Here is a 57,501-nt window from a genome sequence, read left to right on the forward strand (position 1 = left end):
TGATGATTTAGCAGTGGCAAAACAGATGCTTGAAAATATTTTTATTTTACTTGATCCTTTGGAACCATTTAATAGAATGTTAAAAGCAATTGAAGTCTTAGGCAAACAAGATAAAACATTTCAATGAACATAAGAAAACATAAGATTTCTAAAATATTATGAAATTTCTTAAAGATTTACGGATTAATTTAGCTAAAAAATTAATACTTAAAAAGAAAGAAGACATATTTTTACTTGATAAGATTGAAATAGACTTAAAGGGAGGAAGCCCAGTTAAACTTAAAATTCCTCCTTTCCCTACGCCTCAGAATATAGAACACCAATATTTTCAGAAACCATTAGTTAAGGATTATAATGTAAATTTCCCCGATTGTAAACATACTTGTATGTATCGTATTTCAAAAGATAAATTACCTGAAATCTCTGTTTTTGAAATAAGGGGAAAACTTTTCTGCCCTAAAATAAAAGCTTTTGCAGTTAATTTAGGTAACCCCGTGGTCATTGGAATGTCTTATAAAAAATACGAAAGAAAGGATAGGGTGTCAACCTTATTCCCTGTTAGTGATGATAAACTTTGTATTCACGGTATTGAAAGAAAGTTATGTTCTATTTGCAATCAAAGATTACAAAATAAAAAAACACCAATTAAGTCTAATTTTTTTCAATTAATTTTACCCATTCTCCAACCTCCATTAGGTGAAAATTTTGATAATCCGATTGCTTTTCAAAATAAATTGAAGTTATATCCCTTTAAAATAGATGGAGTTAAATTTTTAGCCAATCATAAACAGGCAATACTTGGAGATGAGATGGGACTGGGAAAATCTATACAAGCAATTGTTGCAATAAGATTACTATTCAGAATTGGGGAAATAGTCAATGTAATAATAGTTTGTCCAAAATCAGTGCTAACTGATTGGAAGAAAAAATTAAACGATTGGGCTCCTGAATTGAAAGTTGTAAAAATATGTGGCACTCCAGAACAAAGAAAAATTATCTGGTACTTTCCCGCGCATGTTTATCTAATAACTTATGATACGTTAAGGCAGGATGAGAATGTATCAAAAAAAGATTTTGATCTGGTTATATTAGACGAAATTCAGAAAATAAAAAATCCAAGCTCTGGAATTCCAAAAGCAGTCAGACAAGTTAATGGTAAAATTCGCTGGGGATTGTCTGGGACACCATTGGAGAATCACCTTGATGAGCTTGTGTCTATTTTTGCTTACATTAAACCAGGGCTTTTAACTTATAATGATGTTCAAAATCTTAAGAAGATTAAAGATTTAATTAATCCATTTTTTCTTAGGAGAAGAAAACAAGATGTTCTGAAAAAACTTCCTAAAAAAGTTTATGAAGAAGTTTGGCTTGAACTTACACCTGAGAGGAAAGCATATAATAAAGTTGAGCAAGAGGGAATTGTTACTTTAAAAAAGCAAGGAACATCTGTAACAGTTCAACATATTTGGGCATTAATTTCAAAATTGAAACAAATTTGTAATTTAGACCCTATATCAAATGAAAGTTGTAAACTTGAATATCTTCCTGTTGCCATTCAAACAGAAGACAGAACTCATAGAATTGGGCAGAAAAAAACTGTATTTGTTTCATCACTTTTTACTGTTAATACAATAGAAGAGCGAATACAAAATATTCTTAACAAAAAGAAACAACTCTTTAAAGAGGTTATTGATCACTTGAGTGATACAAGATTATCTAAAATTTTATCTGAAGAAGATTTGTTCAGCCTTTTTAATATCAAAAAATCTAAGAGTAAATAAAATGTCATAGCCAAGATTTAATCTCATAAGATAATCCAACCTTGACAATATTTCTGCAATGTTTCTGTTTGAAAAATTAATTTCCTCAGAGGGTTATAATTAACTTAAGGGCAAAAGCTCTGAATACAAGTAATAAAAAGAGGTGTGCTATGAGTTTAAAAATTCTTCATACTTCTGATTGGCATTTGGGAAAAGTTTTCAAAGAGACCACCTTTGAGCTTTTACCAATTCAAAAGCAGATAATGGACGAAATCGTTGATATTACCAGAAAAGAAAACCCTGACATTGTATTAATTGCAGGTGATATTTTTGACACATACAATCCTTCCTTTGAAGCTGAGAAAATTTTTTATGAAACTCTTTCAAGGCTTTCCGAGCAAAACTGTTTTGTATTTGCTCTCGCTGGCAATCATGACTCACCTGACAAGCTTCAAATATCAAAACCTTTAATAGCTGGTAAACATTCAATCTTCATAAAGAGCACAGCCTTTGATGAATCTAAGGATATTGAATTTGAAAATGAAAATTTTAAGCTCGCTCTTGAGAATTCATTTCTAAAACTACACTTAAAAAATGAAGGAACAGTTATAGCATTAAAATGTCTGCCCTATCTTTCAGAGGTTAGATTAGGATTAGCCGGTGATGAATATCTTAAAAAGGTCAATGAACTCCTATCCATTGAGCCACAATTTAGTTGTGATTACTTTTTATTGACGAGTCATCTGTCTATAGCAGGTGCTCAACAGTCTGGTTCTGAGAGGATTTTTCAAATTGGTGGCATTGAATATATTCCTATAGATTTTTTACCCAAAAGTGCTCACTACATAGCTCTCGGGCATCTTCATAGACATCAAAAACTAAGAAATGCTACTTACTCAGGTTCAATCTATCCCTTTGACCTTGCTGAGATAGAGCATAAAAAGGGAGTTTCTGTATGGGAAAACGGTAAGCCTGATTTTATAGAATTTAACAAAATTCCAAAGATAAGAAAGATTGAATTTGATTCTCTTGAAGATGCAGTAAAGAATGCACCAGAGGATGAGGCATACTATTATGTATTAATAAAAAATCCGCATGCTTATACTACCGCTTCAATTGATGCATTACTTAAAGCATACAGAAATAGACTGGTAAATTGGCAGTTTTATACTCCTGATGTTCCAGAAGAAATTTCAATTCCAGAACTTCACTCTTTGAATGAAGAAGAGATGTTCATAGAATTCTATAGGGCAAAGTTAAACAAAAAACCTTCTCAGGATATTTTGAGTCTTTTTCTAAAAACATTGGAAGAGGTGAAAAATGCTACCAATTAGCTTAATTTTTGAGGGATTAAACAGCTATGCCCGTGAGGTAAAAATTGATTTTACAAAATTTTACAGGACAAAGCTATTCGGTATATTCGGTATCACGGGAGGAGGTAAATCAACTATACTTGATGCAATAATTCTCTCAATTTACGGTAAAACACCAAGACTTGCTTCAACAAAAATCAAAGAAGCAATAAATCCACAAAGAGGGGTAATTAATATTGAGTTTACCTTTGAAATCGGGAGAAGAAGATTTAAAATCCAAAGGGGTATAGACCAAAGGGAGACCCAAATAAGGCTTTACAGGCTTGAAGAAGACAAAGAAATCCCTATTGCAGAAAAATCAAACGAATTTAATGAAAAAATAAAGGAAATAATAGGGCTCTCCTATGAAGAATTTTGTAAAGTCGTGATTCTTCCACAAAATCAGTTTGCGGAACTTTTACGGCTTGAACCTGCCAAGAGAGCTGAACTAATAGGTAACTTATTTGACCTAAACTACTTTGGTGAGCCTCTATATAGCAAGTTTTCAGAAAAATTTTTAAAACTTGAGTCAACGATTCAAGACAAACAAAGAAGACTCAATGAACTTTCTGAAATTTCACAGGAAAGCATTATTAACAAAGAAAGAGAGGTTGATGAGATAACAAAGGCTCTCGGCGAACTAAGACAAAAACAGAAAGAATTGATGGAAAAGCTTAATATTCTTAGAAATTTCAAACAACTTAGCGATAAAAAGAAAGAACTTGAGAGAGAACTCCAAAAAATGGAAACAAAAAAGATAGAAATAGAGAGCTTAAAAAATAAAATTCAGATGGATGATGAACTTGCTCCGTATAAAAAATCATTTGAAGAATTAAAAAATCTTAAAAAATCAATAGAGGCTAATAAACAAAAACATGAAGAACTTGCCAGAGAATTAAAAATCATTGAAAGCAGGTTTGAAAAACAAAGAGAACAAAAGGAAGAATTTGAAAAGTTTTTTTCTCAGAGAAATGAAGAGTTAATAGGAAAAATCAAAGAAAGTGAGCAATTGGTTGAGCTTGAACAAGAGATTAAAAGTCTTTTAGATAAAGAGCAGCAGAGAGCAAAAGAGATGAAAAAGCTTAATCTTGAGTTTAAAGAAGTTGATGAACAGTTGAAAAGAATTGACACTGAAACTACTCAATTAATGAAAAATATTGAAAAAAATAAAGCTCTTTTTGAGAACACTCAATTGAATGATGAAGAATTAAGGCTCTATGATTTGCTTCCAAATGCTTTATTAAAACTAAATGAGATAAAAAATCTTAAAGAAGAAATTGAGATATTAATCAAAAAAACTGAAAGAGAAAGAAAAAAGTGGGAAGAAAGCTTTGCCCAAATTCAGAAAGAGTTTAGGGATAGATTTAATTTAACGATAGCTACTTATGAGGAGATTGATTCGGTCATAGTCGCAAAAACCGAAGAAATCAAAGAGTTAAAGGATAAGCTTTTAAGAGAGCTTGATGAGTTTAAAGTTAAGAATCTGGCGTTTACCTTAAGCAAAACATTGTTGGAGGGGAAACCTTGTCCCGTGTGCGGAAGCACTGAACATCCAAAACCAGCAGAGAGTATAGATGATAAAAATATTGCACTGAGGGAAGAAAAACTCAAAGAAGTGGATGAAAACATATTTAAAATTGAGGACGTTAAAGCAAAAATAAAACCCTTAATGGAAAAGGTGTTTATTTCAAAGACAAATATTGAAACCTATGCTAAAGAGATTTCAGACAAAAAATCCAAACTAACAAAGGCTGAGCATGAACTTTCTCAGATTATTTCGGTGAAACTCTGGGCTAATGCTGAACAATTATTTGAACAAATTAAGAACAAGAAAAAGAAAAATGATGAAGTAATGAAAGAGTTAAATTATCTAAACAGCGAATTTCATGAAAAGATGAAACTCAAAAATGATGTAACTCAAAAAAGAGTTGAGATTTTCACAAAGATTCAGCAAACACATAAGGAACTGGAAGAAATTAAAAAAGATACAAAGGAAAAGAAAGATAAATTAAATGAAAAGACAGGGGGTAAAACTTCTTATGAAATCAAAACAGAAGCAGAAAAAGAACTTGAGATAATCAAAAAGAGAAGTTTACAACTTGAAAATGAACTCAAAGACTTAGACATTAAAAAACAAAACACTCTCATTGCAATGGAGAGAATTACGGAAGGAATCAAAAAAGACGAACAAAAGCAGAAAGAGATAAAGGCAAGCTTAGATTTAAAAGCAAAGGAAATGAGAATTGATGTATCCGAGCTTGCTGCCATAATTCTTGATGAGGAAACAAAGAAATCCTTAAAAAACACAGTGGAAGAATTTGAGAAAGAATTTAACAAAGCAAAAGGAGCTCTGGATAACATACTTAAGAATCTTGAAGAAATTCCCATAAAGGCAATACAACCTGATGAATTACAGGAGACCGAAAAATTTATTGCTGAAACAAACGACAAAATTGCTCAATCAAATGAAAAATTGGGCACACTAAAGGAGCAGATAAGAAAGGAAAAAGATATGCTCAAGGAAAAACAACTTCTTTCAAAAGAAATAACTTTAATGGAAAATGAATTTGAAAATGTAAAGCTACTCAAAAATCTTACCTATGGGAAAGAGATGGTTAAATTTTTTTCCTGGCAGTTATTAAAAGAAATCGTTAAATTGACAAACGGAATCCTCAGAACTCTCATTGGCAGAAGATTTTCAATCAACGTAAATCCTAATCTTGAATTTACCGTTTCAGACCTTCTTTATAACAAAGAGCGTTCAGTAAATACTCTTTCTGGTGGTGAGACTTTCATAGTTTCTTTTGCTTTAGCCCTTGCCCTTTCAAGCTATATTCAGAGCAAAAGAATGAGAGCCATACAGTTCTTTTTTATAGATGAGGGATTTAGCTCCCTTGATAGAGAACTTCTTGATTCTGTATGTGCTGTATTAAATGAACTCAAATCACAGGATAGACTTGTTGGGCTCATATCTCATATTGAAGAACTTAAACAGGTTATACCGAATAGTATAAATATAAAAAGGGATATAACAGGCTCAAGCATAGTAACCTTTAATGTGTAGGCAATAAATATGAGAGTACTTTACATAATAGCCTACGATATAACAGATGCGAGAAGACTTGGACAGATAAGATATTTTCTTAAAGGTTACAGCACGGGTGGTCAAAAGTCTGTTTATGAATGCTTTCTTGAAAGAGAAGAACTAAAATTTATAATTAGCAAAATAAAACGATTAATTAATCCCAATGAAGATAGAGTTCACATTTTCAGAATTGATGGAAGAAGCAAAGTTATTACACTTGGCATAGCAGTGCCCCCAATTGATCCAGAGTATTTTTACATAGGATAGAGTCATGAGTACAGTGTTTATAGACAGAAAAGATATAGAGATAAGAGTTGATGGAAACTCAATCAGCTTTTATGCGAAAGGCAAGAAAGACGGTAGCCTTCCTTTGTCACCTTTAAAGAGAGTGGTTATAGTAGGAAATGTTAAGATTGAGACCTCGGTTTTGTATAAACTGGTAAATCACGGAATTACTGTGCTTTTTCTTACTGGCAAACTTAAATATAGTGGTATATTAAATGGTCCACTCCACAACAACGGATTGTTGAGAGTTAAGCAGTATCAAAAATCTCTTTCTGGTTTTTCTTTAAAGTTTGCAAAAGAGCTAATAAAAAGAAAAATAGTCTCTCAAAGGGATTTTCTCTCTGAAATCAGGGAGATAAAAAAAGCTTTGGCTATGCAGGCAGATAGAGCAATTGAAATACTTAATAAAGCTATATCAAACATTGAAGTAACACCCATATCAATAGATTCCTTAAGAGGTATAGAAGGTGCTGCTTCTTCAATTTACTTTATTACCTATTCAAAAATTTTTCCAAACTCTTTGAAATTCGTTAGAAGAATTAAGCGTCCACCAAAAGATCCTGTAAATGCTATGCTTTCTCTTTGTTACACTCTGCTACATTATGAAATTGTGAGAGAAATTCAATTAATTGGACTTGACCCTACAATTGGTTTTTATCATCAATTTGAATATGGAAGAGAGTCTCTTGCCTGTGATTTAGTTGAACTTTTCAGAGTTAATGTGGACAGATTTGTATATGAACTTTTTAAGGCAAAACATTTGGGGAACAGAGACTTTATGAAGGATGAAGAGTCAGGTGGAGTATATCTAAAAAAAACTGGCAGAAAAAAATTTTATCCCCTTTATGAACAATGGGTTCAACAACAGAGAACCATTTGGAGAGGGGAGGTGCAAGGATTTGCAAGAAGAATACTTGAAGAAAAGGACATTATATCTGGTTGAAAAAGGCAACGGAACAACTGTAAGCAGAGATGGTCCTTCAGTTTTAATAGAAAGAAATTTTGCCGCGCCTGTAAGAATTCCTGCAGATTATATTGATAAAGTCATAATTTACGGAAATGTAGAAATTGATGCCTTTTCAATAACGCTTTTTTCTTCTAAATTTATACCAATTTTGATTATAGGCAGACATGAGGAATCCTCTATAATACTCCCAAATACAAGTGAATTAAAAAGCTATACTAAATATCAGATAATGATGCTTGATTCAAAGAAAATTGTTGAGAGCTTTATTAATTGGATTAAAGAAAGAAGAGCACAGAATCAGAAAAAAGTCCTAAATAGTCTCTTTGAAAACATCTCTATATCAATAGAGGCAGAAGATAGAAACTACAATGTAATGATTAACAAAATCAAACCCTCTGATTTTCTATGGAGCAGGGTAAAAGAGATAATGCAAAATTTAATAATCATAACAATTCTTTCAAACCTTATAAAATTCAAATTAGATCCTCACATAGGAGTAATCAATCAGGGATATAATTATGGTTTAGTGTTTGATATATATCAGATCTATGAACCCTATGCAGACTTTTTAACCTTTCAATTTTTTTATGCTGACGGAGCGAATATTGATTTTATAAAAAATCCAGATTTGAACTATGATAGACTCAGGTTTCTGATAGATAAATTTGAGAAGAAGAAAGATGACATTGAGCAAGAACTTAATTCGTCAATAGCTCAAATACTTTCTTTTCTAAGGAGTATATCCACATGAGATTGCCTTATCTTGTATGTTATGACATATCAGATGAAGGCAGACTTAATAGAGTTTACAGATTTATGAAAGGAAAAGGTTTTCATATTCAGTATTCAGTATTTTATTGTATTTTAACTGATGTTGAGTTAAAAGAGATGAAAGCAGAAATACTAAAGTTAATACACTCAAGATACGATGATGTAAGAATATATCCCTTGCCAAACAACTCACTTGTAGCAGTTTTAGGAGTTGGAGACAGGATTCCAGATGGTGTAGAGGTTTTTTATTGATAAAACATAGTACCATCTTTTTTCTGATTGATAGCGAAGAATCCTGCCTCGAGTCTTCTTCATCTGCGCGAAAGTTACTGAAAATAGAGACTAAAATGTAGATAAAATATTGCCCTAAAGGGAAAGGAGCATTTTTAATAAAGATTTTATCAATTAAGTGAGCCGTGCAGGATTCGAACCTGCGACCCGCTGATTAAGAGTCAGCTGCTCTACCAGCTGAGCTAACGGCCCACAAAAATAGGATACAAAAAAGCGTGTTAAAAGGTCAACTTATCTCATTTCTCATTCTGTTATAATAGAAAATGTATTTTGCATGTGTGATGACTCCTATTGGATTACTGGGAATTGTCTTTGATTCTTTTTTATCAGTAAAAAAAATATTCATAACAGACTCCGATAAAAATACAACTATTCCTGAATTTGCATTAAATTTTGTTAAGCAGTTGAATTCATATTTTAAAGGTGAACTCTTAGAGTTTAACTATCCTGTCAATATCCAAAATATCTCAGAGTTTGATAAAAAAGTTCTTGAAGTAACTTGTGAAATTCCATACGGGCAAACTGTTACATATAATTGGCTTGCGAAAAAGCTTAATACATCGCCAATAGCTATTGGACAGGCTTTAAAGCGAAATCCTTTGCCAATCATTATTCCCTGTCATAGGGTGATTAAGTCAGATGGAACATTGGGTGGATACAGTCTTGGAATAGAAATAAAAAAGTGGCTTATAGAGCATGAAAGGTCTACGCTTTACAAATTTCAATTAATGAAACTTCATCACAGGATGTTATAATAGATACATGTTTGTTCAACATCAAGCATTTATTTGGAATGGTAAAGAAAAAAGCTTGAAAATTGTTAACAGGCTTCCCAAATATGATATCAAAGAACTTTTTGGAATTGACAAGCAAAAAGAGTTACTTCTTTCAAATACAAAAGCTTTTATTGAGGGCAAAAGGGTTAATAATGTCCTTTTATGGGGAGAAAGAGGAACAGGTAAGACTACCCTTATAAGAAGTTTGCTTGGTTATTTTAAAAAATCTTCTTTAAGAATGATTCAGGTTTTAAAAAATGATATTATCACAATGCCTTATCTTTATGACATTATCTATGAACACAGAGATTTTAGATTTATTATTTTTATAGATGACCTGTCATTCAATGAAAATGAACAGGAATTCAGAGATTTAAAAATCGTCATGGATGGAGGGATAGAGGAAATTCCTGAGAATTCTGTTATTTATGCTACTTCAAACAGGAGAAATCTCATGCCTGCTGTATCCCAGAGTGACAATGAGCTTTTTCCCGAAGACAGCCTTCAAGAGCGCGCTTCATTGATTGAGAGATTTGGTTTAAGAATAGGATTTTATAGATTTTCACAGGAGCAGTATCTTGATATTGTTAAACATTACGCAACAGTTGCTGGGATAGATTTAAATCCTGAAGAACTGACCAAAAAAGCCAGAGAATGGGCTTTAATCCATGGAACAACAGGGCGGTCTGCCTATCAGTTTGTCTTAAGTCTTCAGATTTTTTAAAGCAAGCTTATTCAGGGCATTAATATAGGCTTTTGCAGAAGCAACAATTATATCTGTGTCAGAACCATGTCCTCTTACAGTATGTCCTCCTTCTTCAAGAATAACTGTTACTTCACCAAGAGCATCTGTTCCGCCTGTAATTGCTTTTATCTCAAACTTGTTTAGTTCCGCCTTTGAACCTGTAAGTTCTGTGATAGCTCTATACACGGAATCAACAGGACCATCTCCAGACACTGTTATTTCCTTTTCATCTCCGTTTATTTTCATTTTTACTGTGGCTGTTGGTTTTTTCTTGGTTCCACTTGCTACCTCAAGGTCTATTAACTGATAAACCTCTGCAATTCTTAGAACTTCATCTGAAACAAGTGCTTCAATGTCCTCATTGAATATATACTTTTTTTGGTCAGCAAGCTTTTTAAATCTTTCAAATGCCCTGTTTATTTCTTCTTCTGTTAAGCTAAATCCAAGTTCTTCAAGTCTTTTCTTGAATGCATGTCTACCAGAATGTTTACCAAGAACAATCTTTGAACTTGGAATTCCTATGTCTTCTGGTCTCATTATTTCATAGGTTGTTCTTTCCTTTAGCACACCATCCTGATGGATTCCTGCTTCGTGGGCAAAGGCATTTGCTCCAACAATTGCTTTATTAGCCTGAACAACCATGCCTGTAATTTTACTTATAAGTCTGCTTGTTCTATAAATCTCCTGAGTTACAATTCCAGTATCAGCTTTGAAAAAGTCGTTTCTTACCTTTAAAGCCATAACTATTTCTTCTAAAGCAGCATTCCCTGCTCTTTCACCAATGCCATTTATTGTGCATTCAACCTGTCCTGCACCTTTAAGTATTGCAGTAAGTGAGTTTGCAACAGCAAGTCCGAGATCATTATGACAGTGAACACTTATTGTGGCTTTGTCTATATTGGGGACTTTATTCATAAGATACTCAATAAGTTCTCCATATTCCTGTGGAATTGTGTATCCCACTGTATCTGGTATATTTACAGTTGTAGCACCTGCTTTTATTACTTCTTCAGTTACTTTGCAGAGATAGTCCCAATCTGACCGAGTTGCATCCTCAGCTGAAAACTCAACGTCATCAGTGTACTGTTTTGCTTTTTTAACAGCTTTAACCGCAGCCTGAATTACTTGGTCTCTGTCCATTCTGAGTTTATATTTAAGATGTATATCTGAGGTGGCAATAAAAGTATGTATTCTTTTCTGTTCTGCAGGTTTCAAAGCCTCAGCAGCTCTTTCAATGTCTTCATCCCGGGCTCTACAGAGTCCTGCAACTACAATACCCTTAACTTCTTTTGAAATTCTATTGACTGCTTCAAAATCTCCTGGAGATGCTATAGGAAATCCTGCTTCTATTATGTCAACCCCAAGTTTTTTAAGCTGTTTTGCCACTTGAATTTTTTCATCAACATTCATTGATGCTCCGGGAGACTGTTCTCCATCTCTAAGGGTAGTATCAAATATTTTTATTCTTCTCATCTTGCACCTCAGGTTTTTGTTTTCTTTTTTTAATTAAAATTATTATATTTTCAATTATACCTGATAATACGTAAATGCTGGCAAGTGTAAATATTGCAATCTGTGGATGAATTACTATGAAGAAGATTAAAAGAATAAAAAACAAAAGTATCCAAAAAGGTTTTTTTTCCTTAAAATCAACTTCTTTAAGTCCATGAAATTTAAGATTACTAACCATCATAAAAGATAATAAAAAAGTCAAAGCAGGGAAAAATATATTTTTTTGAGGAGTAAAATTCAGTATGTCCTGACAGAAAATAACTGTAGCAGCAATCATTGTTGCAGCACCTGGAATGGGCAAGCCTTTAAAAGATTTTATTCCTCCTCCTGACTGAATATTAAATCTTGCCAATCTTAAAGCACCGCATGCAGCAAATAAAAAAGCTATGGCAAAACCAACTCTGCCAAAATCAAACAATGCCCATTTATATATAAGAATAGAAGGCGCTACTCCGAATGCTACAAGATCAGAAAGAGAATCAAGCTCTACACCGAAGCGTGTTGTTGTTCTTGTAAGTCTTGCTACCCAACCGTCAAGTCCGTCAAATATGTTTGCAAGGATTATAGCCCATGCAGCATAAATAAACTTTCCATTTATTGCTGAAATAATCGCATAAAAGCCAAAAAACATTCCACAAAGAGTTAAAGCATTGGGTAGGATATAAACACCTTTGGCTGGTTTTCTATCAGGATCTCTTATTTTCTTTTTTCTCACTTTTATCATGTTTTTTAAATAGATGCAATAATGTTTTTGCCTGCTTTAACTTTGTCTCCCACCTTAACATTAATTTTGAAAAAGGAAGGTAAACATATATCAACCCTGGAACTAAATTTAATCATACCGAATCTTTCGCCTTTATTGAGACTGTCTCCTTCCTTAATCCAGCAGACAACTCTCCTTGCAACAAAACCAGCAACTTGTCTTACAACTATATTGCCGTGTTGAGTTTGAATAGTTATTTTTATATTTTCATTTTCTCTGTAAGCTTTTTCTTTAAATGCTGAAAAAAATTTTCCGGGTGTGTAAACCACTTCTTTAACAATTCCATCAAAGGGTGCTCTATTTACATGCACATCAAAGGGAGACATGAAAATACTTATTTCAGTATGACCTTTATCGCAAAAACTCTCTCCATGTTGTTTTATTGATATTACTTTTCCATCTGCTGGAGAAACCACTACATTTGGGTCCGCAGGTGGTGTCCTTTCCGGATCACGGAAAAAATAAAGAAAGAATAGGCTGAGAATCGCAAAAGCAATTGCTACAGGCTCAAGCCATAATAAGTAGAAAAAGGAGCTTAAAAATAAAGCTCCTCCTATATAAGGTAATCCTTCTTTTCTAATCATGCTTTAGATTTATCCACAAGCTTTGAACTTTTAAGCCACGGCATCATGGCTCTTAGCTTTTCTCCTACTTTTTCAATTGGATGTTCCTCCCCTTGCTTTGTAAGAGCATTGAAGGTTGGTTTTCCTACTTTGCATTCAAGAATCCATTCTTTGGCAAATTGACCGCTTTGGATTTCATTAAGAATTTTTTTCATTTCAGCCTTTACAGAGCTATTAATGACTCTTGGACCTCTTGTAAGGTCTCCGTATTGAGCAGTATTACTAATTGAATAACGCATAGTAGAAATTCCACCTTCATATATAAGGTCAGCAATTAATTTTACTTCATGGAGACACTCAAAATAAGCAAGCTCTGGTGGATATCCTGCCTCAACCAGTGTTTCATAAGCTGCTGTGATAAGAGCTGTTAATCCACCGCAAAGAACAACTTGCTCGCCAAAAAGGTCTGTTTCTGTCTCATCTTTAAATGTTGTCTCAATAATTCCTGCTCTACCACCACCAATTCCTACTGCATAGGCAAGGGCAACATCTTTGGTTATGCCTGATGGATCCTGATGAACTGCCATTAGACAAGGAACTCCCATACCTTTTAGATATTCACTTCTTACAAGATGTCCTGGTCCTTTTGGTGCAACCATGAATATATTGATATCTGAAGAAGGCACAATCTGTCCAAAATGAATATTAAATCCATGAGCAAAAGCAAGAAAAGCGCCTTTTTTTATATTCGGCTCTATCTCATTTTTATACAAATCTGCCTGAAGTTCATCTGGCGTAAGAATCATTATGATATCTGCCATTTTTGAAGCATCAGCAACTGTCATTACTGTAAGCCCTGCATTTTCAGCCTTTTCCCAGCTTTTTCCTTTTCTCACGCCTACTATAACATCAAAACCGCTGTCTTTAAGATTATTAGCATGGGCATGGCCTTGACTGCCGTAACCGATTATTGCAATTTTTTTGCCCTTAAGAATATCAGTATTTACATCAGTATCGTAATAAATTTTCATCCTTACACCTCCGAGAAATTGTTATAAAATTTTTAGAATTATAACACATACATTATATAGTTTTCACTTTATTAAGCATTAGAAGCTTTAAATTTGAATTTTAAAAAAATATTGTGGTATTCTTTTATTTATGTCTCAGGATTACAAAGATACCCTTAACTTACCTCAGACAGGATTTCCTATGAAGGCAAATCTTGCTGAAAGGGAACCTGCTATTTTGAAGTTCTGGAAAGAACACAGGGTATATGAAAATCTTGAGAACAAGAATAAATCTCTTGGTGGGAAATGCTTTATACTTCACGATGGACCGCCCTATGCTAACGGACATATACATATTGGTCATGCTTTGAATAAAATTCTCAAAGATATAATTGTTAAATACCATTCAATGCTTGGTCAATACAGCCCCTTTGTTCCAGGCTGGGATTGTCATGGTCTTCCTATTGAGCTACAGGTAGATAAATCACTCGGTAAAGAAAAAGAAAATATTGATATTTTTAAGAAAAGACAACTCTGTAGAGAATATGCAGAAAAATTTATCAATATTCAAAGAGATGAGTTTATTCGTCTGGGAGTCTTTGGTTACTGGGATGAGCCATATATTACAATGTCTAATGAATACGAAGCTACAATAGTAAAAGAATTTTTGAGTTTTGTTAAAAATGGTTATGTTTATCGTGGCAAAAAGCCTGTTTACTGGTGTCCTTCATGTGTAACAGCCTTAGCTGATGCAGAAGTTGAGTATGCTGATAAGGAATCTCCTTCAATATTTGTTGCCTTTGAAGTAATTGATAGAGATAGATTTTCTGTTAAAAATGAACCTTTATATATTGTTATATGGACAACAACTCCCTGGACATTACCTGCAAATTTAGCATTAGCTGTTCATCCAGATTTTGATTATGTCGGAGTTAAAAGTTCAAAGGGAATACTTGTAATAGTTAAGGAAGCAATTAAAAACTTAAAAGACAAAATTGATATTGATGAAACACCATTGTTTGAGATCAAAGGTTCAAAACTTGAAGGCATAAAAGCTAAACATCCATTTATTGACAGAGTATCAAAAGTCGTGGTTGCTGATTTTGTTGAAACAGGTGAAGGTACAGGAGTAGTCCATATAGCACCTGGACATGGAGATGAAGACTATGAGGTTGGATTAAAATATGGTTTTGATATTTATGCACCTGTTGATGATAAAGGCAGATTTACAGAGGATGTTCCTTATTTTGCGGGAGAAAATGTTTTTAAAGCAAATAAAGCAATAATAGAGCATATGAAAGAAAATGGCTCATTAATCTGGGAAGGGAAAATTACCCATTCTTATCCGCATTGCTGGAGATGTAAAAAACCTATAATTTTCAGAGCAACAACTCAGTGGTTTATTTCAATGAGTCATAAAGACCTTCGCCATCGTGCTCTTCAGGAAATAGATAAAGTAAGATGGATTCCTTCATGGGGGAGAGAGAGAATTTACTCAATGGTGGAGAGAAGACCTGATTGGTGTCTCTCCCGTCAGAGAGCATGGGGAGTGCCGATTACTTTATTTGTTTGTAAAAAATGTGGAAGTATAATTAAAGAGGAAGAACTTTTTGATAAAATATATGCTTTTGTTGAAAAAGAAGGTTCTGATGTATGGTTTAAACTAAATCTTCATGATTTACTTCCTGATTACTCATGCCCAGAGTGTGGTTCAAGGGATTTTGATAAAGAAAAAGATATTCTTGATGTATGGTTTGATTCAGGGGTAAGCCATGCAGCAGTTCTTGAGAGAGACCCGAGACTTAGTTGGCCTGCTGACATGTATCTTGAAGGAAGTGATCAGCACAGGGGATGGTTTCAAAGTTCTTTAATAGCTTCTCTTGGTAATAAAGGAAAAGCTCCCTACAAAATTGTTCTTACTCATGGATTTACAGTTGATGGGCAAGGAAGAAAAATGTCAAAATCTCTTGGGAATGTAATATCTCCACAGGAAATTATAAAATCCAACGGAGCTGATATTGTAAGACTTTGGGTTTCAGCAGAAGATTACAGAGATGATATAAAGCTTTCACAGGAAATTTTGCAAAGGCTTACAGAGGCTTATAGAAAGATAAGAAATACTTTAAGATATCTGCTTGGTAATATTTATGATTATGATGCTAAAGACTACACAGACCAACTTCTGGAGATAGACAGATGGGCAATGATGCGACTTCAAAAATTAATTGGGAAAGTAAGGCTTGCATATGAAAATTTTGAATTTCATCAAGTCTTTCATGCGATATATAACTTTTGCGTTACTGACATGAGTGCCTTTTATCTTGATATTTTAAAAGACAGACTTTATACATTTAAATCTGACTCACCAGAAAGAAGAGCAGCACAATGGGTTTTATATAATATTGCTGATTCTTTAATTAAGTTAATCGCTCCAATTCTTTCATTTACAGCAGAGGAGGCATGGCAACATCTTCCATTTAAGAAAACTGAAAGCGTATTCTTAGATAGGATGCCAGAGATAGAAGAAAGTTTTATAGATGAAGAACTACAGTTAAAATGGGAAAAATTGATTGAGATAAGGGATGAAGTTAATAAAGCTCTTGAGATTAAAAGGCAGGAAAAATTCATAGGAAACTCCCTTGAAGCAAAAGTAATACTTTCCGTTAATCCGGAATTGAAGAAATTTTTAAGCCCCTATTATGATTTCCTACCAACGCTTTTTATTGTTTCTCAGGTAAAATTGAGTGATTTAGAATCTAAGGATACTGAATTTACTGTTACTATAGATAAAGCTGAAGGGCAGAAATGTCAAAGATGTTGGAATTACTCTCCAATGGTTGGAAAACTTGAAATTCCTGATTTATGCCCGCGATGTTATCATGTCATTAAAGCTTTATAAAACTTCTATATCAATTTTTCTAATTCTTTTGATTGACCAGATTACAAAATATCTTGCTATTAAATTTCTATCTCCTGATGGAATAGTGAAGCTATTACCTTTTTTAAATTTAGTTTATGTTGAAAATACAGGCACTGCTTTTGGAATGTTTAAATTTCTCGGTTCAGGATTTTTTATAATTATAGCTTTAGTAGTTACAGGGTTTCTTGTTTATATGTATTTCAAAGACACTCAAAACTGGTTTATTTATTCTCTTATAATTGCAGGAGCATTAGGGAATATCATTGATAGGCTGATTTATGGGTATGTTATAGATTTTATAGACCTTCATCTGAAAAATCTTCACTGGCCAGCCTTTAATGTAGCTGATTCAGCTATAAGTATAGGAATTGTTCTTTTTGTCTATAAGAACTTAAAAAAATGAAAATTTTTACTTACTCTGAAAAGGAAACAAAAATTTTAGGAAAAATGATAGGAAGTTTTGTGCAAAAACAAGGAATTAATGTTATAGCTCTTTACGGAGAGATGGGAACAGGGAAAACTGTTTTGACAAAAGGAATTGCTTCAGCATTTGGCATAGAGGAGAAAGATATAGCAAGCTCAAGTTTTGTAATAGTATCTCATTATCCAGAAGCTAATTTTTATCATATTGACCTTTACAGGCTTGATAATGTAAAAGAAGAAGATATTGATTTATGGGAGTATTTTGAACTCGGCACGTGCGTTATAGAATGGGCTCAAAGCATTAATGAGTTGCCTGAAAATGCATTAAAGATTACAATAGATTTAGTTGATGAAACAACAAGAGTTTTTGAGATGGAGATTTAAATGTTTAAGAAACTCTCAATTCTTTATAAGGAAAATGACAATTCAGCTCTGGAAACAGCCATTAAAGTTCAGGATTGGCTGAAAAATAAAGGCACTGAATGCATAGTTTTTCACTCTGTAGGAATCTTTTCCAGTTTTAATCATTCTGAAATAATGGCAATCCAAAATTCTGATGCGGTAGTAGTTCTTGGAGGAGATGGGACCATGTTATCTGCCTCCAGACTCATTGGTGGAAAAAAAATTCCAATAATCGGAATAAACATGGGAAAGCTTGGATTTATCACAGAGATTCCAAAAAGTGATTTATTTGATAGCTTAGAACAAATATTTTCAGGTCATTATGAAATAGAAGAAAGAAGCATGATAAATGCTCAGATTTTCAGAGATGAACAGGTAATAAATGAATATCTTGGACTTAATGACCTTGTAATCGGGAAAGGTATAATGGCAAAGATTTCAGATTTTGGTTTAATTATAAACGATGTTTATGTATCAACAATAAAGGCTGATGGTATAATAGTATCTACGCCAACTGGTTCAACAGCTTACAATCTTTCAGCAGGAGGACCTATATTGTATCCAACATTAAAGGGATTAGTATTTACAACGATATGTCCTCATACTCTCAGTGTCAGGCCTTTGGTTCTCCCTGACCATTTTACAATTGATATAATTATATCATCACATGTCAGAGATATATTTTTGACAATAGATGGGCAAATCGGACTTCCTTTACAGAAAAATGATAGGGTTAGATGTAGAATAGCTAATGAAAAAACCTATCTTATCGCACCTTTAGGTAGAGATTATTTCAGAGTTCTAAGAGAGAAGCTAAGATGGGGAGAGAGATAAATAATATAGTTGAGATTCTGAATTTTTATAAAACTCTTGGATTTAATGAGTTGCCTCAGGGGTTTATTCAGTCATTATTTGGGCAAAACTGTGTATCTGCTTCACCTTTGCATTATAATGAGTCCTCTAAAAACGTGAAGTCACTTATGGAGATTTTGAATGAAGAAATTAAGAAATGTAAAAAATGTCCATTGAGTAACTCAAGAAAAAATCCTGTATGCGGAGAAGGTAATATTAATGCAAAACTTATGTTTGTTGGTGAAGCCCCAGGGGTTGATGAGGATTTACAAGGAAGACCTTTTGTTGGTGAAGCAGGGAAACTTTTAACAAGCCTTATAGAGAAGATGGGTTTTAAGAGAGAAGATGTTTATATAACTAATACTGTTAAATGTCATCCTCCAATGAATAGAGATCCTTTTGAAAGTGAAATATCTACATGCTTTGATTATCTAAAAAGAGAGATAGAGATAATATCTCCTCAAGTTATTATCAGTCTTGGTAAAGTGGCAACCTATACATTAATGGGCATGAATGGGAAGCTTAAAGATTTACATATATCTAAACTACGAGGCAAGGTATTCCCCTACAATCAAATTCCTGTTATTCCTACATTTCATCCAGCTTATTTGCTTAGAAACAAAAAAGATAAATGGCTTACATGGGAAGATGCGCAGGAAGCTTTAAGGAGGCTTAGATGAAGGTTCTATGGGCGCCATGGAGAATTGAATACATATTGGGGCATAAAGAAAAAGGATGTATATTCTGTGACAAACCAAAAGAAGACAAAGACAGGGATAATTTAATTCTTTACAGAGGCAAACTTTCCTTTATTATTATGAATAAATATCCTTACAGTTCAGGACATCTTATGGTTGTTCCTTACAGACATGTGCATAGCCTTGAAGAACTAAAAGTAGAAGAACTTACAGAATGTATGGTTCTTACTGTTAAATGCTTGAAATGTTTGAAAAAGGTGCTTCATCCAGATGGATTTAATATAGGACTTAATATAGGAGTGGTTGCTTCTGCAAGTATTGATGAACATCTTCACTGGCACATTGTACCAAGATGGGCAGGAGATGTGGGATTTATGACCATACTTGAGGATGTGCGAGTAGTTCCAGAGCATATCCTTGTAACTTATGATAAACTCTATCCATGTTTTAAGGGGGAAGGATAATGGAAATAGAAGACAAAATAAGGAAAGCTTATGAAGAATCAGTCAGGGTTAAAGAGCAATTTTTTAGAGAAAATATTAGTTTAATTAAAGAAGTTGCTGAGATTATTGCAAAGTCTCTTAATGAAGGTGGTAAAATTTTGATTTTTGGAAATGGCGGTAGTGCTACAGATGCATCTCATATAGCAGCAGAGTTTGTTAATAGATTTAAAAGAGAAAGACCTGGATTGCCTGCAATTGCTTTAAATACAGATATGGCTGTGCTTACAGCAATAGCAAATGATTATGACTATTCTGAGATTTTTGCAAAGCAGGTTAAAGCATTGGGAGAATCTGGAGATATTGTAATCGGAATTAGCACATCTGGTTCATCAAGAAATGTTATTAAGGCAATTGAGGTAGCTAAAAAAAGAGGGCTTAAATCTATAGCATTTACCAGTAAAAAGGGTGAAAAATTAATTTCAAAAGTTGACTATGCATTTGCAGTTCCATCAGAGGATACTCCAAGAATTCAGGAAACTCATATTACACTTGGACATATTTTATGTGAACTTGTGGAAGATATACTATTTGAGATTCCAGCAGCTAAAAAGAAACTCAAACAATGACAGTTATAGGCATTGACCCAGGTAGCAGACATTTTGGATATGGAATTGTAGATGCTAAACAGATGAAATTAATCCATGCTAATACGATTAATCTTTCCCATGATATCAGTCTGCCTTATAGACTCAAATCTATTTATGAAATTCTTTTGAGCATGGTTGAAAAGTATTCTCCTGATGAAATGGCAGTAGAAAAAATATTTGTTGGCAAAAAGATTACTTCTTCATTTGTTCTTGGATATGCAAGAGCAATAGCTTTTTTAGTGGCAGCTCAAAAAGAGATTCCTGTTTATGAATATAGTTCTACTGAAATAAAAAAAGCACTAACAGGCTATGGAAGAGCGCATAAGGTTCAAGTTAAAAGCATGGTTTATAATTTTTTACATATTGATAAAAAGATTTCCTATGACTGTGCAGACGCTTTAGCTGTTGCTATATGCCATATCAATTCAAAGACAAATTTTATGTAAAGAGAAATTAATTTTCGGATATAGATACAGATTCCCCTTTAAGCTTGACTTTAAGTTCAATAGGTGGGTATCATTTTTTATGGATAATGTTGCATTTATATATGATGATATATTTTTAAAACATGAAACACCAGAAGGTCATCCTGAGTCAAAGGAAAGGCTAATAGCCATTGTAAACCACCTTAAAAATAAAGAAATCTGGAGAAAACTTCTGCATATTAAGCCAAGAAAGGCAACAGAAAAAGAATTGGCACTGGTCCATGAGCCTCATTATATTGATAAAATTAAAAATTCTCCTGCTGGATATATAGAGCCAGATACATATCTTAGTGAACATTCTTATGAGGTAGCATGTTATGCTGTAGGTGCTGTTCTTCAAGCAGTGGATGGAGTTTTAAATAAAGATTTTGATGGAGTTTTCTGCGCAGTTAGACCTCCTGGACATCATGCTGAAATAGACAGTGCTATGGGATTTTGTATTTTTAATAATATTGCTGTTGGTGCTGCCTATGCAAAAACAAAGGGATTTAAAAAGATTTTTATCGTTGACATTGATGTGCATCACGGAAATGGAACTCAACATATATTTGAGGATGATTGTTCTGTTTTTTATTTTAGCTCTCATCAATTCCCATTTTATCCAGGGACGGGTAGAGAACTTGAAATGGGAAGAGGTGCAGGAGAAGGATGTACATATAATGTTCCATTAAGGTCAGGTTCAGGCACAAAGGAATATTTGACAGTTTTTCAGGATATAATGCCTCAGAAAATAAGAGAAGTTAAACCAGAACTTATTCTTGTATCAGCAGGATATGATATGCATAAAGATGACCCCATGAGTTACATAAATGTGACAACAGAGGGGGTAAGAAGCATTATAAGAAGCATTCTCAAGTCTTCCTATGCTCCTAAGATATTCGTTCTTGAAGGCGGATACAATGCTCAGGTTTTAGCTGAATGCGTTGGAGTAACTCTTGAAGAAATGCTGAGTTAACTTTTCCATAAAAATAATCCTGTTTCCTCGTCAAATCCTCTTTCAAAATAATTACCTTCAAATTCTATTATCTCAAACTCAAAAGCAAAAACTTCCGCTTCATAGAGATGTCCACCAATGCATGAGAAATCCTTTTTTGACAGAACAATATGAATATGTGGGAAAGCTTCTCCATCTTTCAGTGAAATATTCCCTTTTAGAGATAGTATCTCCATAGGTTCATTAAAATCATGAGAAATATATTTTTTTTCACTCTGGTCGTAATACCCAATTTTAACTCTTGTTACAGCACCTATTCCGTTTACCAATCCAGCTTTTATAGAATTTTCTTTTAAAAACTTATTGAGTCCAGAGATGATTTCTTCTCCTTTAAAAAGTCTACCCTGAAAAACTTTTTTTACATTGAAATTTTTAATCATTTTTCTTCCTCCTTTTTAGCTTTATGAATACCTATTGCAATATTTAAATCTTTTCCAAGTTTTTTAATATCAGATGCAGTTTTGGCAGTTTGTTCTACAGTAATTGTGATTTCCTTTATTCCCTCTGCTATGCTTCCTATATCCTGTGTTATATGGTCTGTTACTGAAGACATCTCCTCTGTTGCAGATGCTATCTGCTGTATCATTGACTGAAGTTCTTGTGCTTTGCTCAATATCTGCCCAAGTATCTCTGCTGACTTGTTGCTTAGCTCAACTCCACTTGCCACTTTCTTCGTTGCATCTTCCATTGACCCCTCTGCTACATCTACCTCTGTCTGTATCCCTCTTATCATCTCCGCTATCTCATCTGTTGCCTTTGTTGTCCTCTCTGCTAATTTTCTTACTTCATCTGCAACTACTGCAAAGCCTCTTCCTTGCTCTCCTGCCCGAGCTGCTTCTATTGCTGCATTCAATGCAAGTAGATTTGTCTGGTCTGCTATGTCTTTGATCACTGTTACTATCTCTCCTATCTGACGAGAACGGTCTCCTAATACATTGATTACTTCTGAAAGTTTCCCTATTGCTCCTTCAATTACTTTTATCTCTTGTGCTGTGTTCATTGTCATGTCTTTGCCTTCTTTTGCAACACTGGCTGTTGTTACACTTACTTCTGCTATGTTTGATGCATTCTTTGCTATGTCTACTACTGTCTGGCTCATTTCTTCTGCTGCAGAGGCTATCTGGCTTGCTCTTTCTGTCTGGGATTTGAGGTTTCTTGATATTTCTTCTGTTGTTGCTGAAAGTTCTTCAGAAGATGATGCAAGAGAGTCAGATATGAGTTTTGAGTCAGCAAAAAATTTTCTTCGTTTTAAAATAATTTCATGTAAAATTTGGGATGCCTCACCAAGTTCGTCTTTAGTATATACATTAATGTCTACTGTGAAATCTCCTTTATTCAGGGTATTAAGCACTGACTTAAGTTCTTTTGCTGATTTTCTTATAGATTTTGAAATAGATAAGGCTATCGGAAATCCTGTTAATATCCCAAAGAAAGCAATAGAAGTAGTTATAATGGAGATTGTTCGGATTGTTTGAAAAGTGTCAGAATCTTTGAATGACTGAATTTGAATAAGAAGTAATACCATCAAAATTATAATAAATACAAGAGGAAAAATGAACATTCCAAATCCTATGCTAAGTTTTTTACCAATGCTAAGATTTGTGAACATATATTCCCCTCCGTTGTCTATATATGTACAATTTGTATTTTAATTTTATTTTTTAAGCCTCTCTGCAAGAACTTGAAGGGAATGTTTTACTTCAATTGGGAGTCCTTCCTTGTCAACTCCACCTCTAATCTGCATTACACACCCGGGACAGTCTGTGCATACAAGTTTTGTTTCAGTTTTTATGATATTATCAAGCTTTCTTCTAAGTATATTTCCTGAAATCTCTGGGAATTTCAGGGAGTAAGAGCCGCCCATACCACAGCATGTATCTGATTCAAACATCTCAATAAGTTTCATTCCTGAAGATTCAAGACTTTCTCTTGGCTCTTTATAGATACCAAGACTTCTTATAAGATGGCAAGGATCATGATAAGTAAATGCAGTTTCAGGAAGTTTATCAAACTTAATTTTATCTTCCTTTATTAGTTTATTGATTAATTCTGAAGCATCCAATACTTTTTCTGCCAGTCTTTGAGCTGAGTTTATTAAGTCCTCTCCATAGTTTTGTTCTTTTAAATCTTTAACAAACTGTTTTTTAAGAGCTACGGTGCATGTTGGACATGCTGAGACAATATAGTCTGCATCAACACTAAGAAGTGCTTCAATATTTTGCTTAGAGTTATTAGCTGCTACATCCATTACTCCTGAGTATCTTGCAGGTGCGCCACAGCATGTTTGCTCTTCAGGGAAAAGCACTTCTATGTTTGCAGCATTAAGTAGTTTAACAAGAGCTTCACCTATTTCAGGATAAGCAAAATCAATAAGACAGCCTGCAAAAAAGACAGCTTTTTTGTTAGATTTAGGTTGTTTAATTTTTTTAAATCTGTCCCTGAATGGAACATCTGCAATCGCTGGGAGGCTGCGTTCAGTTGTTAATTCTGAAAGGAAGAAGGGCAGATGCCTTATAAAGCCTTGTTTTTCAAAAGGCTTTTGAAGTTTTGAAGCAGCTCTCAAAATTGAATGAAAAAGTTTTCTGTTGTTTACTACAGAGTATATTGCTTTAGTTTTAAAATTAAGTCCTTCTTCTTTGGCTAATCTTTTTCTTATCTCTAATATTAATTCAGGAATATCTATTTTACCTGGACATACTCTGACACAGTTTCCGCATTGAATACAGAGTCCTTGAATATCCTTTGAAGCTTTAAGCCCCTCTGTCCATGCTGTAAGAATAGTTCCGATTCCTCCAGTATAAACTTTACCAAAAACATGTCCACCAATGAGTCTGAATACAGGACATACATTCAAACATGAAGCACAGCGGATGCATTGCAGGCTTTGTTTAAAAATCGGGTCTTTTGCTATTACACTGCGGTTATTGTCAAATAATATTATATGAAATTCTTTTTGAGAACCATCTATATGCCTGTAGGGTTTCGTTACAAAAGATATATAACTTGTTATAAGTTGGGCTGTTGCGCTTCTTGGAAGAGCTTTTATAATTGGGAATATATCTTCCATCTTAGCAACAAGTTTTTCAACTCCAACAACAGCAACATGAATTTTGGGTAATGCCATTGTTAATCTGGCATTTCCTTCATTTGTAAATATAACAAGTGTTCCAGTTTCTGCAATAGCTATATTTGCTCCTGTAATACCCATATCTGCTGCAAGAAACTTTCTTCTTAAATGTTTTCTTGCAAACTTAACCATTCTGGCAATGTCTGGTTCAACAGGTTCAACTTTTTTCGTAAAAACATCTGAGACATCATATCTTGTTAAATGTATTGCTGGTAGCACCATATGTGAAGGCCTTTGCCCAGCGAGCTGAATTATCCATTCTCCAAGGTCTGTTTCATTAACTTCAATGCCGTGTTCCTTGAGATATTTATTTAAATGAATTTCTTCTGTTGCCATTGATTTAGATTTAACAATGCTTTTTACATTATTTTTCTTTGCAAGTTCAATAATGTAGTTTCTTACCTCATCAGGACTTTTTGTATAAAAAACCTTTGCTCCATTTTCTGTTGCTGAATTAATAAAAGTTTGAATAAGTTCATCAAGGTGCTCAGCTACATAGGATTTAATTGATGCAATCTTTTCTCTTAATTCTTCAAAATTAAGTCCTTCATAGGCTTTCTGCCTGCTTACAGCATAGGCTTCCGAAAATCTTGTTAATGCTCCAGAAAGATTGGCATTCTGTAAAGCTTTTTTAATTTCTTCTCTAATCATCTATAGCCTCCTAAAAATCATCCACACAAAGAATAATAACCCTTTCTGGTCCGTGAACTCCGATTGTAAGAACTCTTTCTATATCAGCTGTTCGGCTTGGTCCACTTATTATTGTCATATATGGAATCTTTTTTATATCTACCTGTTTCATTACTGATTCTATATCAGGTAAAATTTTTTTTATGGGAAGAATTGCTATATGAATTTCTGGTAAAATGGAGCAAAGTCTTTTAAAAATTATTTCAGCTATTTCAACAAGACTTCCAGTTTCGGCAATGCCGAAATCAACTTGATTTATACCTATTTTGGCTGAAGAGGCAGAATTAAGGTCTATATTAAACTCAATCTGGGGCAACTCTTTTTGCAGTGCGTCTTTATCTATTCCTTCAAGAAAGATTGAATCACACCATACAACCTCTTTAGAAATAGCTTTGGAAGTATTTTGTTTAATAAAATCCTTTATAAATTCAAGTGCCTCTGCTTTACTGTTAAAAAAGTGTACTTCTGCATTTATTGCTTCTGCCTTTTGTTTAAATTTTTCAAACATTTTCTTTCTCCTCAGCTTTATAAGATTGTGCCAATAAACTTACAGTATGTGTAACATTACATTGTCCGTCAAATCTGTGCATGCTTTCAAAAATCTCCATCATGCAGGCGGGACAGCCTGTGCAAACAGTATCTGCTCCTGTTGCTTTTATGTCTTCAGCCTTTGCCTTTGCTATTTTAATAGAGGTATCTGCATGAGTTAGGTGATAGCTTCCACCACTACCACAGCAGGCATCGGGTTTTTTCATTTCTATGAGAGTAAGTCCAGGAATCATTTTAAGAAGTTGTCTTGGCTCATTAAATACCTTCATGGATTTTTTAAGATGACAGGAATCATGATATGTAACCTTAAGCTCAACTTTTCCCTTTGGTGGCTCAAGATTAATAACTTTTAAAAGAAATGTGGATATATCATAAACTCTTTCAGCCCATTTTTTTGCCTTTTCTACATGCTCTGTTCCCTCAAGAATTAGGGGATATTCATGTTTTAAGGCGCTTCCACAGGAACCACAAACAGTGACTATGTATTGAGCATTGGTTTGTTCAAAGATATCAATGTTTTTTCTTGCAAGTTCTCTTGCTGTATCAATATCTCCATGAACCATTACAGGCATTCCACAGCAGTTCTGTTTTTTAGGAGTTATAACTGAGACATTATTTTTATTTAATACATAGAGTAAGTCATCGCCAACTTCTGGATATAGATAATTGACAGAACAACCTGTAAAGAATATTACAGTAGCTTGAGAAGATTTAGCCTCTACAGTCTCATTTACTCTATCTCTAAAGCTTTCCCGAGAAAGTTCCGGCAGAATAAATTGTTCATCAAATCTTGGACTTATTCCTTTGAGAAATCTTTTTGGTGTTCTTATTTTCTCTCCTTCTTCCCTAAGAAATAGTCCTTGCATTGTTGCGAAGGCTTTCATCCCCTTGTCAAAAAGTTCTGGATTCTTTAGAAGTCCGAAGAGGGCTTTTTTAACAAATGGAATGCCCTTTTTCTTTGCTATTGCAGCTCTCAGTCCAAGAATAATTCTATCATAGCGAACTCCGGAAGGGCATGCGAGCATACAGGATTTACAGACAAGACAGTTAAAAATAAGTTTTACAAGAGTTTCATCATCTATATTAATTTCATCAGATAAAACAGCTTCTCCCAAAGCAATTTTACCTCTTGCAACAGAGGATTCCTTTTTTTCTACATTGTAGATAGGGCATGCAGACATGCAGTTTCCGCATTTCATGCATCTAATTAATTCCTTTTTTAAAGTTTCCACATCATCAAATACTGTTTTTGAAATCACTGTTGCCAACTTAATCCTCCATAGGAACAAGTTTGCCAGGGTTTAAAATATTGTCAGGGTCAAGAGCCTGCTTTATCCTTCTCATTGTTTCCACTCCTGCACGTCCGATTTCATTTTTCAGATATTTTAACTTTGCCACACCTATGCCATGCTCTCCTGAAAGAGTTCCTCCTAAGGAAAGAGCTGAATCAAATATTTCATCTACTGCTTTATGAACTTTTTCCATTTCTTCTTTATCCATTGGATCAATTAACAGGGTTGGATGAAGATTACCATCTCCTGCATGTCCAAATGTTCCAATCATGAGATTATATTTTTTAGCTATGTTTTGGATGGCAATCAGCATATCAACAATCTTTGTTCTTGGCACTGTTGCATCTTCAAGAACTGTAGCAGGCTTTACCTGAGCAAGTGCTGGAAGAGCAGCTCTTCTTGCTGCCCATAGAGAGTCTCTTTCAGCATCAGTCTCAGCGATTTTATATTTACCATTGTTTTGTTTTATAATCTCAACACATTTTTCTGCTTCCCACTCAACAGAGTCTTTTCCCATTCCATCAACTTCTATGAGTAAAAGTGCCTCCACATCAGTAGGAAGTCCTACTTTTGCATAGTTTTCAACTGTTTGAATAGTGACTTTATCCATTATTTCAAGGGTTGCAGGTATGACATGATTACGAACAATATCTGTAACAGTTTTACCAGCATCTTCAAGTTTATCAAAGAAGGCAATCATTGCTTTACGATGTTTGGGAGCAGGTATAAGCTTACAGATTATCTCAGTTATTATTCCGAGAGTTCCTTCTGAACCAACAAAAAGATGAGTAAAATCATAGGCAGTGACATTTTTAACTGTTTTGCCACCAAAACGGAAAACTTCTCCTGTAGGCATAACAACTTCCATTCCCATTATATAATGTTTCGTAACTCCGTATTTTAAGCCTCTTAGCCCACCTGAGTTTTCAGCAACAGAACCACCAACAGTTGCTGTTGCCATAGAACCAGGATCAGGTGGGTATATTAGTCCGTATTTTGCAACTGCTGCATTTAAGTCAGCAATAACCACACCTGGCTGCACGGTTGCTGTGAGATTGTCTGGGTCTATCTCAACTATTTTATTCATTTTTTGAAAGGAAACAACAACACCTTTGCTTAAGGGTACAGGACCGCCACTCAAGCATGTTCCAGCTCCTCTTGGATATATCGGAGTTTTTGTCTGTCTCGCAAGAAAAATTAGCTTCTGAATTTGCTTTGTATTTTCAGGGAAAACAACCACCCCGGGAATCTCACGGGGAATCCCGGGGGTGGCATCATAGCTGTATGTGATTAACTCAGCCCTGTCAGTAAGAACATTTTCTGTGCCGAAAATATTCCTACATTTATTTATGAAGTTACTATCAATCATTTTACAACTCCCTTACCAATTATTCTGGATAGGATTACTATGAATAGAGAAATTGCAAATGTGGCAATAAGATAGTTGATTCCTTCCTGAATATTAACAGGAGCAGCTGCTTTTGTCGCTTGTACAGCAGCTTGAACAACCTGTTCCCATTGAGGAATCATCCATGTAAATACATAAGCCTGAAGCATTGCAAGTACTCCCATTATAAATGTAAGGATAATTGAATGTTTAAGGGTGAATCTGAAGATATCTCCTTCATGTCCTACATATCCAGTAGCTGCTGTTGCAACAGCGATTGACTGAGGAGAAATCATTTTTCCAAAAACACCACCAGAAGAGTTTGTTGCCACTGTAAGCACAGGGTCTATTCCAATTTGACGGGCTGTAACTTCCTGAAGCTTTCCAAAAAGTGCATTAGAAGATGTATCTGAACCAGTCATGAAAACTCCGAGCCAACCGAGGAATGCTGCAAAGAATGGAAAGATAATTCCGGTGGATGCGAAAGCATATCCAAGAGTAATTGCCATACCAGAGAAGTTGTAAAGATAAGCAAATCCAAGAATTGTTCCAATTGTTACTATAGGCCATTTAAGTTGATTAAGTGTTTTTCCTGCGACTCTTAAAGCAGTTCCAATTGATGCTCCCATGACAGGGATTGAAAGAATACCTGCAAAAAGAATTGCTGTTCCTGCTGCTGAAAGGATATTAAAGGCATATACTGCGGCTTTTGGTTTACCAAGATGATCTATAACTGCTTTATCAAGTCCTGCAATTGGGAATTTCAATGTAGCAATTTGATCAAGTGCAGCTTTTACTGGCTTTACTCCCCATGCAGCAACAAAAATTGAAAGAAGAATAAAAGGTGCCCATGCTCTAAATACCTGTCCTGCAGTAAACTCAAGCTTTGCTCTTCCGACAGCAGCTGCTTCATGTTCAAATGTCCATGATTCCTTAGGATGCCATATTTTAGCAAATATTACTGTTGCAATTATTGAAACAATAGCTGACAGAATGTCTGGCAAATAAGGACCAATGTAGTTGGATACTAAAAACTGAGTTAATGCAAAGGAACCTCCACTTACAAGAAGTATAGGCCAGATTTCAACAGCTTTTTTCCATCCAGCCATTACAACAGCCATATAAAAAGGAACAATTATACTGAAGAAAGGAAGTTGTCTACCAACCATCTTACTTATTGCCATCATATCTACTCCAGAGACTCCTGCAGCAACAACTATTGGAATTCCGATTGCACCAAAGGCAACAGGCGCTGTGTTTGCAATAAGACAGATACCTGCAGCATAAATTGGATTGAAACCTAATCCTGCAAGCATCGCTGCTGAAATTGCAACAGGAGTGCCAAATCCTGCTGCACCTTCAAGAAATGCACCGAAAGAATAAGCAATAATTACTGCTTGAACTCTTCTGTCATCAGAGATTGCGGCAAGAGAGTTTTTAATAATTTCAAACTGTTTTGTTTCAACAGACAGGTTGTAAATATAAACAGCAGTTACAACTATCCAGCAGACAGGCCATAGACCAAAAAGAAATCCATTAAAAATTGAAAGAACTGAAAGATTAACAGGCATTCCATAGGCGATAATAGAAATAAGAACAGCAATAGCAACCGCAGAAATTGCTGCCCAGTGCCCTTTCATTCTTTTATAGGCGAGTGCCCAGAAAAGATAAAGAATAGGCACTGCCGCAACTAAGGCACTTAAGGCAAGACTACCCAACGGATTAATATCCATTGTCCAAGGCATAGCTTTAACCTCCTTTTTATAAAATTTTTAATAAATTATGCATGATTTAAAGGAAGTTGTAAATCAGAATATTCTTACATTATTGTAGGAATATTCCTACAAATTCAGCAAAAACTCAAGAATTGCTTTTTCTGTATGGAGTCTATTTTCTGCCTGGTCTAATACCACGCTTTGAGGTCCGTCAAGCACTTCATCAGTGATTTCCTCCCCTCTGTGGGCAGGCAGACAGTGCATGACTATAGCATCTTTTTTTGCTTTTTTTAATAAAATTGAATTTATCTGAAAGTTTTTGAATTTTTCTTTTTTCTCAGTATGTTGTTCCTCTCCCATGCTGAGCCAGACATCTGTGTATATAACATCAGCATCCAATGCTGCTTCATAGGGATCATTAAAAAGATTTATTTCCGTCATATTTTTTGCTTTTTCTACTGATTCTTCAAGAGGTTCAAATCCCTGAGGAGTAGCTATATTGATTTTAGCTCCTGTTAAGGCAGAGGCTTCAATAAGAGAGTTTGCTACATTATTGCCATCTCCAATATAGGCAATTTTAATTCCTTCAAGATAGCCCTTTTTCTCAAAGATAGTCATCATGTCTGCCATAGCCTGACAAGGATGATGGCTATCAGTGAGAGCATTTATAACAGGAACATCTGACCATTTTGCAAATTCTTCAATTATACTATGAGAAAAGGTTCTTATTACAACAGCATTTAAGTAGCGTGACAGAACCTGAGCAGTGTCTTTTACTGTTTCTCCCCTTGAAAGTTGTAATTCTCTTTGGCTTAAATAAACAGGATGTCCACCAAGCTGATAAATAGCCACTTCAAAGGAAACTCTTGTTCTTGTTGAAGGTTTTTCAAAAATCATACCTACACATTTGCCAATGAGAGGATATTTTAAATAATCTTTATTTGACTTAAGCTCTATAGCTCTTTTTATTAGGAAAAGGAATTCCTGTTTATCAAAATCAAATACTCTCAGGTAATCTCTTTTCAAACTGATACCTCCTTCAGAGCTTTATCAACTATTGATATTGCCTCATCTATGTTTTCTTTTTCAATAATTAAAGGAGGTGTGAATCTAATCACAGAACCATCTCCTGCTGTGCCGATAAGTAGTCCCTTTTCCATACATTTTTTAACTATTTCTGTAGCACTAAATGTTAGTTCTACTCCTATGAGAAGTCCCATTCCTCTTATTTCTTTTATTTTTTCAGGATATTTATCTTTTATTGAATTTAGTTTCTTCATAAAATATTTGGACATTCTCTGACAATAGTCAAGTAAATAGCCATCTTCAAGCACTGTTTCAAGTGTTGCTACAGCAGATGCACAGGCAACAGGATTTCCACCAAAGGTTGAGGCATGGGTTTTTGAAGTAAATGCGCTGGCAATTTCTTCCTTTGTAAGTATGGCTCCGATTGGAATTCCACCACCAAGTCCTTTTGCAAGAGTCATAATGTCCGGTTCAATCCCAAAATGTTCATAAGCAAAAAGTTTTCCTGTTCTGCCTATGCCTGTTTGAACTTCGTCAAGAATTAGAAGAATACCCTTTTTGTCGCAGATTTCTCTTACCTTGGGTAGATAGTTTTTATCAGGAACATTTATGCCTCCCTCTGCTTGAATAGGTTCAAGAATAACTGCACAGGTTTTTTCAGTTATAGCATTAGCAATAGCATCAGGATCATTAAATGGAACAAATTTTATTCCCTTTAAAAGAGGCTCAAAGCCGTGATGATACTTTTCCTGCCCAGTTACACTAAGGCTTCCGAATGTTCTGCCATGAAAGGAATTATAGGCAGAAATAAACTCATATCGCTCTTTACCATATTTGTTTTTCATATATATTCTTGCAAGTTTTAGTGCGCCTTCGTTTGCTTCTGTCCCTGAATTGCAGAAAAATACTCTATCTGCAAAGGAATTTTTTATCAATATTTGTGCAAGAGCAAGTTGGGGCTCAGTATAGTAAAGGTTTGATACGTGAATGAGTCTTTGCACCTGTTTCTGGACTGCCATTACTACTTTTCTTGGGCAGTGTCCAAGAACATTAACTGCAATTCCTGCAAGAAAATCAAGATATTCCTTGCCATTTATATCCCATACCTTTACGCCACGTCCTTTTCTCAACACCAATGGGTATCTTGAGTAAGTAGGAATAAAGAGTTTTTCTGAAAGTTTTATTATTTCCTTTTCTTCCATAAAGCTTTATAATACCATAAATATTTAAGTTAATGGTATAATTTGAAATGTTGATTTTTATGCTGGTAGTCCTTTAGAAATAATTGAAAAGTAGATGTAATTTACTGCTTTTTATAAATTACAAGTTTTTGAACAGTCTCAGACTACATAAGAAAAATGTTTTTTATGAATAAAAAAAATATAAGGGAGAAAATGCTTCAAATAAGAAACAATATAAAAAAAGAAGTAAAAAATCAGAAGGATGAAAAGATAACTGAGACTTTTATTGGTTTGCTTTTAAAAAACAATATTAAATCAGTTCTGCTTTATGCATCTTTTGGAAGTGAGGTAGATACTTGGAGAATTTTCCAGTTTTGTCTTGAAAATTCAATAAAAACAGCCTTTCCAAAGGTAATGGGCACTCAGTTAGAGCTTTATTGGGTAAAAGATAAGGAAGAACTGTTTCCTGGATATAAATCTATTCTTGAACCAAAAAATGGATTAAAAGCTTTCATTGAGGAAATAGATGTTATAGCTGTTCCAGGCATTGCTTTTGACTATAAATGTTTCAGAATTGGCTATGGAGGCGGTTATTACGATAGAGTTCTTGAAAATAAAAAAGGCGTAGCTGTAGGATTAGCTTATGAAGAGCAAATAATAGATGAAATTCCTATAGAGCCTCATGATAAAAGGCTTGATTTAATAATTACTGATGAAAGGATGATAAGCTGTGTTTGACAGAAAAAAGATTGAGGAAGGAGTAAGATTAATTTTAGAGGGTATAGGAGAGGATGTTGAAAGACCTGGAATTAAAGATACGCCTATTCGTATTGCCAGAATGTTTGAAGAGATTTTTAGAGGATTACTCCCACCAGACGAGGATTTACTAAAAAGCATTGAAGGAGAAACCCATGATGAAATGGTTTTAATAAAAGATATTCCCTTTTATTCTGTTTGTGAACATCATCTTTTGCCATTCTTCGGGAATGCTCATATTGCCTATATTCCTGACGGAAGAATTGTGGGGCTAAGTGAGCTTCCTAAGGCTCTTGATTATCTTTCCAAAAGACCTCAGGTTCAGGAAAGATTGACAAGCCAATTGGCTAATTTGTTAATGGAAAAGTTAAAGCCTAAGGGATGTATGGTTGTTATTGAAGCAGAACACCTGTGTATGAGTATGAGAGGCATAAAAAAACCGGACGCTAAAACAATTACTTCAGCTGTTAGAGGCATATTCAGAAAAAGTCAGACAACAAGACAGGAAGCACTGGAACTAATTAATAGAAGGGATAAATAAATGAGTGCAGAAATTCTTGATGGTAAAAGCCTTGCTTTAAAAATTAAGGAAGAATTAAAAAAAGAAGTTCAGGATTTAAAGAATCAAGGAATTAATCCATGTCTGGCTGTTGTGCTTGTTGGTGAAAATAAATCCAGTCAAAAATATGTATCCTTTAAAGAAAAAACCTGTAAGGAATTAGATATTCAGAGTTTGGTTTTCAAACTTCCTGAAAATACAGAAGAAACGAGTTTAATAAAACTCATTGATGAATTAAATGAAAATTCTCAGGTTAATGGTATTCTTATACAGCTTCCTCTACCCAAACATTTAAATCAAAATAAGGTTTTAGAAAGGATAAATCCTTTCAAAGATGTTGATGGTTTTACTCCATTTTGTCTTGGAAGACTCCTAATTGATAGTCCATTGTTTATACCCTGTACTCCAAAAGGTATTATTCGTATGCTTGATGAGTATAAAATCAACTTAGAAGGTAAACAAGCGGTTGTTATAGGAAGGAGTATTATTGTTGGCAAACCTCTTTCTTTACTGCTTTTGAAAAGAAATGCTACTGTGACAATGTGTCATAGCAAAACCATTAATCTTCAAGATATAACAAAAAAAGCTGATATTTTATGTGTTGCCATAGGAAGAGAAAAATTTATTACCTCTAATATGATAAAAAAAGGTGCAGTTGTTATAGACATCGGAATAAACGTTACAGCTTCAGGTAAAGTTGTTGGAGATGTTAATTTTGATGATGTGAAAGAAAAAGCTTCTTACATAACACCTGTTCCAGGAGGAGTTGGACCAATGACAATAGCTATGTTAATGGAAAATGCTATTTATGCAGCCAAGCTTCAGAAGAGAGTAGTTAAATGATTATAACTAAAAAGAAAGACTTAAAAGAGATTGAAAATTTTGTTGAAAATTTTAACAGCTTTTTTCTTATTGGGTGTTCTGAATGTGCTACTTTATGTGGCACAGGAGATGAAGATGCTATATTGAATTTGAAAGAATGGCTTGAAAGTCAGAGTAAAAAAGTAACCGGATGGATGATTGCAAAAACAGGTTGCCAGATACTGGGGACAAGAAGAGAGCTCGTTGAATACAAAGAAGCCTTAAATGAAGCTCAATGTATTATGGTTCTTTCATGTGGTGCAGGAACTCAAACTATTACAGAATTTTTCAAGGAAAAGCCTGTTATTCCCCTAAATGACACTCTTTTTATCGGCAATATGCGTCGCTTTAGAGAGTTTGAAGAAAAATGTCGTGCCTGTGGCGAATGTTTTCTTGCGATTACAGGTGTTTGTATTGTAACTCTATGTCCAAAATCAATGCTTAATGGTCCATGCGGTGGATATAAAGAAGGTAAATGTGAAGTTAATCCCTTAAGAAAATGTGCATGGATAGTTGCCTATGAAATACTGGAAAAAAGAGGATTTGTTGAAAAATTCTATGAAGAGATTTTAGGACCTAAGGATTGGTCCAAGTCTAATTCACCAAGAGAATTTAAGGAGAAATAAAGTTGAGCAATCTTAGAAAGAGATTAATGAGTGGAGATTTTGTAATTACTGTAGAGATTACTCCACCAAAAGGACCTGATATAACGGGAATGGTAAAAAAGTTGGAAGAACTAAAAACAATGGTTGATGCGGTAAATTTCACTGACAATCCTTCAGCAAGAATGCGTTTATGTTCTCTGGCAGCCTGTAAGCTTTCAATGGATATAGGTTTTGAACCTGTGCTTCAGATGGCTTGTAGGGACAGAAATAGACTTGCAATACAATCAGACCTTTTAGGCGCTCATGCTCTTGGTATAAGAAATCTTTTAGTTATGACAGGAGACCATCCTGTATGGGGAGACCATAGGGAAGCAAAACCTGTATATGATATAGACTCTTCTATACTTGTTAAATTGGTGGGTAATCTCAACAGTGGATTGGATATAAATGGAAACAAACTGAATGGAAAGACTGAGTTTTTTTGTGGTGCTGTAGTAAATCCTAATGCAGAACCGTTAATGCCCCAACTAAAAAGATTTGAACAGAAACTCAAAATGGGAGCAGAATTTTTTCAAACCCAGATGATCTTTGAGATTGAAAAACTTGAAAGATTTATAGATTACTCAAAAAAATTTAATACAAAAGTTATTGCTGGTATAGTTCTTATAAGAACTAAAAAAATGTTACACTATCTTGCCAGCAAAGTGCCTGGTGTTGTTATGCCAAGCTGGTTAATAGACAAGATAGAAAGATTAAATGATGAAGATGTTGAAAAATTTGGAGTTGATTTTGCAGGCTCAATAATTTTAAATTTGATGGAAAGAAAGCTTTGTGATGGTGTTCATATAATGGCATTTTCAAAGGTGGAAGAAGTGAAAAACTTATTGGATTTTCTTAAAATCAGAATGTAAATGGGAATTGTTGGAATAACTTCCTTAGGACAGTATTTAGTCAAAAAAGGAGTGATTACAGAAGGGCAACTCCTTAATGCTTTAAAACTTCAAAAATCTGAAGGGATAAGAATTGGTGCTGCTCTAATAAAATTAGGATATATTACTGAAGATCAACTTGTTTATGCATTGAGTGATATATACGGTTATCCATTAATTAGTTTATCCCAAACAGAAATTGATATAAATGCTTTTAAATTAATCCCAGAAGAGGTTATAAAAAAATATAAAATTGTTCCATTTGCTAAAACAGGCAATACTATAAAAGTAGCGATATGTGAACCCTTAAATACAGTCGTTGACTATATAAAATTTTTATTAACAGGATTTAATCTAAAAATATATCTTACAAAAGACTCTGAAATTCTAAAAGTAATAGATAAGTTTATATCAATTGGAAACAATACTCAAACAACAGAAACCGTTGCAGAGCTTGTAGAGAGCGCTCTTGTTGATGCTGTTCCTTCAGAGTATATTGAGGCAAAAGAAGATAGTGTCAAAGTAGAAGCTCCCATTATAAAACTGGCTAATAAGATAATTATAGATGCTTTAAAAATGAGAGCAAGTGATATTCACATTGAACCTTATGAAAAAGGAGTTAATGTGAGATATAGAATAGACGGGGTTCTTCACAACAGTTTAAATCTTCCGCTTCAGATAAAAAGTTCTTTAATTACAAGGTTCAAAATAATGGCTCATCTTGACATCTCAGAAAGAAGACTACCGCAGGATGGAAGAATCAAGTTAAAAATTTCTGGTAAAGAGGTTGACTTCAGAGTATCAACTCTTCCCATTATTTATGGAGAAAAAGTTGTTTTAAGAGTTCTTGAAAAAAGTTCTTTGCAACTTGATTTAACAAAATTAGGATTTGAAGAAATCTCATTGAAATTTTTTAGTGAAGCCCTTGCAAAACCATATGGAATGATACTTGTTACAGGTCCTACAGGTTCTGGGAAAACAACAACCCTTTATTCAGCTTTGATGAAACTAAACAAACCTGGTGTTAATATAATGACTGTTGAAGATCCTGTTGAATACAGCTTTCCGGGAATTAATCAGGTTCAGGTAAAGGAAGATATAGGACTTACTTTTGCTTCTGCTCTAAGAGCATTCCTCAGACAAGACCCTGATATTATAATGGTTGGAGAAATAAGAGATTTTGAAACTGCGGAAATAGCTGTAAAAGCAGCACTTACAGGACACCTTGTTCTGAGCACGCTGCATACAAATGATGCTGCAAGTACAATAACAAGGCTTATAAATATGGGAATAGAACCTTTTTTGATATCTTCTTCTTTAATTCTAATTATAGCTCAAAGACTTGTAAGAAAACTCTGTTCCCATTGCAAAAAAGAAGAAAAATACTCAAAAGAAAATCTTATAAAAATTGGCTTTCCTGAAGACTTGACAGAACAAATTAAAATTTACAGTCCTCAGGGTTGTCCTGAATGTAATAATACAGGATATTCAGGAAGAATTGCTTTATACGAAGTTATGCCTATAAAAGAGGAAATAAAAGAGCTTATCTTAACAGGTGCGCCTGCAACAGAGATAAAAAAAGAAGCAGTAAAACTTGGAATGATAACATTGAGACAGAGTGGAATTAACAAAATTATACAAGGAATTACGTCAGTGGATGAAGTCATGAAAATAACTTTTGAGGACTAATATGTCTGAAAAAATTTATACGGATTATCTTATTATTGGAAGCGGTGTTGCTGGACTTCGTGCAGCAATTGAACTTGGTATAAAGGGTAGGGTTCTTGTCGTAACAAAGGATTTACCTACAGAAAGCTCAACTGAATATGCTCAAGGCGGGGTGGCAGTTGCTTTAAGTGATGAAGATGAGATAGGTATTCATTTTGAAGATACTATCAAGGCTGGAGATGGGTTATGTAACGAAGAAGCTGTAAAAGTTCTTGTAAGTGAAGGTCCTGAAAGAATTATAGAGCTTATTAACTGGGGAGCTGAGTTTGATAAAGAAGGCTCTAAGCTTGCCTTTACCTTAGAGGCTGCCCATTCAAGAAAAAGAATTCTCCATGCTCATGGAGATTCAACAGGAAGAGAGATAGAAAGAGTTTTGATAAATAAAGTATCTACATTAAAAAATGTTAAAAAAGCTTCCTTTACAATGGCAGTTGATTTGATAGTTAAAGAAGGTAAATGTATTGGGGCATTCCTTTTAAAAGGAAAAGAGATTATAAAATGTTTTTCAAAGGCAACTATTCTGGCAACAGGCGGGGCTGGACAGATTTATTCACGAACAACCAATCCAAAAGTATGCACAGGAGATGGAATGGCAATGGCTTTTAGGATGGGTGTCTATTTAAAAGATATGGAGTTTGTTCAATTTCATCCTACAGCACTTTATGCACCTGGCATCCCGGCTTTTCTCTTAAGTGAAGCAATGCGTGGTGAAGGAGCTCGTTTGAAAAATATTCACGGAGAAGAATTTATGAAAAATTATCATCCGCTCGGAGAGCTTGCGCCGAGAGATGTTGTTTCAAGGTCTATAATATCTGAAATGGTAAAAACCAATTCAACACATGTGTATCTTGATATGACACATCTTGATGAAAATTTTTTAAAAAATAGATTTCCCACAATATATTCAACATGTTTGAGGTTCAATTTTGATATAACAAAGCAGCCGATTCCTGTTTCTCCAGCAGCCCATTTTATAATGGGAGGAGTTGAAACAGATATTAATGGGAAAACAAATATTGAAGGATTATTTGCTGCAGGTGAGGTAGCCTGCACAGGAGTTCATGGAGCAAATAGGCTTGCAAGTAATAGCCTACTTGAAGGACTTGTTTATGGATATAGAGCAGCTCATGGAGCAATTGAGTATGTTGAAGGAAGTCAGTTTGATAATACATTATTCCATGTTTCTACCCTTGAACCTGACAAGCAGTATATAGAATATTCTGAAATAAACAAAATGAGAGAAGAATTAAGACAGACAATGTGGGAAAAAGCAGGGGTAATAAGATGTGGTGAATCTCTTGGTATAGCCAGAACTAAAATTACTTCAATTTATGAAAAAGTGACTGAAAGATTTTTCATTGATCCGCTGGCTATAGAACTTAAAAATATGACTACAGTTGGATTATTAATTACAGAGGCTGCTTTAGCAAGGAAAAACAGTGTTGGAGCACATTATAGAACTGATTATAAAGAAAAGTTACCTGGATGGGAAAAACATTTGAGAATCAGGAAAACAGAAACAGGGTTTGAGGTATTTTAAATGGAGGATAGATGAAAAAAGCCAAGATTGTCTGTACAATAGGTCCTTCTTCCGAAAACAGAGAAATAATTCGCAGGATGATAGAAAGCGGAATGGATGTAGCAAGACTCAATTTTTCACATGGTAATTATGAATGGTTTGAAAATATTATAAAAACAATCCGAGAAGAAGCAAAAAACATTAAAAAATCAATAGCTATCTTACAAGACCTTCAGGGAGTTAAAATTAGAATAAGTGATGTGGAAAATGAAGAAATTCACTTAAATGATGGAATGATAGTAGAAATTTATTCTGGTAACGAAGTTTCAAACACAAATAGAATCTTTATTTCTTATCCATCCCTGATAGAAGATGTAGAGCCTGGAGAAGATATTCTAATAGATGATGGAATTTTGAAAATTAAAGTAATTGATAAACTTCAAGATAGATTAATTGGACAAGTCATAGAAGGAGGGATTCTTAAATCCAGAAAAGGTATAAATCTTCCATTTACAAGAACTTCTATAAGTTCTTTTACAGAAAAAGATAAATCTGATCTTCTTTTCGGAATTAAAATGGATGTGGACTATGTTGCTGTATCCTTTGTAAGAAATGCAGATGATATTGAATTAATTAAAGAATGGGCAAATGAAAAAAATATTGTTCTACCTCCTGTAATTGCTAAGATAGAAAAAAGAGAGGCGCTCAAAAAAATTCATGAAATTCTTGATGTCACTGATGGAATAATGGTAGCCAGAGGAGATCTTGGCGTTGAACTTCCTGCTGAAGAAGTTCCCTTTTATCAAAAGATGCTTATAGATATTGCAAATCAAAGGAAAAAGATTGTTATAACAGCAACACAGATGCTTGAATCAATGACAGAACATTCAAGACCAACCAGAGCAGAAGCAAGTGATGTTGCAAATGCGGTTCTTGACGGAACAGATGCGCTTATGCTTTCTGCAGAGACAGCCAGCGGAAAATATCCTGTTGAATCAGTTAAAACAATGAGTTCAATTATAAGTTTTACAGAAGAAAGTTTTTCAGATAAAATTGCTACTGCATTTAAAGTTAGTAAATATTTTCCTGAAGCTATTGCCTCGGGAGCTGTTAGAGTAGCTCAGGATATAGAAGCAAAAGCTATTGTTGTTTTTACTTACTCAGGATTTTCAGCATTGCTTATTTCTAAACTGAGACCTTTTATGCCTGTAGTAGCATTTACTCCTGATGAAAAGGTATACAGAAGACTCTCACTTTTATGGGCTGTTATCCCTATGCACATATCTAAAAAAATTGATATGATAGACAATTTATTTTTAAAAGAAACTGAAACAGAACTGAAAAAATTAAATCTTGTTAAAGATGGTGATGCAGTTGTATTTGTAGCGAGTTCGCCTTTTTTAGGAAACAGAAATGTGGTAAGACTTCATAAGGTTGGTGATCCTTTATAAAATCAAATCTGAATAAGGATAATTTTTAAGATACGTTATAAACTCTTCAACGGCAGGAGAAAGAATTGTATTCTTCGGTAAAATAATATAAAAATCTCTTGTTATCTTACCTTCTTTAAGCTTAAGAATTCTTAAATTTCCACATGATACTTCTTTACGAATAGCCCACTTGGATACTATAGAAAGTCCAATGCCTCTTTCAACTGCTTCTTTAATGGAGCCAGTACTTCCAAGAATAAGTGATATATGTAAATCAGAAACGCTAAGTCCGTGTTCTGCTAAAAATTTTTCAATTATAACTCTTGTGCTTGAACCTTCCTCTCTTATTACAAATGGTTCTTTCACAACATCATACAATGAAACAGACTTTTGATTATTAAGAGGATGATCCGCAGAGCAAATCACGCATAGCTCATCTGATATAATGGAGTCCACGATAAATTTGCTTTTTCCAGGCATTTCAGAAATAATTCCAAAATCTATCATGCTTGAATTAAGCATTTCAAGAATTTTTTTTGCATTACCTATAGAAACGCTTACTCTAATTTTGGGGTGTCTTTTTTTGAAATCAACAGCTACAGCAGGCAGAATATAGTTACCAACAGTTGTTCCTGCTCCGATTTTTACACATCCTTTTATTAATCCTGTTATTTTACTTATTTCTTTTGCTGCTTCAGCATACATTGTTAGAATTTGTTTAGCATATTTGTAGAGTATCTCACCTGCTGGGGTTAGCGTAATACTGCCTGAGGAACGGTCAAATAGTTTGGTTTCATATAATTCTTCCAGTGCCTGAATTTGAAGACTCACTGCAGGCTGCGTAAGATGAATAATTTCTGAAGTTTTAGAAAAACTTTTTGTTTCAGCTACTGTACAGAATACTTTTAATTTGTGATCTTCCATGAGCAAGTTTATTTTAGCATAAAAAAAATTAATAGGCAAGACAAAATATACCTTGATGCTTGACAATGATTATATACTCTATTTTATTATAAAAATAAAATAATAGGGGGGTTAGGTATAATGGAAAAAGATAAGACAAAGCTTATTCAAAGATTCAGAAGAATTGAAGGGCAGATTAGGGGACTTCAAAGGATGATAGAAAGTGGGCGAGCCTGTGAAGAGATTATAACCCAGTTTGCTTCAATTAATGGAGCATTAAAGAGTGCTGGTTTTTTGATTGTGATGTATTATCTTAATGACTGTTTAATGCGTAAAGCAGATTCTGTTGAAAATCTTGAAAAGGAAGTAGAAAAAGTTATAAAAACCTATATATCTTCTATGTAAGGAGGTGTTGTCTATGCCTTTATATGAGTATAAATGTAAAAGATGTAAAACAACTTTTCAAGTTTTAAAACCTGTAAGTGAAAGAGATAAGTCTGAAAAATGTCCTGATTGTGGAAGTAGTGAAACTGAAAGATTAATTTCTCTATTTACGAGCAATGCTACGACATGCAGTCCTTATGTTCATACAGGTGGTTGAAGAATAAGATAATCAGCAGTTTGCTGAGGGAGGAAGAAAAATGGAGATTTCAAGAAGAGGATTTTTAGCATTATCATCAGCTATAGGCGCATCTTTGTTATTGGGAAATAATGCAGAGGCAGTTGAAGGTAAGTATGCGACATTAATTGACCTTACTAAATGCGATGGTTGTAAAGATGAGCCTATCCCAAGATGTGTAAAAGCATGTAGAGAATACAATAAAGATAGATTCCCAGAACCCAAAAAGCCTATTCAGCCTTATTGGCCAAGAAAAACCTATGAAGACTGGTCAGACAAAAAAAATAAAATTGATACCTTGACTCCCTATAACTGGATTTTTGTTCAAAAACTCAATGTTGATGGGCAAGAGATTAATATTCCAAGAAGGTGTATGCATTGCGATAATCCTCCATGTGTGAGAGAATGTCCCTTTGGTGCTTTAACCAAGCAGCCTGAGGGTAATTCTGTGATAAATGATAAAATCTGCTTTGGTGGTGCTAAATGTAGAGATGTCTGTCCATGGCATATTCCTCAGAGACAAGCAGGTGTTGGTATATATTTACAAATTCTTCCTAAGTATGCTGGAGGTGGGGTTATGTATAAATGTGACCTTTGTAAAGATAAAATCAGAAAAGGCGAGGAGCCTGCCTGCGTTACAGCATGTAGAGACCGACTTAAAGAAAATGCGGTTTTCAGTTTTGGTGAAAGAAAAGCTATTTATGAACTTGCATACAGAAAAGCTCAAGAAGAAGGACTTTATATTTATGGAGATAAACAAAATGGAGGAACATCAACGCTTTATATTTCAAAAATTCCTTTTGAAGCAATAGAAAAAGTTTTAAAAGCAAAAAAAGAAAAATTTCAAATGCCTGTAAAGGTTGAAAATAAAATAGAATCAAAATTCAATCCAATTGGAAAATTGGTTTTAGCTTCAGGATTTATTTCAATGGCTGCAGCTTTTATAGGAGCTCTTTCTTCCAGAAAAACTAAAAAGGAGGATGAAACCAATGAGAAATAAAATAAAAAGACATAGCATAATTGAAATTATTGAACACTGGAGTATAGCCTTGTCTGGAATAATTTTACTTTTTACTGGGCTTGGTTGCCTTCCTCTTTACAAGAGATATTATATAACTGATTTGCCTGGATTTGCATGGACTGGTGATTTTTATAATGTCACATTGATTCATTATATTGCTTCAATAGTGTTTGTAGCAGGTGTAATTTTTCATGTTTTTTATCATGGATTAAGAAAAGATTTCGCTCTCTTGCCTAAAAAGGGTGATTTGTCTCAAAGCATTAAAGTGCTATTAGCAATGATTGGAATTGGTAAAGAACCTCCATCAGACAAATATCTGCCCGAGCAAAGAATTGCTTATGTTGGAATTGGCTTGATAGTTTTGATTTTGACAGTTACAGGTATTATAAAAGTTCTTAAAAATCTTGAATGGATTGTGCTTTCTCCAGGGTTAGAATCAATTAATACATTGGTTCATACTCTAACAGGTTTTTTATTTATAATTGCATTTTTTGTTCATGTTGCAACAGTTATTTTATTTAAATCAAACTGGCCACTGCTAAAAAGTATGTTCACAGGATGGGTTGATGAAGAATATGTAAAACAAAGACATTCAATATGGTATAAAAAAATTAAGATGCACTAATTTTAGGCAAACAATAAATTTTTCCGTATTTATCGTAGCTTTTCAGAAAGATTAACAGAGTTTTTAACAAAATTTGTTTAAAAGCTAAAAATTCTTTAATTTCCAAGAGATTTAAAGTTCAAGGAATTTCTTTCTAATAACCTCTCTGATTCTTTCATCAGAGGGGTCAGGTTCTGATAAAAATAACTCTATTAGTCTTACTGAATTATTAGAAAGACAATTTGGACATTTATCTTGAATATGAATAGCAAAACAATCCATGCAAAAAAGAGCTAATCTGAAAGGAATTAGACATTTACCAAACTTTTGTCTTATTGTGCATTTTTCTTCAATTTCATATATTTTTGTTTTTTCCATAAGCTATTATATACCAAAATTGGCAATATAAATAAAAAAATTTTTTTCCAATTTAAAAAATTTTTAATAAAAATCAGATGATAATTATCACTAAAAACAGACTTGCCATTAAAATTTTTCTGATTTTATTACATCCAAGATATCTTTCAAAACTTTTCCAGCACTGTCATAAAATATAATTTCTGCGATCCAGTCCCACTCTGTCTGGACTTTGTTGATGAAAATAAGTTTCGCACCATTTTGGTAAGCAATTCTTGGAATTGAGGCTGCGGGTTCAACCTGAAGAGATGTGCCGATAACAAACATGATATCACATTTATTTGCAATTTGTTGAGCCATAAGGAGTTCTTTTTCAGGCATAGGTTCTCCGAAAAATACAATTGTTGGTTTTATAATACCTCCACAAACTTCGCATCTTAAATCAAGTTCCTGTTCTTTGAGCATTTTCAGAACTTCCTCAAGAGGATAAACTTTTTCGCAATCAAGGCATATATATCCTCTCTGATTTCCGTGAAGTTCAATAACACTTTTATTACCAGCCATCTGATGAAGTCCGTCAATATTCTGAGTTATTACATATTTGAGAAGCCCTCTTTTTTCAAGCTCTGCGAGCGCATTATGAGCATTATTTGGTTTTGCATTGATAATTTCCTGAATCAGTTCTCTTTTCATTTTCCAAAATTCATTTCTTGCTTTTCTATCAATGATAAATTCCTGATAAGTTACGATTCTAAATCTTTGCCATAAACCATTCGGACTGCGAAAATCAGGTATTCCAGATTCTGTAGAAATTCCTGCGCCAGTAAAGGCAACAGAGTATGTTGATTTTTTTATGAGTTCATAGGTTTTACTAATTTTTTCGTGGTAAGAAATGTCCATGTTTTTTGAAAATATCAGAAAGAAAATTTTCTGTCAAGCTTTTAAACTGTAAGTTTCATTCCGAGTTTTAACATTTTTTCTTTTATTTTGAATATCTTATCTCGTATCTCTGCTGCTTTTTCAAATTCAAGATTCTCTGCTGCGTGCTTCATTTCCTGTTCAAGTTTTTTAATTGTTTCTTCATTTAGTTCATATTCTTCTGCTTCTTCTTTAACTACATCTACTGTTACATAATCTTTTTCATAGATTGATGATAAAATGTCTTTTATTTTGCTTTTTACGGTTTCTGGAGATATTCCGTTCTTTTTGTTATACTTCATCTGAATTTCACGTCTTCTTTCAGTTTCTTCAATTGCTTTTTTCATTGAATCTGTTACTGTATCAGCATAAAATATAACAGTTCCATTTATATTTCTGGATGCTCTGCCTGCTGTTTGAATTAATGACCTTTCAGAGCGAAGAAAACCTTCTTTGTCAGCATCAAATATGGCAACTAAGGATACTTCAGGAAGGTCAAGTCCTTCTCTAAGAAGATTAACTCCTATAAGCACATCAAACTTTCCAAGCCTTAAATCCTTTAGTATTTCAACTCTTTCAAGAGTGTCAATATCTGAATGGAGATACTTGGCTTTTATGCCAACAGTTGTGTAGTAATCAGTCAGGTCTTCAGCCATTTTTTTTGTGATTGTGGTTACTAAAACTCTTTCACCTCTGCTTACCCTTTTATGAATTTCTTCAAGTAGGTCTTCAACCTGATTTGTAGCAGGACGAACCTCAATCTTAGGGTCAACAAGTCCAGTTGGTCTGATAATCTGTTCAACAATCCTTCCCCCTGATTTTTCAATCTCATAGTCTCCTGGTGTTGCGGATACATAAATTACGTAATTCATTCTATGTTCAAACTCTTTAAATGTAAGAGGTCTGTTATCAAGAGCAGAGGGAAGCCTAAATCCATATTCTACAAGTGTCTGCTTACGGGAACGGTCTCCTTCATACATTCCTCCAATCTGAGGCACAGTAACATGGCTTTCATCAATAACTGTAAGAAAGTCTCCCTTTGATGGTCCAGCGTAAATATAATCAATCAATGTAAAGGGAGGTTCTCCAGGAAGTCTGCCGCTAAGGTGCCTTGAGTAGTTTTCTATTCCGTGGCAGTGTCCGAACTGACTCAAAAGCTCCATGTCAAAACGGGTCCTCTTTTCAATTCGTTCTGCAAAAAGCTCTTCACCTCTTTCTTTGAAATATTTAATTCTCTCTTGCAGTTCCTCTTCTATAGTCTCAAGAGCTTTTTTAAGTCTTGGTTCAGGAGTTACCCAGTGGCTATTTGGTGGAATAAATATTCTTTGTAGCCTTTTTTGCCTGCTTCCTGTAAGAGGGTCAATTTCATAAATAGCATCAATCTCATCATCAAAAAACTCAACCCTGTAAGCTTTGTCAAGGCAGTGTGATGCGAATATATCAACCACATCTCCTCTAACCCTAAAAGCGCCCCTTCTAAATTCCTCTTCTGCTCTTATATAAAGTATTTCAACAAGCTTTTTTAGCATAGCATCTCTTTCTGTTTTCATTCCTTCCTCAAGTGTTACATGCATTGACATATAGTCATCGGGAGAGCCAATTCCATAAATGCAGGAGACAGAAGCAACCACTATTACATCTTGTCTTGTAAGTACAGATAAAGTTGCAGAATGCCTCATTCTATCAATATCATCATTAATTAAGGCATCCTTTTCAATATAAGTGTCTGTTTCAGGAATATAGGCTTCGGGTTGGTAGTAGTCATAGTAACTAACATAATATTCCACTGCATTATAGGGAAAAAGTTCCTTTAATTCTCCATAAAGTTGAGCAGCGAGGGTTTTATTGTGGGCAATGACAAGTGTAGGCTTATTTACCTTTTCAATTACATTGGCAATAGTAAAAGTTTTCCCTGAACCAGTAACACCAAGCAAAACCTGATGTTTATAACCTTTTTTAATTCCTTCAACAAGTTGCTTTATTGCTTTTGGCTGATCTCCCTTTGGTTTAAAGGAGGTGTAAATTTTAAAATTTCCCATTGTTGATTTTTTACTTTAACAGACCTTCTATTAATGGTTTGATAATTGGTAGTTTGTTTTTAATAACATCCCAGACAATTTCATAATCTATGCCAAAGTAAAAATGTGCAATCTTATCCCTCATCTTTGCCATATATTTCCAAGGAATTTCTTTTGAGTTTTCTGTTAAATCCTTAGATAATTTTTTAGTAGATTCTCCTATGATATGAATTTGCCATAAAATTGCACTTTTTGTTTTTTCATCTTCAATAAATCTTTTAAAATCAATATCTTGAATAAAATTTTCTATGAGATTTATAGCAGTGAGGATATCCCGAATAAATAATTCATTTTCTTTTCTCATAAAAATATAGCTTCTTTCATAACTTTTTTCTTTATTTCTTCTCTTATCGCTGAAAGCCTGACAAGATCAATTTTTCTTTTTAGAATTTTTTGCAAATACTCCTCTAAATCAATAAGTAAAAAAATATCAGGAGTTTGATCAAAATCTACTAAAATATCAATATCACTTTTTTTATTCGCTATTCCTTTTGCCCATGAACCAAAAATAGCGATTTTATTTATATTAAATCTAAGTACAATTTCTTTTTTGTGTTTAGCTATGGTTGATTTAATATCATCTAATGATTTCATTTTATTTACTGAAGTAATTTTGCTGCTTTTTTTGCAAAATATGTAAGAATTATATCTGCTCCTGCTCTTTTTATTGCTGTAAGGATTTCCATCATAACTGCTTCTTCATTAAGCCAGCCAAGCTGAGCTGCGGCTTTTACCATTGAATATTCACCACTTACATTATAGGCTGCAACAGGAACATTAAAGTTTTTCTTTACATCAGAGATTATGTCAAGATATGCCAGAGCTGGCTTAACCATGACAATATCTGCTCCTTCCTCTATATCAAGAGCAACTTCTTTCAATGCTTCTCTACGATTTGCAGGGTCCATCTGATAACTGCGTCTGTCACCAAAAGCTGGAGTGGATTGCGCAGCCTCTCTGAAAGGACCATAAAAGGAAGATGCATATTTTGCTGCATAAGATAGAATTATTACATCAGAGAATCCCTCTTCATCAAGAACTTTGCGAATTCTTCCTATTCTTCCATCCATCATATCTGAGGGAGCAACAATATCAGCACCTGCTCTTGCATGAGAGAGAGCTTCAAGAGCTAAAATTTCAAGGGTTGAATCATTATCTATTTTCCCATTTTTTATAATTCCACAATGACCATGAGAAGTGTATTCACAGAGACAGACATCTGTCACCACAATTAAGTCTGGCAAAGCATCTTTTATAGCTTTTATAGCTTGCTGAACAACTCCTTTTTCATCATAGGCAGAGGAGGCTTTTTCGTCTTTATGTTCAGGTATTCCAAAGAGAATTATTGCAGGTATTCCAAGTGAAAATACTTCTTTTGCTGTTTTTACTGCCTCATCTATGCTTTCCTGAAAACATTCAGGCATTGAAGATATGGGATTTTTAACCTTCTTCCCAGGTACAACAAACATTGGATAAATAAAATCCTGAGGAGTGAGGGTGGTTTCCCTCACCATTTTTCTCAGGATATCTGTTCTTCTTAATCTTCTTGGGCGATGAATTGGAAACATCGCTTATACGCCGCAGGAACCTCCACAACCAGGTCCGCAAGAAGGCATTGGTCCTTTAAGTATGAATCCTTCCTGCTCTTCATCCTCATAGTAATCAAGCTCAAGCTCGCTTAAGAGATCAAAGGTCTGTTTATCCATATAAACCTTTAATCCATCTTTTTCTACTACTTCATCTCCTTCCTGAGGATTTTCATCAATATCAAGGCCAAATGATGGACTACAATATCCTTCAGCTGAGAATATTCTTAAGCCCCAACCTTCTTTTCCCTCGTTTTTGAGGATTAATTTTGCCTTTTCGGCTGCTTTTTCACTGATACTAAACACAGCTACCTCCTAAAAATTTTTTCTAACTTCAGAATAGCAGTTTTTTTTAATAATTTGCAAGAAAAAAATTAATTGGATAAAATACAACTATGCAATCACTTGAAAACAAAAAAATAGTTAGAGTTAAACAAAATGATATCACTGAAGTTGATGATATAATAGCTGTTGAGAAAAAAATAAAAGTCTATGTAAATAATGAAGAGATTGTATCCCTGTCTGCTTCTCCTTGTCAAATTAGAGAACTTGTTGTTGGTTTCCTTATGACAGAGGGGATTCTAAAAGGAGATTGGTGTCCTGAGAAAATAATGATTGAAGAAAATGAGAAACAGATTAAAGTTGTAGTTGAACTTGAAGGTCATGTTTGTCTTGATGGTAAAACAATTACATCAGGTTGTATGGCAGCAGTAAGTTTTCTTAATGATGTAAAAGAAACAATCAATGACCATTTAAAAATTAACGCATCTGCTTTGTTTAATCTTTTCAGACATTTTCAGGAAAAATCAATTCTATATAGAACTACAGGATGTATTCATGCAGCAGCGATAGCAGATGAAAATGAAATTTTATTCATAGCAGAAGATGTGGGAAGGCACAATGCAGTTGATAAAATAATAGGATGGACATTGCTTAACAGAGTCTCATTTAAGGGCAAAATAATGCTTGTAAGCGGACGAATCTCCTCTGAAATGGCATTAAAAACAGCGAAGTGGAAGATTCCTTTAATAGTAAGCAGAACAGCGCCTACGTCTCTTGCAATTGAATTTGCAGAAAAAGCAGGGTTAACCCTAATTGGCTTTCTGAGAGGGCAAAGATTTAATATATACAGTCATCCAGAAAGAATAGTTTTCTAAGTTGTACTACTCGGACAGATATCACTTAATGGACAGATTTTATGATTTGGTGCTTTAGCTTTGCAGATTTCTCTTCCAAGCATTATAAGAAGATGAGAGAGTTTTCCCCAATACTTACGAGGAGTTATTTCCATCAAATCTTGTTCAATTTTATCGGGATCTGTATTTTCTGTTAAGCCAAGTAGTTTTGATATTCTTTTTACATGGGTATCAACTGCGATTCCTTCATTTATTCCAAAAACATTCCATAACACAATATTTGCTGTTTTTCTTCCAACACCTGGGAGTGTAACTAATTCATTCATTGTTTTAGGTACCTGTCCATTAAATTCTTCAATTAATTTCTTTGCAAGATTCTTTATGTATTTTGCTTTGTTTTTATAGAAATTTATGCTTTTTATATCATTTTCAAGTTCTGTTAGAGAAACATTTGCATAATCATCAGCTGTTTGATATTTTTTGAATAAATTTTCAGTAACTTTGTTTACATTTATATCTGTAGTCTGTGCAGAAAGTATTGTTGCAACAACTAAATCAAGAGCAGAGTTAAAATTAAGTGCTGTTTTTACATTCGGATATCTTTTATCAAGCCTTTTAATTATTTCTAAAACTTTTTCTTTTTTATCCATTTTATTCTCCTCCAATTTTTAAAACTTTTGCGCCTTTTATTTTTCTTTCTTTTATATCTTTGAGTGCTTTATTAGCATCTTCAAAAGAATATATTTCAATCTCAGGCTTTATTGGTATTTGTGAGGCAATTTTAAGAAATTCTTCAATATCTTTTCTTGTAACATTAGCCACTGATTTGATTTCTTTTTCAAGCCATAAATCTTTCTGATAATCAATATTTAAGAATTCATTTTTATCAATTTCTTCTTTCCTTATCGCATTTATTACAAGCCTTCCAGCAGGTTTAAGATGTTTAAGAACTTTAATAGGCGGTTTCCACACGGGAGTAGTATCAATTGCTGAATTTAATTTTTCTGGTGGTGTTTCATCAAAATCCCCTGTCCAGTATGCACCGAGTTTCATAGAAAGCTGTCTTTCTGACAATGTTCTTGAAAATACAAAAACTTTTGAATCTGGATACAAATATTTTATCATTTTTAAGACAAGATGCCCTGATGCGCCAAAACCAATAAGTCCAATGTTTTGTTTATTTTCAACTTTTGCAAGCATCAAAGACCTATACCCAATTGCTCCTGCACAGAAAAGAGGAGCCGCCTCTTCATTTGCAAAATTTTCTGGAATAGGGAAAGCAAAATCTTCATGAATTTTGAAATACTCTGCATATCCACCGTGAGCATCTTTACCTGTTGCTTTAAAGTCTTTGCAAAGATTTTCCAGCCCTTTTAAACAATACTCACATTTACCACAGGCTGAATAAATCCAGCCTACACCTGCTCTATCTCCAACTTTAAATTTCTTTACAGCACTTCCGACTTTTACAACCTCTCCTACAATCTGATGCCCTGGAATAACAGGAAAAAATGCCGGCATTGCTCTACCTTCTATTTCGTCCAACTCTGTATGACAGACTCCGCAAGCATGAATTTTGATTAATATTTCTTTATAATCTGGGAAAGGAATATCCATTTCCAAAAGTCTCAATGGCTCATTTATTTTGGCAATGACCCATGCTTTCATAAAGATATTATATACCATGCGTTCAATAACTGTGTTGGCATTTTTGACCCTCAGGGTAAAAAATGCCTGTTTTTTTGACAGGCAACACTGTTCAAATAAAGATTTAAGGTAATTTTTATTGTGGCATGGATTTTGTTTATTTGTTTTGAAAATTAAAAGTAAGGAGGAATCTTATGAACCCCAAGATATTGATAATCAGTATAACAAAAGATATTAATAAATTTCTTGCTTTTAACATCGGTGTTTTAATGCTGATTTTGTCTTTTATTTTCATAATCGGGGGTTATGAGAAAAAGGAATTTATTTTAGCTATTTCTTTAGCAGGAATAAGTTCATTAACAGTAAATTTATTGAGCGCAAAAATTATGAAAAGAAAAATGGAGAAAATAATACATTATTCTTTTGAAAAAGTTGAAACTCAGTTATATTTTGATGAATTGACATCGGTTTATAATAGAACAACTGGAATAAATAGGTTAATGGAAGAAATGGCAAGATCAAAGAGACATAAGCAGCATTTGTCAGTAGCAATGCTTGATATAGATAATTTTAAATCTATAAATGATAATTACGGACATTTAGCAGGAGACAGGGTTTTAAACCATATTGCTTTACAGATTAAAAATCTTTTAAGAGCAAGTGATGTAGTTTCAAGATATGGAGGCGAAGAATTTTTGATAATACTACCTGAAACAGATGAAATAAAAGCATTTATGGCACTTGAAAGGGTTAGAGAAAACATAGCAAGAAGACCAGTTAAAATAGGAAATGGGAAGCTTAATATAACTGTAAGTATTGGTATAACAGAGGTGGATATAAATGATAGCTCAACAGATGCTATACAGAGAGCTGACTTAGCTCTTCTTAAAGCAAAAAGAGATGGTAAGAATAGGATTGAAATAGCTCCAAAGTATATAAATACCATGGATTAGGCGGTCATGAATATCTCTGTCTTGCCTTTCCAGAAATTCTCCAAAGAAGCTCTTGTTTTAGGATGTAGACTTAAATTTTTATCTTCCTGTAAAAGTTGTTCTGCTTCATTTCTTGCAATTTCAAGAAGAGACTGATCTTTAATTAAATCAGCAACTTTCAGATCAGGCATTCCTGATTGTTTAACTCCAAAAAGTTCACCCGGTCCTCTTATTTTCATATCTTCTTCTGCTATTTTAAAACCATCAGAGTAGTTTACAATTGCTCTAAGTCTTAATTTAGCTTCTTCTGTTAATTTATAAGGCAATAATATGCATTTTGAAGGTCTTAGACCTCTCCCCACTCTTCCTCTTAGTTGATGCAACTGGGCAAGTCCGAATCTTTCTGCATGTATAATTATCATTAAAGTAGCATTAGGAACATCTACACCAACTTCAATAACTGTGGTTGCAACAAGTATATGAATATCACCATTACGAAACTCTTTCATTATTTCTTCTCGCTGTTTAGCTGACATTTTTCCATGTATTAGCGCAACTTTGTATTGAGGGAAGAGTTTTTTTAAACCTTCGTATCCTTGAGTTGCTGATTTTAAATCCATTGCCTCAGATTCTTCTATTAAAGGATATACAACATAGACCTGTCCTCCAGAGCTAACTTCTTCAGCAATCATTTTATAAATGATTTTTTTATTTTCAGGTTCAATGACTTTTGTTAAAATTGGTTTTCTTCCAGCAGGAAGTTCATCAAGTATTGAGTAATCAAGGTCTCCATAAACTGTAAGTGCCATTGTTCTTGGAATTGGAGTTGCTGTCATTACAAGGGTATCTGGATTCAGTCCTTTCTTTTTTAGCATTGCTCTTTGAATTACTCCAAATCTATGTTGTTCATCTATGACAACAATACCTAAATTTTTAAAATGAATATCTTCTTGTATTAATGCATGAGTGCCAATAATGAGATTTACAGCACCAGAACATATGAGATTAGAATGTTTATTATAGGATGATGTGTAAATTAAAGTATTGATAGGCAGTCCTTTAAGCAGTGAAGAGATATTCAGATAGTGTTGTTCTGCAAGTATTTCTGTTGGTGCCATCAAAGCTGCTTGATATCCACACTCTATAGCAGCAAGCATTGCTGCCACAGCAACAACTGTTTTTCCAGAACCTACATCTCCTTGAAGTAGTCTATTCATAGGAATCGGTTTTTTCATATCCTCTAAAATTTCATTTATTACCTTTTGTTGTGCTGATGTTAGTTTAAAAGGAAGATTTTCAAGGAATTTTTTTAGCAAGTCGCCTTCTGGGTTGAAAGAAATACCTTTTTCGCAGATTCTATTTTGTTTTATTAGAAGAATGCCGAGTTGAAGAAAAAATAATTCATCAAAAATTATTCTTTTATGAAAATCAGAAGTTTTTTCATTTAAAAGTTTGATATCCGCATTGTTAGGAGGCAGATGCACAAATTTAATAGCTTCTTTGAGAGTTGGAAGCTTTAATTTGTTTATCAGATTTTCAGGTAAGTGCTCTTCTATATGCGGAATAGCAAATTCTACAGCAGTCTGCATTATTGATTGCATCTGTTTCTGTGATAAACCTTCAGTAAGTCTGTATATGGGGACAATTTCTTGGGTTTGAGAATTTAAAGTTTGTTCTACTAATTCATATTCTGGATTGAGAATTTCTAAATAATTTCCTCTATAATCAATCTGAACTTTTCCAAAAAGTTTTAGTTTCTTTTTTTCTTTCAAAATTTTTTTTAGATAATTTTGATTAAACCATTTTGCTTTTAGGAAACCTGTTCCATCTGAAATTATTGCTTCAATTATAGATAGATTTGTTTTTGTTCTTATTTCATTAATCTGAACTACAGAGCCTTCTGCAGTTATGATTTCTCCAGGTTTTATCTCAAAAATGCTTTTTTTATTTCTTCTGTCTTCATATTGAGAAGGTAGATAGTATAAGGCTTCTTTAACTGTTTCTATACCTATTTTTTTAAGAAGGTTAGCTTTTTTAGGACCTACACCTTTTAAATACTGGATGGGAAGGTTTAAGCCTTGAACATTCATTTATTTTAGTCATTTACCTGCTTCTGATTGGTTTCTTTAAAAGCTCTCTCTGTTTCTTTATGTTTCATTTGATTGTATTCTGACTCACTCAATACATCAATGCTCCAGCCTGTTAGTCTTGAAGCAAGTCTAACATTCTGTCCTTTTTTACCAATTGCTAAAGAGAGTTGATCATTTTCAACAACAACAACTGCTGTTTTCTCATTTTCATTTATACCTACCTTGAGCACAGTTGCCGGAGTAAGAGCTTTTGCAATAAAAAAACTCATATCATCACTGTAAGGAATTATATCAATCCTTTCACCTTTTAACTCTCTGACAACAGCCTGAACTCTTGTTCCTTTCATACCAACGCATGCTCCAACAGGGTCTACTGAAGGGTCTTTTGATGAAGCCGCTATTTTGGTTCTTTCTCCTGGGTCCCTTGCAATGGTTTTTATTTCTACTATTCCATCCTGAATCTCAGGAACTTCAAGAGTGAATAATCCTACTACAAAGTTTGGATGTGTTCTTGAAAGTTTTATTATAGGTTCTTTTGGTGTCTGTTTTACTTCAAATATATATGCTTTTACTATATCTCCTCTTTTTAAATTATCCTGTGGCAGCACCTCTTTATCTGGCAGAATTGCTTCTGCCTTACCTACAAGTATATAGAAATTCCCTTTTTCTTTTCTTAATACTGTTCCGCTAACTATATTACCGACTTTATCTTTAAACTCTTCAAAAATCTGTGACCTTTCAATTTCCCTTATTTTCTGAAAAAGCACATGTTTTGCAGTCTGAACAGCAATTCTTCCAAAATCCTGAATTGATAAAGGAACTTCAACTGTATCTCCGATTCCTTTATCAATATATTTTTGTTTTACTTCTTCTATTGAAATTTCAGATGCTGAATCTTTTACTTCTTCTACTACTTTTTTTATTTCAAAGATATTAATGTCAAAAGTTTGAGGTTCAATTTTTATTTTTATTGAAGATTTATTTCCATATTTCTTCCTTATAGCTGAAATTAGAGCTGTCTCAAGAAGCTCTATCACAGCATCTTTGGTAATTCCCTTTTCTCTCATTATTTGTTCTACTAAAAATTTAAGCTCTTTCCCCATAAAATTATCCTAAATAAACCTGTGCTTTGATGATTTTATTAAAAGGTATAAATAAAAGTTCAGTTTTACCTTTTTTCTTGCTTCCTTTGATCTTTGTTTCCTGAATTTCTATTCTTACCCAGTCATCTCCCACATCAACAATTTTCCCTATAAAAAAAGTGTTATCAGCTATTTTTTCTTTTGTGGTAATTTTCACATCTCTGCCTATATTTCTTAAAAAATCTTTTTTATTTTTAAGTGGTCTGTCAATTCCAGGAGAAGAAACTTCAAGAGTATAGGAGCTTTTTATCGGATCTTCAACATCAAGTATAGCCTCTATAGCTCTTGAAAAATTTTCACAATCCTTTATAGTGACACCTCCTTCTTTATCAATAAAAATTCTTAAAGTTAATCCTTTACCTCCTGGATATATTTCCACATTAACTATTTCCACTCCTTCCTGTTCGCCAACTATATTGGCATAATCGGTTATTTTGTCTTTTAATTCTTTAATATTCATGCTTTCCCCGATTACTCAAAATAAAAGAGTGGGAAAGCCCACTCTTTCGGAAAGTTTAACATTTTTGAATAATTTAAAGCAACACCAGGAATAATCCCAGTGTTGCTTTGTTTGTATCCTGCTAAATTATTTTTTCTTCTCAGCAGGCTTTTCAGGAGCTTTTTCAGGAGCCTTTGGAGCCTCAGGAGCCTTTGGAGCTTCAGGAGCTTTTGGAGCCTCAGGAGCTTTTTCAGGAGCTGCTGGTGCTGGTGCAGGAGCTGGTGCTGGTGCCTCTGGCTTCTTTGGTTCCTCAGCCTTTTTGCATCCTAATGCGAAGCTAAAGGATACCATGAGAATTAAAGAAAGTACTAATGCCAATATTTTTTTCATCTTCTTTAGTCACCTCCTTTCTCATAGAGAATTTGAACTAAAAACTGAAATCCCTTTGACTTTATTTTTTTACCATTGGTTTTACCTTTTTGTCAACCCCTATATACTATTTATTATTTCACCACTACCCTGTGCCCTGTAAGGTTAATGATGAGTATAACAAGTGCTATTATTAAAAGTGCTAAAATTACAGCTAAACCTGCATCTCCTGCAATTTTTATTTCATCAATTTTTAGAGCAAGCTTATGCAGGGTTTGTTCATCAAGTGTTGAAAGCCTATCCATAATTTCTTTTTCAGAATAACCAAAATCTTTAAGTCTCTGGGAAACCATTTTCATCTCAAGAAATTTTTGAATTTTTTCCAGATCTTGAGTAGTAGAATTAAGAGTCATCTCTGAGGGAATAATTCCAGCACCCGATGATTGCACTGTTCCGATTACTAAAATCGCAACACTCAAGTAAATAACAAGAATTTTTTTCATCATAAGCACACCTCCGAAATGTTTGGAATTATTTAAAAACTTATAATCTCCTGAAAATC

General features: G+C 33.9%; 61 protein-coding genes and 1 tRNA gene (1 of these 62 cut by a window edge). 33 read left to right on the top strand and 29 right to left on the bottom strand.

All coding sequences use genetic code 11. The features are described 5' to 3' along the window. The 8 genes from THEYE_RS03175 to cas2 (THEYE_RS03210) all read left to right on the top strand — a co-directional run. A protein-coding gene (locus THEYE_RS03175; RefSeq protein WP_012546826.1) for a hypothetical protein crosses the window boundary here: on the top strand, positions 1-127 show its end. Its footprint begins 224 nt before the window's first position; 127 of the gene's 351 nt are visible here — the last part of the coding sequence; its start codon lies off the left edge, out of view; it ends in the stop codon at positions 125-127. 31 nt (positions 128-158) lie between these two features. Beyond that, a complete protein-coding gene (locus THEYE_RS03180) occupies positions 159-1,781 on the top strand; it encodes a DEAD/DEAH box helicase (RefSeq protein WP_012546108.1) in 1,623 nt (540 codons plus the stop codon). Between the two features lie 149 nt (positions 1,782-1,930). Further along, the gene (locus tag THEYE_RS03185; RefSeq protein WP_012545271.1) at positions 1,931-3,094 is read left to right on the top strand and encodes a metallophosphoesterase family protein; all 1,164 of its coding nucleotides are present in this window, start codon (positions 1,931-1,933) and stop codon (positions 3,092-3,094) included. Next, positions 3,081-6,176, top strand: coding sequence for an AAA family ATPase (locus THEYE_RS03190; RefSeq protein WP_012546332.1), 3,096 nt, complete (start codon positions 3,081-3,083; stop codon positions 6,174-6,176). The genes THEYE_RS03185 and THEYE_RS03190 overlap by 14 nt, the downstream gene beginning before the upstream one ends. Before the next feature lie 9 nt (positions 6,177-6,185). Next, a complete protein-coding gene (gene cas2, locus THEYE_RS03195) occupies positions 6,186-6,464 on the top strand; it encodes a CRISPR-associated endonuclease Cas2 (RefSeq protein WP_012545199.1) in 279 nt (92 codons plus the stop codon). Between the two features lie 4 nt (positions 6,465-6,468). After that, a complete protein-coding gene (gene cas1 / locus THEYE_RS03200) occupies positions 6,469-7,425 on the top strand; it encodes a CRISPR-associated endonuclease Cas1 (protein WP_012546247.1) in 957 nt (318 codons plus the stop codon). Further along, on the top strand, positions 7,382-8,200 hold the full coding sequence (locus tag THEYE_RS03205) for a CRISPR-associated endonuclease Cas1 (protein WP_012546877.1): 819 nt from the start codon (positions 7,382-7,384) through the stop codon (positions 8,198-8,200). Before cas1 ends, THEYE_RS03205 begins: the two co-directional genes overlap by 44 nt. Then, the gene (cas2, locus tag THEYE_RS03210) at positions 8,197-8,472 is read left to right on the top strand and encodes a CRISPR-associated endonuclease Cas2 (RefSeq protein ID WP_012546007.1); all 276 of its coding nucleotides are present in this window, start codon (positions 8,197-8,199) and stop codon (positions 8,470-8,472) included. The genes THEYE_RS03205 and cas2 (THEYE_RS03210) overlap by 4 nt, the downstream gene beginning before the upstream one ends. Before the next feature lie 158 nt (positions 8,473-8,630). Here cas2 (THEYE_RS03210) and THEYE_RS03215 read toward each other — a convergent pair. Then, positions 8,631-8,703: transfer RNA gene (locus THEYE_RS03215), tRNA-Lys, on the bottom strand. Positions 8,704-8,792: 89 nt separating this feature from the next. On the opposite strand from THEYE_RS03215, the gene THEYE_RS03220 reads away from it, so the two are divergent. Beyond that, the gene (locus THEYE_RS03220; RefSeq protein ID WP_012545669.1) at positions 8,793-9,266 is read left to right on the top strand and encodes a methylated-DNA--[protein]-cysteine S-methyltransferase; all 474 of its coding nucleotides are present in this window, start codon (positions 8,793-8,795) and stop codon (positions 9,264-9,266) included. Between the two features lie 7 nt (positions 9,267-9,273). Next, a complete protein-coding gene (locus THEYE_RS03225; protein WP_012545516.1) occupies positions 9,274-10,011 on the top strand; it encodes an ATP-binding protein in 738 nt (245 codons plus the stop codon). Here the strand turns inward: THEYE_RS03225 and THEYE_RS03230 are convergent. The 4 genes from THEYE_RS03230 to ilvC are packed head-to-tail and all read right to left on the bottom strand — an operon-like array spanning position 9,991 to position 13,901. Next, entirely contained in the window at positions 9,991-11,505 is a 1,515-nt protein-coding gene (locus THEYE_RS03230) for a 2-isopropylmalate synthase (RefSeq protein WP_012546793.1), read from the bottom strand. The two genes, THEYE_RS03225 and THEYE_RS03230, sit on opposite strands and share 21 nt — an antisense overlap. Continuing rightward, on the bottom strand, positions 11,483-12,259 hold the full coding sequence (pssA, locus tag THEYE_RS03235; RefSeq protein WP_200855677.1) for a CDP-diacylglycerol--serine O-phosphatidyltransferase: 777 nt from the start codon (positions 12,257-12,259) through the stop codon (positions 11,483-11,485). Before pssA ends, THEYE_RS03230 begins: the two co-directional genes overlap by 23 nt. A 14-nt stretch (positions 12,260-12,273) precedes the next feature. Beyond that, a complete protein-coding gene (locus tag THEYE_RS03240) occupies positions 12,274-12,891 on the bottom strand; it encodes a phosphatidylserine decarboxylase family protein (RefSeq protein WP_012545974.1) in 618 nt (205 codons plus the stop codon). Further along, on the bottom strand, positions 12,888-13,901 hold the full coding sequence (gene ilvC, locus THEYE_RS03245) for a ketol-acid reductoisomerase (RefSeq protein ID WP_012545824.1): 1,014 nt from the start codon (positions 13,899-13,901) through the stop codon (positions 12,888-12,890). Before ilvC ends, THEYE_RS03240 begins: the two co-directional genes overlap by 4 nt. Positions 13,902-14,031: 130 nt before the next feature. On the opposite strand from ilvC, the gene ileS reads away from it, so the two are divergent. The 9 genes from ileS to THEYE_RS03290 all read left to right on the top strand — a co-directional run bounded on the left by ileS (position 14,032) and on the right by THEYE_RS03290 (position 21,705). Then, entirely contained in the window at positions 14,032-16,779 is a 2,748-nt protein-coding gene (ileS, locus tag THEYE_RS03250; RefSeq protein ID WP_012546193.1) for an isoleucine--tRNA ligase, read from the top strand. Then, complete coding sequence (gene lspA / locus THEYE_RS03255) at positions 16,760-17,203, top strand: signal peptidase II (protein WP_012546319.1); 444 nt, start codon at positions 16,760-16,762, stop codon at positions 17,201-17,203. Before ileS ends, lspA begins: the two co-directional genes overlap by 20 nt. Then, a complete protein-coding gene (gene tsaE, locus THEYE_RS03260) occupies positions 17,200-17,607 on the top strand; it encodes a tRNA (adenosine(37)-N6)-threonylcarbamoyltransferase complex ATPase subunit type 1 TsaE (protein ID WP_012545586.1) in 408 nt (135 codons plus the stop codon). Before lspA ends, tsaE begins: the two co-directional genes overlap by 4 nt. Continuing rightward, positions 17,608-18,459 carry an NAD(+)/NADH kinase gene (locus THEYE_RS03265; protein WP_012546443.1) on the top strand — a complete coding sequence of 284 codons (852 nt, stop codon included), beginning with the start codon at positions 17,608-17,610 and terminating at the stop codon, positions 18,457-18,459. Then, positions 18,444-19,157 carry a uracil-DNA glycosylase gene (locus THEYE_RS03270; RefSeq protein ID WP_012545862.1) on the top strand — a complete coding sequence of 238 codons (714 nt, stop codon included), beginning with the start codon at positions 18,444-18,446 and terminating at the stop codon, positions 19,155-19,157. Before THEYE_RS03265 ends, THEYE_RS03270 begins: the two co-directional genes overlap by 16 nt. After that, positions 19,154-19,639: an HIT family protein gene (locus THEYE_RS03275; protein ID WP_012546109.1), complete on the top strand. Its 486-nt coding sequence runs from the start codon at positions 19,154-19,156 to the stop codon at positions 19,637-19,639. Before THEYE_RS03270 ends, THEYE_RS03275 begins: the two co-directional genes overlap by 4 nt. Next, positions 19,639-20,244: a D-sedoheptulose-7-phosphate isomerase gene (locus THEYE_RS03280; protein ID WP_012546496.1), complete on the top strand. Its 606-nt coding sequence runs from the start codon at positions 19,639-19,641 to the stop codon at positions 20,242-20,244. The genes THEYE_RS03275 and THEYE_RS03280 overlap by 1 nt, the downstream gene beginning before the upstream one ends. Next, positions 20,241-20,711: a crossover junction endodeoxyribonuclease RuvC gene (gene ruvC, locus THEYE_RS03285; RefSeq protein WP_012545358.1), complete on the top strand. Its 471-nt coding sequence runs from the start codon at positions 20,241-20,243 to the stop codon at positions 20,709-20,711. Before THEYE_RS03280 ends, ruvC begins: the two co-directional genes overlap by 4 nt. A 79-nt stretch (positions 20,712-20,790) precedes the next feature. Further along, complete coding sequence (locus tag THEYE_RS03290; protein WP_012545634.1) at positions 20,791-21,705, top strand: histone deacetylase family protein; 915 nt, start codon at positions 20,791-20,793, stop codon at positions 21,703-21,705. Here THEYE_RS03290 and THEYE_RS03295 read toward each other — a convergent pair. The 9 genes from THEYE_RS03295 to THEYE_RS03335 form a co-directional block, all read right to left on the bottom strand. Beyond that, positions 21,702-22,124, bottom strand: a complete 423-nt coding sequence (locus tag THEYE_RS03295; protein WP_012546500.1) for a PPC domain-containing DNA-binding protein — start codon at positions 22,122-22,124, stop codon at positions 21,702-21,704. The genes THEYE_RS03290 and THEYE_RS03295 overlap by 4 nt on opposite strands. After that, on the bottom strand, positions 22,121-23,353 hold the full coding sequence (locus THEYE_RS03300) for a methyl-accepting chemotaxis protein (protein WP_012546169.1): 1,233 nt from the start codon (positions 23,351-23,353) through the stop codon (positions 22,121-22,123). Before THEYE_RS03300 ends, THEYE_RS03295 begins: the two co-directional genes overlap by 4 nt. 45 nt (positions 23,354-23,398) lie before the next feature. Continuing rightward, positions 23,399-25,522, bottom strand: a complete 2,124-nt coding sequence (ldhH, locus tag THEYE_RS03305) for an L-lactate dehydrogenase (quinone) large subunit LdhH (protein WP_012545063.1) — start codon at positions 25,520-25,522, stop codon at positions 23,399-23,401. Between the two features lie 10 nt (positions 25,523-25,532). Next, positions 25,533-26,069: a LutC/YkgG family protein gene (locus tag THEYE_RS03310; protein ID WP_012545973.1), complete on the bottom strand. Its 537-nt coding sequence runs from the start codon at positions 26,067-26,069 to the stop codon at positions 25,533-25,535. Beyond that, positions 26,062-27,369, bottom strand: coding sequence for a (Fe-S)-binding protein (locus THEYE_RS03315; RefSeq protein ID WP_239639301.1), 1,308 nt, complete (start codon positions 27,367-27,369; stop codon positions 26,062-26,064). The genes THEYE_RS03310 and THEYE_RS03315 overlap by 8 nt, the downstream gene beginning before the upstream one ends. Before the next feature lie 10 nt (positions 27,370-27,379). Beyond that, positions 27,380-28,771, bottom strand: coding sequence for an FAD-binding oxidoreductase (locus tag THEYE_RS03320; RefSeq protein ID WP_012545342.1), 1,392 nt, complete (start codon positions 28,769-28,771; stop codon positions 27,380-27,382). Beyond that, positions 28,768-30,534 carry an L-lactate permease gene (locus tag THEYE_RS03325; protein WP_012546216.1) on the bottom strand — a complete coding sequence of 589 codons (1,767 nt, stop codon included), beginning with the start codon at positions 30,532-30,534 and terminating at the stop codon, positions 28,768-28,770. Before THEYE_RS03325 ends, THEYE_RS03320 begins: the two co-directional genes overlap by 4 nt. A gap of 96 nt (positions 30,535-30,630) precedes the next feature. Continuing rightward, entirely contained in the window at positions 30,631-31,530 is a 900-nt protein-coding gene (argF, locus tag THEYE_RS03330; protein ID WP_012545574.1) for an ornithine carbamoyltransferase, read from the bottom strand. Beyond that, positions 31,527-32,732, bottom strand: a complete 1,206-nt coding sequence (locus tag THEYE_RS03335; protein WP_012546465.1) for an acetylornithine transaminase — start codon at positions 32,730-32,732, stop codon at positions 31,527-31,529. Before THEYE_RS03335 ends, argF begins: the two co-directional genes overlap by 4 nt. Positions 32,733-32,897: 165 nt before the next feature. Between THEYE_RS03335 and THEYE_RS03340 the strand changes: the two genes are divergently transcribed. Genes THEYE_RS03340 through pyk form a run of 8 tightly spaced genes read left to right on the top strand, consistent with a single transcriptional unit; the run spans position 32,898 to position 41,119 of the window. Beyond that, positions 32,898-33,449, top strand: coding sequence for a 5-formyltetrahydrofolate cyclo-ligase (locus THEYE_RS03340; protein WP_012546541.1), 552 nt, complete (start codon positions 32,898-32,900; stop codon positions 33,447-33,449). Then, positions 33,442-34,008 (top strand): GTP cyclohydrolase I FolE, encoded by a 567-nt coding sequence (gene folE / locus THEYE_RS03345; RefSeq protein ID WP_012545785.1) that lies wholly within the window; start codon positions 33,442-33,444, stop codon positions 34,006-34,008. Before THEYE_RS03340 ends, folE begins: the two co-directional genes overlap by 8 nt. After that, positions 34,009-34,869, top strand: a complete 861-nt coding sequence (gene folD / locus THEYE_RS03350; RefSeq protein ID WP_012545120.1) for a bifunctional methylenetetrahydrofolate dehydrogenase/methenyltetrahydrofolate cyclohydrolase FolD — start codon at positions 34,009-34,011, stop codon at positions 34,867-34,869. Beyond that, entirely contained in the window at positions 34,866-35,513 is a 648-nt protein-coding gene (locus THEYE_RS03355; RefSeq protein ID WP_012546331.1) for a methylenetetrahydrofolate reductase C-terminal domain-containing protein, read from the top strand. Before folD ends, THEYE_RS03355 begins: the two co-directional genes overlap by 4 nt. Positions 35,514-35,515: 2 nt before the next feature. Beyond that, positions 35,516-36,403 carry a methylenetetrahydrofolate reductase gene (locus THEYE_RS03360; protein WP_012545211.1) on the top strand — a complete coding sequence of 296 codons (888 nt, stop codon included), beginning with the start codon at positions 35,516-35,518 and terminating at the stop codon, positions 36,401-36,403. Then, positions 36,404-38,110: a type IV-A pilus assembly ATPase PilB gene (pilB, locus tag THEYE_RS03365; RefSeq protein WP_012546013.1), complete on the top strand. Its 1,707-nt coding sequence runs from the start codon at positions 36,404-36,406 to the stop codon at positions 38,108-38,110. 1 nt (position 38,111) lies between these two features. Then, entirely contained in the window at positions 38,112-39,689 is a 1,578-nt protein-coding gene (nadB, locus tag THEYE_RS03370; RefSeq protein WP_012545397.1) for an L-aspartate oxidase, read from the top strand. Between the two features lie 11 nt (positions 39,690-39,700). Continuing rightward, positions 39,701-41,119: a pyruvate kinase gene (gene pyk, locus THEYE_RS03375; RefSeq protein WP_012546708.1), complete on the top strand. Its 1,419-nt coding sequence runs from the start codon at positions 39,701-39,703 to the stop codon at positions 41,117-41,119. Here the strand turns inward: pyk and THEYE_RS03380 are convergent. Further along, the gene (locus tag THEYE_RS03380; RefSeq protein ID WP_012545844.1) at positions 41,114-42,022 is read right to left on the bottom strand and encodes a selenium metabolism-associated LysR family transcriptional regulator; all 909 of its coding nucleotides are present in this window, start codon (positions 42,020-42,022) and stop codon (positions 41,114-41,116) included. The genes pyk and THEYE_RS03380 overlap by 6 nt on opposite strands. 120 nt (positions 42,023-42,142) lie before the next feature. Here THEYE_RS03380 and THEYE_RS03385 point away from each other — a divergent pair, with 120 nt between their 5' ends. The 4 genes from THEYE_RS03385 to THEYE_RS03400 are packed head-to-tail and all read left to right on the top strand — an operon-like array spanning position 42,143 to position 44,266. Beyond that, the gene (locus THEYE_RS03385) at positions 42,143-42,406 is read left to right on the top strand and encodes a metal-sensitive transcriptional regulator (RefSeq protein WP_012546461.1); all 264 of its coding nucleotides are present in this window, start codon (positions 42,143-42,145) and stop codon (positions 42,404-42,406) included. Between the two features lie 13 nt (positions 42,407-42,419). Then, positions 42,420-42,602 (top strand): FmdB family zinc ribbon protein, encoded by a 183-nt coding sequence (locus THEYE_RS03390; RefSeq protein WP_012545552.1) that lies wholly within the window; start codon positions 42,420-42,422, stop codon positions 42,600-42,602. A gap of 40 nt (positions 42,603-42,642) precedes the next feature. Continuing rightward, the gene (locus tag THEYE_RS03395) at positions 42,643-43,620 is read left to right on the top strand and encodes a 4Fe-4S dicluster domain-containing protein (RefSeq protein WP_012545259.1); all 978 of its coding nucleotides are present in this window, start codon (positions 42,643-42,645) and stop codon (positions 43,618-43,620) included. Beyond that, positions 43,610-44,266: a formate dehydrogenase subunit gamma gene (locus tag THEYE_RS03400; protein WP_012546324.1), complete on the top strand. Its 657-nt coding sequence runs from the start codon at positions 43,610-43,612 to the stop codon at positions 44,264-44,266. Before THEYE_RS03395 ends, THEYE_RS03400 begins: the two co-directional genes overlap by 11 nt. A 111-nt stretch (positions 44,267-44,377) precedes the next feature. On the opposite strand, the gene THEYE_RS03405 is transcribed toward THEYE_RS03400, so the two are convergent. From THEYE_RS03405 to THEYE_RS03435, 7 genes are all read right to left on the bottom strand, one after another. Beyond that, a complete protein-coding gene (locus THEYE_RS03405) occupies positions 44,378-44,623 on the bottom strand; it encodes a hypothetical protein (RefSeq protein ID WP_012546710.1) in 246 nt (81 codons plus the stop codon). A 108-nt stretch (positions 44,624-44,731) separates the two neighbouring features. Continuing rightward, positions 44,732-45,502 (bottom strand): NAD-dependent deacylase, encoded by a 771-nt coding sequence (locus THEYE_RS03410; protein ID WP_012545809.1) that lies wholly within the window; start codon positions 45,500-45,502, stop codon positions 44,732-44,734. Between the two features lie 41 nt (positions 45,503-45,543). Then, the gene (gene uvrB / locus THEYE_RS03415; RefSeq protein ID WP_012545956.1) at positions 45,544-47,559 is read right to left on the bottom strand and encodes an excinuclease ABC subunit UvrB; all 2,016 of its coding nucleotides are present in this window, start codon (positions 47,557-47,559) and stop codon (positions 45,544-45,546) included. A gap of 10 nt (positions 47,560-47,569) precedes the next feature. Continuing rightward, positions 47,570-47,902, bottom strand: coding sequence for a HepT-like ribonuclease domain-containing protein (locus THEYE_RS03420; RefSeq protein ID WP_012545111.1), 333 nt, complete (start codon positions 47,900-47,902; stop codon positions 47,570-47,572). Further along, the gene (locus THEYE_RS03425; RefSeq protein WP_012545396.1) at positions 47,899-48,192 is read right to left on the bottom strand and encodes a nucleotidyltransferase family protein; all 294 of its coding nucleotides are present in this window, start codon (positions 48,190-48,192) and stop codon (positions 47,899-47,901) included. Before THEYE_RS03425 ends, THEYE_RS03420 begins: the two co-directional genes overlap by 4 nt. A 5-nt stretch (positions 48,193-48,197) precedes the next feature. Further along, entirely contained in the window at positions 48,198-49,166 is a 969-nt protein-coding gene (gene hemB, locus THEYE_RS03430; protein WP_012546067.1) for a porphobilinogen synthase, read from the bottom strand. A 3-nt stretch (positions 49,167-49,169) separates the two neighbouring features. Beyond that, a complete protein-coding gene (locus THEYE_RS03435) occupies positions 49,170-49,490 on the bottom strand; it encodes a HesB/IscA family protein (RefSeq protein ID WP_012545650.1) in 321 nt (106 codons plus the stop codon). 89 nt (positions 49,491-49,579) lie between these two features. Between THEYE_RS03435 and fdhD the strand changes: the two genes are divergently transcribed. Next, positions 49,580-50,341 (top strand): formate dehydrogenase accessory sulfurtransferase FdhD, encoded by a 762-nt coding sequence (fdhD, locus tag THEYE_RS03440; protein WP_012546799.1) that lies wholly within the window; start codon positions 49,580-49,582, stop codon positions 50,339-50,341. Here fdhD and nth read toward each other — a convergent pair. Continuing rightward, positions 50,338-50,970 (bottom strand): endonuclease III, encoded by a 633-nt coding sequence (gene nth, locus THEYE_RS03445; protein WP_012546206.1) that lies wholly within the window; start codon positions 50,968-50,970, stop codon positions 50,338-50,340. The two genes, fdhD and nth, sit on opposite strands and share 4 nt — an antisense overlap. 1 nt (position 50,971) lies before the next feature. Further along, entirely contained in the window at positions 50,972-51,988 is a 1,017-nt protein-coding gene (locus tag THEYE_RS03450; protein WP_012546129.1) for a zinc-dependent alcohol dehydrogenase family protein, read from the bottom strand. A gap of 173 nt (positions 51,989-52,161) precedes the next feature. Between THEYE_RS03450 and THEYE_RS03455 the strand changes: the two genes are divergently transcribed. Further along, complete coding sequence (locus tag THEYE_RS03455; protein WP_012546596.1) at positions 52,162-52,920, top strand: GGDEF domain-containing protein; 759 nt, start codon at positions 52,162-52,164, stop codon at positions 52,918-52,920. On the opposite strand, the gene recG is transcribed toward THEYE_RS03455, so the two are convergent. The 5 genes from recG to THEYE_RS03480 form a co-directional block, all read right to left on the bottom strand. Further along, entirely contained in the window at positions 52,917-54,989 is a 2,073-nt protein-coding gene (gene recG / locus THEYE_RS03460; protein ID WP_012545417.1) for an ATP-dependent DNA helicase RecG, read from the bottom strand. The two genes, THEYE_RS03455 and recG, sit on opposite strands and share 4 nt — an antisense overlap. Positions 54,990-54,994: 5 nt before the next feature. Next, the gene (gene nusA / locus THEYE_RS03465; RefSeq protein ID WP_012546178.1) at positions 54,995-56,092 is read right to left on the bottom strand and encodes a transcription termination factor NusA; all 1,098 of its coding nucleotides are present in this window, start codon (positions 56,090-56,092) and stop codon (positions 54,995-54,997) included. Between the two features lie 4 nt (positions 56,093-56,096). Further along, positions 56,097-56,591, bottom strand: coding sequence for a ribosome maturation factor RimP (locus THEYE_RS10545; protein WP_012545395.1), 495 nt, complete (start codon positions 56,589-56,591; stop codon positions 56,097-56,099). Positions 56,592-56,717: 126 nt separating this feature from the next. Continuing rightward, positions 56,718-56,960 (bottom strand): lipoprotein, encoded by a 243-nt coding sequence (locus THEYE_RS03475; RefSeq protein WP_012546039.1) that lies wholly within the window; start codon positions 56,958-56,960, stop codon positions 56,718-56,720. 113 nt (positions 56,961-57,073) lie between these two features. Further along, positions 57,074-57,445, bottom strand: coding sequence for a PA2779 family protein (locus THEYE_RS03480; protein ID WP_012545038.1), 372 nt, complete (start codon positions 57,443-57,445; stop codon positions 57,074-57,076). Positions 57,446-57,501: the final 56 nt, after the last annotated feature.

It is taken from the genome of Thermodesulfovibrio yellowstonii DSM 11347 (assembly GCF_000020985.1).
GTDB lineage: Bacteria > Nitrospirota > Thermodesulfovibrionia > Thermodesulfovibrionales > Thermodesulfovibrionaceae > Thermodesulfovibrio > Thermodesulfovibrio yellowstonii.

Excerpts from the sequence above, each read along its gene's own strand:
- THEYE_RS03180 (WP_012546108.1), top strand. The coding sequence starts at position 159 with ATGAAATTTCTTAAAGATTTACGGATTAATTTAGCTAAAAAATTAATA.
- THEYE_RS03185 (WP_012545271.1), top strand. The coding sequence starts at position 1,931 with ATGAGTTTAAAAATTCTTCATACTTCTGATTGGCATTTGGGAAAAGTT.
- THEYE_RS03190 (WP_012546332.1), top strand. The coding sequence starts at position 3,081 with ATGCTACCAATTAGCTTAATTTTTGAGGGATTAAACAGCTATGCCCGT.
- cas2 (WP_012545199.1), top strand. The coding sequence starts at position 6,186 with ATGAGAGTACTTTACATAATAGCCTACGATATAACAGATGCGAGAAGA.
- cas1 (WP_012546247.1), top strand. The coding sequence starts at position 6,469 with ATGAGTACAGTGTTTATAGACAGAAAAGATATAGAGATAAGAGTTGAT.
- cas2 (WP_012546007.1), top strand. The coding sequence starts at position 8,197 with ATGAGATTGCCTTATCTTGTATGTTATGACATATCAGATGAAGGCAGA.
- THEYE_RS03220 (WP_012545669.1), top strand. The coding sequence starts at position 8,793 with ATGACTCCTATTGGATTACTGGGAATTGTCTTTGATTCTTTTTTATCA.
- THEYE_RS03225 (WP_012545516.1), top strand. The coding sequence starts at position 9,274 with ATGTTTGTTCAACATCAAGCATTTATTTGGAATGGTAAAGAAAAAAGC.
- THEYE_RS03230 (WP_012546793.1), bottom strand. The coding sequence starts at position 11,505 with ATGAGAAGAATAAAAATATTTGATACTACCCTTAGAGATGGAGAACAG.
- THEYE_RS03240 (WP_012545974.1), bottom strand. The coding sequence starts at position 12,891 with ATGATTAGAAAAGAAGGATTACCTTATATAGGAGGAGCTTTATTTTTA.
- ilvC (WP_012545824.1), bottom strand. The coding sequence starts at position 13,901 with ATGAAAATTTATTACGATACTGATGTAAATACTGATATTCTTAAGGGC.
- ileS (WP_012546193.1), top strand. The coding sequence starts at position 14,032 with ATGTCTCAGGATTACAAAGATACCCTTAACTTACCTCAGACAGGATTT.
- lspA (WP_012546319.1), top strand. The coding sequence starts at position 16,760 with ATGTCATTAAAGCTTTATAAAACTTCTATATCAATTTTTCTAATTCTT.
- tsaE (WP_012545586.1), top strand. The coding sequence starts at position 17,200 with ATGAAAATTTTTACTTACTCTGAAAAGGAAACAAAAATTTTAGGAAAA.
- THEYE_RS03265 (WP_012546443.1), top strand. The coding sequence starts at position 17,608 with ATGTTTAAGAAACTCTCAATTCTTTATAAGGAAAATGACAATTCAGCT.
- THEYE_RS03270 (WP_012545862.1), top strand. The coding sequence starts at position 18,444 with ATGGGGAGAGAGATAAATAATATAGTTGAGATTCTGAATTTTTATAAA.
- THEYE_RS03275 (WP_012546109.1), top strand. The coding sequence starts at position 19,154 with ATGAAGGTTCTATGGGCGCCATGGAGAATTGAATACATATTGGGGCAT.
- THEYE_RS03280 (WP_012546496.1), top strand. The coding sequence starts at position 19,639 with ATGGAAATAGAAGACAAAATAAGGAAAGCTTATGAAGAATCAGTCAGG.
- ruvC (WP_012545358.1), top strand. The coding sequence starts at position 20,241 with ATGACAGTTATAGGCATTGACCCAGGTAGCAGACATTTTGGATATGGA.
- THEYE_RS03290 (WP_012545634.1), top strand. The coding sequence starts at position 20,791 with ATGGATAATGTTGCATTTATATATGATGATATATTTTTAAAACATGAA.
- THEYE_RS03295 (WP_012546500.1), bottom strand. The coding sequence starts at position 22,124 with ATGATTAAAAATTTCAATGTAAAAAAAGTTTTTCAGGGTAGACTTTTT.
- THEYE_RS03300 (WP_012546169.1), bottom strand. The coding sequence starts at position 23,353 with ATGTTCACAAATCTTAGCATTGGTAAAAAACTTAGCATAGGATTTGGA.
- ldhH (WP_012545063.1), bottom strand. The coding sequence starts at position 25,522 with ATGATTAGAGAAGAAATTAAAAAAGCTTTACAGAATGCCAATCTTTCT.
- THEYE_RS03310 (WP_012545973.1), bottom strand. The coding sequence starts at position 26,069 with ATGTTTGAAAAATTTAAACAAAAGGCAGAAGCAATAAATGCAGAAGTA.
- THEYE_RS03320 (WP_012545342.1), bottom strand. The coding sequence starts at position 28,771 with ATGATTGATAGTAACTTCATAAATAAATGTAGGAATATTTTCGGCACA.
- THEYE_RS03325 (WP_012546216.1), bottom strand. The coding sequence starts at position 30,534 with ATGCCTTGGACAATGGATATTAATCCGTTGGGTAGTCTTGCCTTAAGT.
- THEYE_RS03335 (WP_012546465.1), bottom strand. The coding sequence starts at position 32,732 with ATGGAAGAAAAGGAAATAATAAAACTTTCAGAAAAACTCTTTATTCCT.
- THEYE_RS03340 (WP_012546541.1), top strand. The coding sequence starts at position 32,898 with ATGAATAAAAAAAATATAAGGGAGAAAATGCTTCAAATAAGAAACAAT.
- folD (WP_012545120.1), top strand. The coding sequence starts at position 34,009 with ATGAGTGCAGAAATTCTTGATGGTAAAAGCCTTGCTTTAAAAATTAAG.
- THEYE_RS03355 (WP_012546331.1), top strand. The coding sequence starts at position 34,866 with ATGATTATAACTAAAAAGAAAGACTTAAAAGAGATTGAAAATTTTGTT.
- pilB (WP_012546013.1), top strand. The coding sequence starts at position 36,404 with ATGGGAATTGTTGGAATAACTTCCTTAGGACAGTATTTAGTCAAAAAA.
- nadB (WP_012545397.1), top strand. The coding sequence starts at position 38,112 with ATGTCTGAAAAAATTTATACGGATTATCTTATTATTGGAAGCGGTGTT.
- pyk (WP_012546708.1), top strand. The coding sequence starts at position 39,701 with ATGAAAAAAGCCAAGATTGTCTGTACAATAGGTCCTTCTTCCGAAAAC.
- THEYE_RS03380 (WP_012545844.1), bottom strand. The coding sequence starts at position 42,022 with ATGGAAGATCACAAATTAAAAGTATTCTGTACAGTAGCTGAAACAAAA.
- THEYE_RS03385 (WP_012546461.1), top strand. The coding sequence starts at position 42,143 with ATGGAAAAAGATAAGACAAAGCTTATTCAAAGATTCAGAAGAATTGAA.
- THEYE_RS03390 (WP_012545552.1), top strand. The coding sequence starts at position 42,420 with ATGCCTTTATATGAGTATAAATGTAAAAGATGTAAAACAACTTTTCAA.
- THEYE_RS03395 (WP_012545259.1), top strand. The coding sequence starts at position 42,643 with ATGGAGATTTCAAGAAGAGGATTTTTAGCATTATCATCAGCTATAGGC.
- THEYE_RS03400 (WP_012546324.1), top strand. The coding sequence starts at position 43,610 with ATGAGAAATAAAATAAAAAGACATAGCATAATTGAAATTATTGAACAC.
- THEYE_RS03405 (WP_012546710.1), bottom strand. The coding sequence starts at position 44,623 with ATGGAAAAAACAAAAATATATGAAATTGAAGAAAAATGCACAATAAGA.
- THEYE_RS03410 (WP_012545809.1), bottom strand. The coding sequence starts at position 45,502 with ATGGACATTTCTTACCACGAAAAAATTAGTAAAACCTATGAACTCATA.
- uvrB (WP_012545956.1), bottom strand. The coding sequence starts at position 47,559 with ATGGGAAATTTTAAAATTTACACCTCCTTTAAACCAAAGGGAGATCAG.
- THEYE_RS03420 (WP_012545111.1), bottom strand. The coding sequence starts at position 47,902 with ATGAGAAAAGAAAATGAATTATTTATTCGGGATATCCTCACTGCTATA.
- THEYE_RS03425 (WP_012545396.1), bottom strand. The coding sequence starts at position 48,192 with ATGAAATCATTAGATGATATTAAATCAACCATAGCTAAACACAAAAAA.
- hemB (WP_012546067.1), bottom strand. The coding sequence starts at position 49,166 with ATGTTTCCAATTCATCGCCCAAGAAGATTAAGAAGAACAGATATCCTG.
- fdhD (WP_012546799.1), top strand. The coding sequence starts at position 49,580 with ATGCAATCACTTGAAAACAAAAAAATAGTTAGAGTTAAACAAAATGAT.
- nth (WP_012546206.1), bottom strand. The coding sequence starts at position 50,970 with ATGGATAAAAAAGAAAAAGTTTTAGAAATAATTAAAAGGCTTGATAAA.
- THEYE_RS03450 (WP_012546129.1), bottom strand. The coding sequence starts at position 51,988 with ATGAAAGCATGGGTCATTGCCAAAATAAATGAGCCATTGAGACTTTTG.
- THEYE_RS03455 (WP_012546596.1), top strand. The coding sequence starts at position 52,162 with ATGAACCCCAAGATATTGATAATCAGTATAACAAAAGATATTAATAAA.
- recG (WP_012545417.1), bottom strand. The coding sequence starts at position 54,989 with ATGAATGTTCAAGGCTTAAACCTTCCCATCCAGTATTTAAAAGGTGTA.
- nusA (WP_012546178.1), bottom strand. The coding sequence starts at position 56,092 with ATGGGGAAAGAGCTTAAATTTTTAGTAGAACAAATAATGAGAGAAAAG.
- THEYE_RS10545 (WP_012545395.1), bottom strand. The coding sequence starts at position 56,591 with ATGAATATTAAAGAATTAAAAGACAAAATAACCGATTATGCCAATATA.
- THEYE_RS03475 (WP_012546039.1), bottom strand. The coding sequence starts at position 56,960 with ATGAAAAAAATATTGGCATTAGTACTTTCTTTAATTCTCATGGTATCC.
- THEYE_RS03480 (WP_012545038.1), bottom strand. The coding sequence starts at position 57,445 with ATGATGAAAAAAATTCTTGTTATTTACTTGAGTGTTGCGATTTTAGTA.